This window comes from Bacillus sp. J41TS8, assembly GCF_018333035.1.
Taxonomy (GTDB): domain Bacteria; phylum Bacillota; class Bacilli; order Bacillales; family Bacillaceae; genus Bacillus; species Bacillus paralicheniformis.
Genome location: NZ_BORF01000013.1, coordinates 1 through 56907, shown reverse-complemented (window position 1 = coordinate 56907; position 56907 = coordinate 1). Strand labels below are relative to the sequence as shown.

Sequence of the window (56907 nt, the reverse complement as noted above, 5' to 3'; positions counted from 1 at the left end):
GAAACATCGCGGCAGCTGCTTTATGGGGAGCGGTGACCACGGCCGAATCAGCGTGAAGCACCTTGCCGTTGTCAAGTTTCATGCTGTAGCCCGAGCCCGCGCGCTCAATGCTGACGACCTTTGTGCCTTTATAAACCTTTGTGATATCGAGCTGCTTTTCCAGTTCTTCAACAATCGTCTGCAGGCCGGTTTTCACCGTCTGGAACTGGCCTTTCTTTTTGTTCGCAGGCTTTTTGGCGCTCTGGGCGCCGCGCGATTTTTTCATCCCGATGATCAAGCTTCTGTACTTCTGTTCTGTCTGGTAGAATTGCGGGAAAGTTGACATCAGACTGAGGCGGTCAATGTCCCCGGCATAAATGCCTGACAAAAGCGGTTCGATCAGGTTCTCCACCACTTCACCGCCGACACGCCTTCTGAAAAATTCTCCGAGCGACTGGTCTTCCTGCGGCTTGCTCGCTGGAAGCAGCAAATCCATTCCGGCTCTCAACTTCCCCGGCAAGGAAAACAAGCCGGTTGTCAGAAAAGGTCCGATTTTTGTCGGCACCCCCATCACAGCTCCTTCCGGAATCGGATAGAGCGTTTCGCTGACAAGAACATAAGACTGGCCTGTCGCGTTGTTCACGAGCAAGTGCTCCAGCCCGAGATCCTTCACGAGCTGAGGTGCGCTTTGCTTCCGTTCCAAAAATGAATCCGGCCCCCGTTCAATCACATAGCCGTCTTTGTGTACCGTCTGTATCTTTCCGCCCAGTCTCGGACTTGCTTCAACAAGCGTGACTTCGGCCGGGAGATCGTTCTTTTTGATTTCCTTCTCCAAGTAGAAGGCGGCGGCCAATCCGGTAATACCGCCGCCGATGATGACAATCTGCCTGCGTTCTCCACTCATTTACAATCGCCTTCTTTACTGTTCTTTCTCCAATTGTTTTAATACAACATCTGCTAAAGCATCGATAAACTCATGTTTTGCGTTAGGCATTTCAGGTCTGTAATAGCTTGCTCCGATATCGTCTGTGACGACTTTGCATTCATATTCGTTGTCATAAAGAACTTCCAAATGGTCAGCTACGAAGCCGACGGGAGCATAAACAAAAGCGCTGTACCCTTTTTGCTCTGACAAGTCACGGGTCAAATCCTGAACATCCGGCCCAAGCCACGGATCAGGGGTGTTTCCTTCGCTTTGCCAGCCGACGGCGTAATCTTTTACACCCGCTGCTTCGGCAATCAGCTTCGCTGATTCTTTAAGCTGTTCAGGGTATGGATCACCCATTTCGACGATCTTTTCGGGAAGGCTGTGCGCCGATACAATCAAGACGGCGTTTTCCCTTTCTTCCGAAGGCATTTCGTCATAGATTTTTCTCACTTGATCCGCCCAATATGCGATGAATTTCGGCTCATCATACCAGCTGTTGATCGATGTGATCGACAATCCGCCGAGCTTTTCAGCCTCGTCTTTCGCCCGCTTGTTGTACGACTGTACGCTGAAGGTGGAGAAATGGGGCGCAAGCACGATGCTGACGGCTTCTGTAATCCCGTCTTTATGCATCTCCTGAACGGCATCCTCGATGAAAGGTTCGATGTGTTTGAGACCGATATATGACTTGAATACCACATCATCCTGAAGCTCGTTTAAGCGTTTTTCCAGCTGCTTCGTCTGCTCTTCCGTGATCTTTGCAAGCGGAGAAATTCCGCCGATCGCCTTATAGCGGTCTTTTAAGTCCTGAAGCATGTCAGGCTCAGGCTTCCTGCCTCTTCTGATGTGTGTATAATAACGTTCAATGTCTTCCTCTTTGTACGGCGTCCCATACGCCATCACAAGAAGCCCCATTTTCTTTTTACCCAACGTGAACACCTCTTTAAAGATCATGATCTATACGTATTTTGACAGTTTATATTGAAAAGACCAACTGAAATGCTCATGTCATCAGGCTCGATTTTTTTGAGGCGGAATACTCATGAACAAATGCCGTCAATTTTTTCAGTGTGTCAGGACTCACTTCGGGAAAAATCCCGTGACCGAGGTTGAAAATAAACCGGTCCGTCTGCATGCCCTGATCGAGAATGGCTTTCGTCCTCTCTTCAATGACTTCCCACGGGGCGAGGAGGATCGAAGGATCCAAATTCCCCTGAAGCGTTTTTGTCAGCCCTTTATCCCTGGCTTCCTGCACGCTCATCCGCCAGTCCAACCCGACGACGTCAAGGTCAAGATCGTGCCATTCAGTCGCGAGGTGGCTTGCGCCGACCCCGAACATTATCAGCGGCACGCCTTCTTTTTTCAGCTCTTTGAAAAGAATGTCCATCGTCGGCTTGATATAGCGGCAGTAATCACCGACATTCAACGCGCCGACCCAGGAATCGAACACTTGAATGGCTTTGGCGCCGGCGCGGATTTGGGCTTTGACGTATACAGCCGCCATCTTCCCGAGCTTTTTCATCAAGAGGTCCCATGCAGCAGGCTGGCTGTACATAAACGCTTTTGTTTTATTGTAGTTTTTGGACGGGCCGCCTTCGATCATATAGCTGGCCAGTGTAAACGGCGCCCCAGTAAAACCGATCAGCGGAACGTTCAGCTGTTCTTCTGTCAAGAGCCTGATCGTCTCCAGCACATATGGTATATGCTCCTCCGGCTCGAGTTCGCCGAGTTTTTCAACATCTGTGAGAGATGTGATCGGCTGATCGATGACAGGACCGATGCCGTTTTTAATTTCGACGTCAACGCCAATACCTGGAAGCGGTGTCATTATGTCTTTATAAAGTATTGCCGCATCGACACCGTACTGTTCGACGGGGAGCCTTGTCACGTAAGCGCACAGTTCGGGCTGATGCGTAATTTCGAACAGTCCGTATTTTTCCTTGAGCGCTCTGTACTCAGGCTGTGATCTTCCAGCCTGCCTCATGTACCATACCGGTACATGGGCGGCTTTTTCTCCTCGGCACGCTTTTAAGAATGTGTCATTAAAAGCCTTGTCGTTTTTCATCATGATATCCACCTTTCAAGCTGCAACCATACGTTCGCAAAATTACTCCTTCCAATATACCGTTTTTTTATTGAACGGTATACTCATGAGACTTATTGTTCAAGAAATTGATGAATTTCGGGTACCTAATGACCCGAAGGAAACACTTTCGGTTCGATATAATCAGTCCCTTTCCCCTCTGTTTTCGTCTGCGGATTGTACGGAACAATTTTATAGGAAGCATTGGAAAAGATGTTTGCATAAGGGATTGAATAGCTTCCTTTCCCCTTAACCGTATCAATGAGCGTTTCTTTTCCGTTTTTCCTTTCATATATTCGGTATTCAACCCTTTTATCCTCTTGTTCATGCCATTTTAATGACACCGTAATCAGCCCCATCGGCGTAAAGGAATAGTCTGCTTTAACACTTTCCAAATCTTCGAGGCGGATCGGCCTGTCCAGATCTTTTACACCTTCAGGCGCCTTAAATCGTTCAGGCTTATGGTTGGAGCGTTTTAAAATGTCTTTAAACAGCCTTGTCGGATAAGCGCTGCCGCCTTTTAAATAATGGGATTCATCCGTTTTATCGTAGCCCATCCAGACAGCTCCCGTCACTTCGGGCGTATACCCCGCAAACCAGGCATCTTTTGTTCCGCCCTCTTTTCCGGTATACGTGGTCGAGCCCGTTTTTCCTGCAATCTCTCCGGAAAAATCACCGGCTTTTCCCGTTCCGCTTTTCACGACCTCCTCTAGCATTCGCGTCATGTTCCAAGCGGTTTGTTTGCTGAATACCTTTTCTGATTTTTCCTCGCGGCGGAATATGACATCCCCGTTTTCGTCCGTGATTTTTTTAATAAAGAACGGCTCGGTGTATTGTCCTGAATTTGCAAAGGTCCGGTATGCCCCGGCAATCTCAAGCGGCGACACTCCTTTCTCTAAGCCGCCCAGCCCCAATGCCAGGCCCTCATCCGGCACGTTCATGCCCAAGCGGCTGAGATAAGGCTTCACCGTTTCGATTCCGATCTCATTTAGCGTCCATACGGCAGGCGCGTTTTTGCTGTAGGTCAGCGCATCCACCATAGAGACCTTGCCCTCGTACTGGCCGTCATAATTTTTCGGCGAGTAGCCGCCGTACGAAAGCTGTTTATCTTCAAGCATGGAGTACGGCTTAAACCGCTTTTCTTCAAGAGCGGGGCCGTAAACGGCAAGCGGTTTAAAAGTCGAACCCGGCTGACGCGGGGCTGTTGCCCTGTTGTAGCCTTTCGGAGCGTATTCCCGACCTCCGAGAGCGGCCACTACGCCGCCTGTCCGGTTATCGATAAAAACGGCGCTCCCTTCAGCTTTATTGTCTGTTCCGGGAAAATAGCCGTCCTGCTTCATCAGCGTGTAAGCCGCTTTTTGTATCGAAACGTCGAGCGGAACACTGATTGTGTATCCGCCTTGAAGAAGCTGTTCACTCGAAATCGAATATTTGTCTTCCGCTTCTTTCATGACCAGATCAATATAGCTGTCAAGCCACGGATTTTTTGATTTTTCTTTCACGTGGAGGCCCAATGTGCTGCCTTGGGCTCTGACGGTTTCCTTTGAGCTGATATATCCCTGCTCGTTCATCATGCCGAGAATGACATTGCGTCGCTCACGACTTTTTTCCGGATTGAGAATGGGCGAATACGTGGACGGCGCTTTAGGAATGGAAGCCAACACCGCTCCCTCACTGACCGTCAAGTCTTTCACATCTTTGCTAAAAAAGTAGTTTGCAGCCGCCTGGATTCCATAGACGCCGTGCCCGAAATAAAGCTGGTTCAAATACATTTCCAAAAGCTTGTCTTTGCTGTAGTCCCGCTCCAAGTTGATCGCGATTATGACTTCTTTCGTTTTTCTTAAAAACGTTTTGTCGTGTGTCAAAAAAGTGTTTTTTGCGAGCTGCTGGGTGATCGTACTTCCACCTTCCACTTTTCCTCCCGCTAATATATCTTTATAGACCGCACGGCTCACGGATTTAAAATCGATGCCGTGGTGCTCATAAAAGCGCTTGTCTTCAACCGCGATAAAGGCATTTTTTACGCCGTCCGGCACCTCGGCAATTGAAATAGGTCTTCTGTTTTCAGTATAGAGGCTTGTGACTTCTTCTCCATTTTGGTCGACGATTTTAGAAGAAGCATGGAAAATCAGTTTCTTTTCATCAATCACATAATCCCCCAGAAACAAAATCGTAATATATCCGATTAACGATAAAAGGAATATCGCCGCTGTAATGATGATTGGAATGAAAAATCTCTTTCTCATATGGGTCACCTCATTCCTTTCTATAGCTAGTATGGGAATTTTTTCTTCAAATTATGTTGCAGCATTTATAGCGGGTAATAGATAGAATTTTAAATCGTCCTTTTGTTATACTATCAAAAAGGGGTGATAAAATTGAATTTTTACATTACATACGGAACTGTCGAGTTTTTAAAAAAGCTCGCCAAACAGCACGGTCTTGAAAACATGTTATTTATGAAAAGCCACGATTCCGCCATTCTCTTTCACGAAACCGACGGAGAAAGCGTCTTTCATTCTCCTCACCGCTACGAAATCATCGATCAGTCGGGAACTTTGGAACATTCCGGATTCGCCGTCCTCAACAACATCCCTGTCACACCGGAAGGAAGACCGCTTTTCGAAACCCGTTTTAAAAACAGAGCCGGAAAAATCGAAAATCAGCCTGGCTTTAAAGCCCTCAGGGTGCTGAGGCCGAAAGACAGCGATACGTATATCGTACTGACGCTGTGGGACACAGAACAGTCGTTTCAGGACTGGAAAAGCTCCAAATCGTTCGGCGAAGCCCATCAAAAGAAGGAATCTTCAGCTGGAATCAACCAAGGCGGAACGATTTTTTCCCGCCCATCCTATATTTCTTCGTATCATTCTGTCGAATAACTGCCTTTTAAGGCAGTTTTTTATTTCCGAGGAAATGAGCCCTTCCTTCACACTCTGACAGCCCAGGAATAAGCTGTATGAGGTTATGTTAACGGGGGGATCGGGAAATGGAAATTGAATTAACGTCCGTTCACTTTATATATTTGGGCTTTATCGCTGCAATTCTCGCATTTATGCTTCTTCGTCTTGATACCACCTTTATATCGCTTGCCGGGGTTTTTTTCATTTCATTAGCGGCGACCCATTCTGCCATTGCCTCTGTGATGGGCCTGTTCAACAGCTTAATCTACGCCGCCGGAGAACTTCTCCCGACCATTTTCATCATCTGCTTTACCGTTTCGATGAGCGAACTGCTGGCAAAGACCGGCGTTAATGAAGCAATGGTCACTCCGATCGCCAAATGGATGAAAGGTCCTGCCTTGGCCTACTGGATCACCGGAGCTTTAATGTTTATCATTTCTTCATTTTTTTGGCCCTCCCCGGCTGTCGCATTGATCGGCGCCGTCCTCCTGCCTGCCGCGCTGAAAGCCGGCCTCTCCCCGATAGCGGTAGCGTGCGCCATGAATTTGTTCGGCCACGGTTTCGCTCTATCAGGCGATTATATCATCCAGGCGGCGCCTAAATTGACCGGAGATGCAGCCGGACTGTCCGTTGCAGAAGTGATGTCTGCAAGCGTTCCGCTCGTCCTGATCATGGGCTTTTCGACAACGGCGGCAGCCTTTTTTATGCTCAGGAAAGAGAAAGACAATCAAGCAGCCGCAAACAGTGAGCGGCGGCAAAGCGAGCCTGAATGGCTTCTTCCCCCAGCCCCAAGAAAATGGCTCGCACTGATGATTCCGGTCATTTTTTTAGGGGATATCGCCGCGATGCTGATCTTGGAATTGCAAGGAGACGAAGCGACGGCGCTTGTCGGAGGAACAGCTGTCTTCGTCATGATTCTCATTCATTTTATCGTCCACAAACACCGTCGTCTTGAGAAAATCACCGGTTATTTCATTCGCGGATTTCAGTTCGGCTTTAAAGTGTTTGCCCCCGTCATTCCGATCGCCGCCTTTTTTTACTTGGGCGACGCGGGTTTCGAAAAAGTACTGACAGCCGAGATACCCGGTTTTTCTAATAGGATCGTGCAGGACCTCGGTTCAGCTTTTGCCCACAGCGTCCCGCTCTCTCCAGAACTCGCCGCAGTGGCGCTCACTGTCACGGGAGCGGTGACCGGTCTTGACGGCTCCGGTTTTTCAGGAATATCTCTAGCCGGATCAGCTGCTTCGATGTTTGCTGCGGCTGTTGACGGCAACCCGGCCGTTCTGACCGCACTCGGCCAAATCTCAGCCATTTGGGTCGGCGGCGGTACGCTTGTGCCATGGGCGCTCATTCCGGTAGCAGCGATTTGTAAAGTGGACCCGTTCGATCTTGCCAGAAAAAACTTTATTCCTGTAGCAGCCGGATTAACTGTCACAACGATTGCCGCCATTTTTCTTCTATAAAACGTGACAGCAAGGTTGAACAGCGGCTTCAGTTGTCATAAAATTATAAAAACTTGTCATTCCTAAAAGGAGGAATTTTTTTGAGCGCATCCGCATTCATCCGACAAATTAATGAGCAGCTTGATGCACACTACGATGAAATGGTCAAATTGAGGCGTCATTTTCATCAGCACCCGGAGCTTTCTTTTCAAGAAAAGAAAACAGCCGCATTTATCGCTTCTTACTATGAAGCGCTCGGTATTCCTATCCGCACCAATGTCGGCGGGGGCGGAGTTCTCGCGCACATCGAAGGCGGATCGCCCGGCCCCGTCATTGCGCTTCGAGCCGATTTTGACGCGCTGCCCATTCATGATGAAAAAGATGTGCCTTACCGGTCGACGGTGCCGGGAGTGATGCATGCCTGCGGACACGACGGGCACACGGCCACCCTGCTCGTCCTCGCGAAAATTTTGAACGAACATGCCGACCGTTTAAAAGGAAAGATCGTCCTCATCCATCAGCACGCCGAGGAATATTCCCCGGGTGGAGCCAGGCCGATGATTGAAGACGGCTGTCTTGACGGTGTTGACGTGATTTTCGGAACCCATTTGTGGGCTACAGAGCCGACGGGAACCGTTCAATATCGAACAGGACCGATCATGGCCGCTGCGGACCGTTTTACGATTACGATTAAAGGCAAAGGCGGGCATGGCGCACAGCCTCATAAAACAAAAGACGCCGTGTTGATCGGATCGCAGATCGTCGCTTCACTCCAGCAGATTGTCAGCCGCAGGCTCGATCCGACTCAGCCGGCAGTCGTTTCGATAGGTTCATTTGTTGCCGAAAACTCCTTTAATGTCATCGCTGATAAAGCCGTTTTAATCGGGACGGCGCGTTCCTTCAATGATGAAATCCGCACCTTGATTGAAAACGAAATTGAACAGATTGCAAAAGGTATATGCGGCATGCATGGCGCTGACTGTGACTATTCCTTCGAAAGGGGCTATCCGCCTGTCTGCAATCATCCGGAAGAAACGGCTTTTCTCGCAAAAATCGCTAAACAGACAGAAGGCGTCGAAAACGTTGAGGAAAGCGGCATGCAAATGGGCGGGGAAGATTTCGCTTACTACCTAGAGCGCGTCAAAGGGACATTTTTCTTTACAGGCGCCCGTCCTGAAAATCCGGACGCGGTGTTTCCCCACCACCATCCGAAATTCGATCTTGATGAAAAAGCGCTGCTGATCGCAGCCAAGGTGCTGGCAAATGCCGCTGTCTCCTATCAGGAGAAAGAGCAGTCGCTCCGCGAAACGCCTGCAATGTAACAACCGAAAAAGCAAAAAACAGCCGGATCATCAATATCCGGCTGTCTCATGTATCAACCTCATATGGAAAACGTGTCTCGCTGTTTCCCCAAGATGCCCAAGCAGCTTATAGTTAGCCGTTCCGCCTATGACCGCGCCGAAGCCCGGCACAAGCTGAAACAGCTTTACAAGATCGAGATAGTCCCGGTATTCCTGCTGAAATGCCAGCCAATCGATTTCGCGCTTTTCGGTTTCCCAATGTTCAATCATACGGAAAATTTCTTTTCGGTGAGCTTCCCCTGAGAAGGCGAGCTGAAAAATATACAGAAGAAACATCCGCTCTTCTTTTTCCTTGATATCGTATCCGTAAATCGACGCCAATTCAAACAGGCATTTCATTTTGATGCCGAGCAAAAGCGGAAAGTCCGCCAGTCCGAGAAAAATCCCGCCTGCGCCTGTTCCGATCCCTTCAACGGCAGCCGCCTTTTGATACTGGGCGATCGTCTTCTGAGCCAGCTCATCTTTTTCCCTTAGCGAAAGCGTGCCTGTTTTCTTGTCAAAAGTCGTCAAATTCGAGCCGAGCAAAGTGGCCTCGACCATCTTTTTAATGCTTTCTGTTATCGCTTTATGAACTTTGGCGGGAATGCGGGCGTTGATTTTCGACTGCACGCCTTTCGACATCCGCTCAGCCATCGACGGCTTTCTGAGAAACTTCATTTTCCAGCGGATCGCTTCCTCCAAATAAAGCTGGTTTTCATTCATGCGCCTCTCACCTCTTCTTTCATCATACTTGCTTAAAAAGAAAAGGATTCATGATCTCTTGGCATTTTTCTTCAATCTGCTGTTGAAATAAGGCTTCAAAATTACAAATATAAGCAATGCGGAGCCGGCCAGTCCGGCAAGCATCCCGGTCCACTGCATCATGGCTCCGGCAACGGCAGACAAAACAAGCGCCTGGACGCTCAGAACAATGTGAAGCAGACCGAAAAAGCTCTTCCGCTTTTCTGCAGCTTTGACGGGATAAAGCTCCTGCAAGGACAAATGTGAAAAATGATCAAACAGCGGTGTCAGCTGAATTCCTGTAATGAATACGGTAAAGACGATGAGCGCCGCAGAAACCCACTCATATGTCGAAAAATAAGCGATGATGATACCAAAAATTGCGGTCAGCCTGACGACGATACCGAAATAGTCGTTTGATCTGATAAAGGCCCTTCCGTACATATATGTAAATGTCCGGCGCTGTTCATACGGAATAAACCGGAGCATCCAATCGAGATATGCTCTTCTTTTCGCCTGCTTTCTAAGATGGGGAACGTCTGTGAATAGGTTCGCAATTCTGTAGAACCGCTGCTTTCTTCTGATTTCGTCTTCAATATGCAGCTCCCATTTAAACGATTTTTTCTTATCGATCATTTTAAAATACACATACAGAGCGGCCATGATCAGGTAGACAGCTGCTGCAAATCCGTATGAAGACGCTAAAGCGAAATAGATCGCGATCGTGTTGAGAAGCAGTCTGACAATCCAGTCGGTGACCCTCATGTTTTTTTCGCCGAAAAACGTCATCCGCCATTGCATCGCTGTGTTCCATCCTTTTAAGACGAGCAGCTGAATCAGCAAGATGAAGTACGCGGAAAATGCCTGGCCGCTCGCTTCAAAATAGAGCGGTGCCAAAGCGAGGGCCGCGGCGGCCAGCGGAAAAAGCTGCGTCAACAAACTGAATCGGAAAGCCTGCTGAAAATACGGCTCCATCTTTGCTTCGAGCGGCAGCAAAAAGACGAGATCCGCTTCTTTAATTAGCGTGCGGACGTATGAGCCTGTCAAAATGAACGAAAAGATGACGGCCATCACCCAATAGGCGGGAAAACCTTCGGGCATCTCTTTCAGCCATTTGCTGTACCAGCTCGCAGCTCCTGCAAGGAAAAAAATCATGACGATGACAAGGTGGTCATTCAGCATGTATTTCAAATATGATCTTGTTTCTTTGACATACTCCTCAATTCTTGTCTTCCAAATCCCCAGAATGCTATTCATAGCTCTCTTCCTTCGTCAGTTCAAGATACAGGTCGTCGAGGCTCGCTTCTTCCATCGAAAACTGCTCTCTGAGCTCATCAAGCGTTCCTTTCGCCCGCACTTCGCCGTTATGAAGAATAATGAAGGAGTCGCAATACCGCTCTGCCGTTGCCAAAATATGCGTCGACATCAAAACGGCCGCGCCGTTTTTCTTCGCTTCGTTCATCCGCTCGAGAAGGGCATTGATCGCCAGCGGATCAAGACCGAGAAACGGTTCGTCTATAATGTACAGGTCGGGTTCGACAAGGAAAGCGCACATGATCATAACCTTCTGCTTCATACCTTTTGAAAAATGGGCAGGGAACCATTTCAGGCGCTTCTCCATTCTGAATTCTTTCAAAAGCGGCGGAAGCCTTTTCTCGAACGTTTCCTTCGAAAGGCCATACGCCATCGCCGTCAGCTCCAAATGCTCCTTCAATGTCAGCTCTTCATATAAAATCGGCGTTTCCGGAATAAACGTAAATTGGGAACGATAGCTTTCCGGATCGTCCATGAACGTTTTGCCGTTCAATTCAACCGATCCTTTGTGCGGTTCCATTAAGCCGATGATATGCCGGATCGTCGTGCTTTTCCCCGCTCCGTTCAAACCGATCAGCCCGACGATCTGCTCCCGTTCAATCGCAAATGAAACATCGCGCAGCACCGGGTTTCTTGTATACCCTCCAGTTAACTCATTAACAGTCAGTAGTGACATACGTTCGTTCCTTTCCTGCATTTTTCTTAATAGTACCAAAAACAAGAATGTATTTGAAACGTTTTCCCTCCCGCTTTTCGGCCTTAAAATAAAACGAATAATCGAATGCGCATCAGGACATTCTAATTCTTGAAGAAGGGAAAGCTTATCAACTCTGGCGAATGAGGTGTTTGTCAAAGACAAAATCGGCAAGAGTTCCTGAGTATGAAACATGTCAAGCTTAGAAATTTCTTTCATCCACTGAATTGAGAAAGCACCTGCTTTATTTGACATCTCCGTCATATAAAAAAGGTGTGACGATCAAATGAGGTGTTTGTCGCAGGAAATGTATAGGCGTTACAAGCTTTCATTTTGACGAAAATGGGGTGCTTGCAAAAGGCAGTTAACGTTTCTTCATTAAAGCGTACCTTCTTCAGGCAGGGTGAACGTTGGAGCCGTTCATCCTGTTTTTCGTGTTTTCGCGCAAATTGTGGTAATATGTTGCTTATACATAACCTTTCCCTGATGGAAAAAGGAGGAAAAGTATGAGCGACTGTATTTTCTGCAAAATCATAAACGGAGAAATCCCTTGTGCAAAGGTATTTGAAAATGAACATGTACTGGCTTTTCTCGACATCAGCCAAGTCACAAAAGGGCATACGCTTGTGATTCCAAAAGTTCATAAAACCAATATTTACGAAATGACACCTGATGTTTCAAGGGAATTTTTTGAAGCGGTTCCGAAAATCGCCCAAGCTATCAAAGACGAATACGAGCCGATCGGCTTAAACCTTCTGAATAACAATGGCGAAAAAGCGGGGCAGTCCGTCTTCCACTATCACATGCACATCATCCCCCGCTACGGCAAAGGAGACGGATTCGGAGCCGTCTGGAAAACACATGCGGACGACTATTCACCGGAAGACTTGCAGAACATTGCAGCTTCCATCAACAAGCACCTGTAATCGAGACATTGTCCAAGGGCGCCGGCAGCTGCCGGCGTCTTTTTTTCGTTCAAAAAAACTCCACATTTATCAGATCGCCCGGCACGACTAAATAGACTTTGTTCTATATTTCACACAATTCAAATTTTTTATGTATAACCGGAACCTTTTATGTTAGGATGGTTTTATATTTTTATACATGAACAGGGAGCGATTGTGATGATACGTACAACGAACTTTAACGCAGGACCGGCAGCACTGCCTTTAGAAGTACTGCAAAAGGCGAAAGACGAATTTCTTGATTTCAACGGTGCGGGGATGTCCGTGATGGAGCTGTCCCACCGCAGCAAAGAGTATGACGCCGTTCATCAAAAAGCGAAAACTCTGTTAAAGGAACTGATGGACATACCTGATGATTATGAAGTCATGTTTCTGCAAGGCGGAGCAAGCCTTCAGTTCTCAATGATTCCGATGAACTTCCTCTCCAAAGACAAAACGGCGCACTACATAATGACAGGCGCCTGGTCTGAAAAAGCGCTCGCCGAAGCGAAGCTCTTCGGAAACACATCGATCATCGCGTCCAGTAAAGAAGATACGTACAGCTATATTCCCGAAGTACCGGAGATTCCGGCAGACGGTGCTTACCTCCACCTGACTTCCAACAACACGATCTTCGGAACGCAGTGGCAAAAGTTCCCTGACGCTCCGATTCCGGTTGTCGCTGATATGTCCAGCGATATTTTAAGCAGAAAAATCGATGTTTCCCAATTTGACATCATCTATGCTGGCGCTCAGAAAAACCTCGGACCGTCAGGGGTGACCGTTGTCATCATGAAAAAAGACTGGCTCGGCAAAGAAAACGAGCAAGTTGCCAAAATCCTGAAGTACTCAACACATGCCAAAGCGGATTCTCTCTACAATACCCCTCCGACTTTTGCGATTTATATGCTGTCTCTCGTGCTGGAGTGGCTCAAGGAAAAAGGCGGCCTCGATGCCATTGAGAAACGCAATCGAGAAAAGGCCGGTATTTTATACAACGCGATCGACGAAAGCGGCGGATTCTACCGCGGCCATGCGAGAGAAGACAGCCGCTCAAACATGAACGTCACTTTTAACCTCAAAAATGATGAGCTGACAGCATCATTCATCGCAAAGGCAAAGGAAGAAAAAATGTCAGGGCTTGGCGGACACCGTTCGGTCGGAGGCTGCCGCGCTTCGATTTACAATGCCGTATCTGTTGAAGACTGCGAAAAGCTGGCGGCCTTTATGAAGAAATTCCGCGAAGAAAACTGATGGTTTATCCTGATGATGGAAGATGGCGAAAAAGGCTTCCCCATTCCTTCGAAAGTTTGATATACTACTAGAAAGCTTTCGCAATAAATGACGAGCATATTATTGGAAAGCGTAAAAAGAGCCTAGATGAGGAGAGAATAGACATGAAAACAAAAGAATTAGTGGCTATGGCCCTGTTTGTCGCCATTGGAGCGGCGCTTCACGCTGTGATTCCGCCTTTTTTCTACGGAATGAAGCCGGATATGATGCTGATCATGATGTTTATGGGAATCCTTTTGTTCCCTAGATTGCAAAATGTTCTTGTCATCGGAATCGTGACAGGCGTCATTTCCGCGTTGACGACGGCTTTTCCGGGAGGACAGCTGCCCAACATCATCGACAAACCGCTAACAGCCTTGATGTTCTTCGGCGTATTTCTGCTTGTGAAAAAGCTGAACAGCAAAACGCTTGCCGCCGCCGGATTAACTGCTGCAGGAACGGTTCTTTCCGGAACCATTTTCCTTACGGCTGCGCTGTTCATCGTCGGCCTGCCTGGAAACCAGGGGTTCATTACCCTGTTTTCTGTTGTCGTTTTACCTGCTGCCTTGATCAACACGATCTCCATGGCGGTCATCTTCCCGATCGTGCAGTCGATCATGAAGCGCTCAAGGCTGATTGAACAAGTCAAATAAAACCAGAACCTCTTCTTGAAAAGGGTTATCCTTTTTTTGAAGAGGTTTTTTTCATTTTGATGGTCAAAAAAAGGGGAATCCGCCCGATATTTTATATAAGAAGCTGAATAAAAAAAAGGAGCAGGAGCGCCAATCCTGCGCTTCCCGTGCAAAAAAGCGCTTTTTGTTTAAGAATGCGTTTCGGCGGGTAAGATGCAGAATATCCGAGAAGCCTTAAATAATAAAAGGAGCCGGCGGTAAACACAGCGCTTAAAATTGTCAAAACAATGATAATGACAGACAACCCTCTCCCTCCTTTTTTTAAAAGTATGCTAAAATAAAGCAAGCTATGCAGAAGTTTCTAAGAAGAGAAACGGATGGCCCGGCTCGAACGCCAGTATCTAATCATGAGAAGACGGGCGCCTGCCAAGCCTGATCTTTAAAAATATAACCGGGGTGATGTACATGTCAAAAGGCCGATCTTTAGCAGCTGGACTGATTGTAGGCGGTGTTATTGGCGGTGTTGCAGCATTGCTGACCGCGCCGACTTCAGGAAAAAACTTGAGAGGACAGCTAAAAGCCAACTGCGGTAAATGGGAAGACACCGTCAAAAGGCTGAAAAACGACGGAATCGCATTAAAAGAGCAATTCGTCAAAACCGCCATAGAAGGCGCAGAAATCATCAAAGACGTCGGCAGCGAACTGCAAACGTCCATCCAAGAATGGCGCGAGGAAATCAAACCTCACCAGCAGGACTTAAAAAAGGAAATCGCTGAGATTGAAGAAAAGATAAAACAGCTGGAGAAAACCTTACAAAACTAATATACTCAGCGAAAAAAATGAACCTTAAAAAAGGGGTGTGAATGGAAAATTTTCACGCTCTTTTTTTGGGTAAAATCCTGATTTCACACCGTAAAGCTGGATTTTTTAAAAATTTCGTAAATTTACATCTTTATTAATCTTTATTTTATTGGCATAATAGAAATTATAAGATAAAGAGAAGCAGGTGAAGTGAATGAATCGAGCGGAAGAGCCCTATACGGTGAAAGAAGCCCTTTTATTCAGTCAAAGAATGGCACAGCTTAGCAAGGCGCTTTGGAAGTCAATAGAAAAGGATTGGCAGCAGTGGATTAAACCTTATGATCTGAACATTAACGAGCATCATATTTTGTGGATCGCCTACCAGCTGAACGGTGCATCCATTTCGGAAATCGCCAAGTTCGGCGTCATGCACGTATCCACAGCGTTTAATTTTTCAAAAAAACTTGAGGAAAGAGGTTACCTGGAGTTTTCCAAAAAGTTGAATGACAAACGAAACACTTACATTCAGCTGACTCCGAAAGGTGAAGACGTTTTCCTTAAAATCCTCGAGTCTTACGATCCGACCCGGAATGCCGTCTTAAAAGGCGCTCAGCCCCTTCATCAGCTGTACGGGAAGTTTCCAGAAATCGTCGAGATGATGTCGATCATCCGCCATATTTACGGCGATGACTTCATGGAAATTTTCGAAAAATCGTTTTCAAACATCGAAAGTGAATTTACGAGCGAAGAGGGCAAAATGAAGAAAAAACAAGAAGCAAAAGAAGCCGGGGAATCGATAGAGATGGACAAACCGCTTGAGCCTCTTAAAAACTAAGCCAGATCGTATTGCCTGATAATGCTGATGAATTCGCTCATCAGCGGTTTGTACAGACCTTGTCTGTGAAGGGCGAAAATCGTTTCGTGCACTTCAAGTTTTTCATTTAACTGTCCCGCAAAAAGCGTGAGGAGATGATCGAACATCACATATCCTTGCGCTTTTTGTGCTTCAAGCTCCTTGGAGAGCTCTTCGCACAGCTTTTCCGTTTCCTTTGCTTCTTCCTCTGATAAGCCCTTTTCGATCAACATTTTATAATACGGATACTCTTCCATATCCGCATTGTTCAATAACAGTTTGATGTAATATTCCAGCCGCTCAAGGCGTTGCTCCATAGAGTTCATATTTGTCCCTTCTCTCCCTTTCTCTTATTTTAGCCGATATTCCCTTCTGATGAAAGTTCAACACGGGAGATTTCTGTTCCTTTTACACCCTTCTAAATTCTTTGGAAAATGACGAAATTTTTTTCGAAAAAGGGATTGATTTTTCTCATCCAGAGGAGTAAATTATTCTGAGGATTTCATATAACAGTTTGTTGAAACGGAAGGATGTCATTTATGAGTTGCTGGAAAACCATCAATCTCGTTAAAGATTATGGAGGCATGCGCATCGTGCTTACTGCCGTCAGTTTAATGATTTTATTTTTTATTCCCGAATATTTAGCGATGCAACTGATTCATCCGCAAACTGTTCAGAGAGGCGATCACGCCCTTTTGTTTGCAGGACTATTGGTTGCGGCTATAATTGCCCATAAAATTCTTCATATCTTGCCGTTGATCAGCAAGAAAAAATTAGAAAAAAAGATTTATTGGTTGAAAATGAGAACATGGAGAGAAGTTCCAAAAAACACGATGCTTGTCTCTCTTCTCTGCCCTTTTTTCGTCATCACGCCTGCTTTATTTTACGCGGGGGCTGTGATGCCGAGCTTTGCTCATTATTTCTGCATCATTTCAAGCATTCATTTCGGCTATTGTCTGCCTGATTTTCTGTTTGCCTGGAAACTGATCAAAGCGCCTAAAAACTGCTATGTCGATCAGGAAGCCGACGATTTTGATATTTTAATACAAAAATAATCCAGCCGCTCGGCACTTGGAAAATCCTTTTTTTCAGTCTATTTTCTATCTTTTTTAATAAATATTTGGTAATGTAGTATGGAGCAGAAACAGAGAGGGGGATCTCCTATCATCCTTTTTTATTTCATCTTGTTTGCGGTTTTTACTGTCTTCAACATAAACAAGCTTACAAACTCTTTATGCCTTGTCAGAGAGATTCCTGAAGAACGGCAGGATAAGGTGTTTAGAATGATTAATGTGCTGATCTTAATTTTATTGATCTCATCATTCATTGAGATTTCCTTTACGGTGTAAAGAAAAAAAGGATAGCTGCCGATCGTATTGATCCGGCAGCTATCCTTTTGTTGATTAGCATATCCAAGAAGCACCAATAATAATTAATAAGATGAACAGTACCACAAGCAGCGCAAAGCCGCCAGCGAAACCTCCTGTATAACCGTCGCCCATATTGACACCTCCTCTGCCCCAGTCGTTACATTAGTGTATGCACGAATGTCATGAAACGATTAGGCTATCGTCCAAAAGAAAAGAACCGCCTGAAAAAATGACGGTTCTTTTCTCATTTTCTAAGGTTTTAGTACAGATAAGCTGCACCAACGATGATTAATAAAATGAACAACACGACCAATAAAGCAAAACCGCTTGAGTATCCTCCGCTCATGTTATTGACCTCCTTTTCTTGATCAATATATTTGTATGAGCGGAAAGAAAATTTGACTAGACGGATGCCCCTCTGTTGAAAATCTTTTTACAGCATGTCAGAATATGATATGATACAATTCAAAGGAAAGTTTAAACTGTTATGATTAGGAGTGTTTGCATTTATGAAGAAGATTGCAATTGCGGCGATTACAGCGACAAGTGTGCTGGCTCTCAGCGCATGCAGCGGAGGAGACTCTGAGGTTGTTGCAGAAACAAAAGCTGGAAATATTACAAAAGAAGACCTTTATCAAACATTAAAAGACAATGCCGGAGCGGACGCACTGAACATGCTCGTTCAGCAAAAAGTACTCGATGATAAATACAATGTCTCCGACAAAGAAATCGACAAAAAGCTGAACGAGTACAAAAAGTCGATGGGTGACCAGCTCAACCAGCTCATTGAGCAGAAAGGCGAAGACTTCGTCAAAGAACAGATCAAATACGAACTTCTCATGAAAAAAGCCGCAAAGGATAACATAAAAGTAACCGATGATGACGTAAAAGAATATTATGACGGCCTAAAAGGCAAAATCCACTTGAGCCACATTCTTGTGAAGGAAAAGAAAACGGCTGAAGAAGTTGAGAAAAAGCTGAAAAAAGGCGAAAAATTCGAAGACCTTGCAAAAGAGTATTCAACTGACGGAACAGCCGAAAAAGGCGGCGATCTCGGATGGGTCGGCAAGGAAGATAACATGGACAAGGATTTCGTCAAAGCTGCGTTTGCTTTGAAAACCGGCGAAATCAGCGGCCCTGTGAAATCGCAATTCGGCTATCACATCATTAAGAAAGACGAAGAGCGCGGCAAATATGAAGACATGAAAAAAGATCTCAAAAAAGAGGTCCAAGAACAAAAGCAAAACGATCAAACTGAACTGCAATCTGTTATCGACAAACTTGTCAAAGATGCTGATCTAAAAGTAAAAGACAAAGAGTTGAAAAAACAAGTCGACCAGCGCCAAGCTCAGACAAGCAGCAGCAGCTGACGCCAAAAAAGCTGTCCTCCCCTCGCGGGGCCGGACAGCTTTTTTTATGCGATGGAATGACTGTCAGCCGATTTTTCATGCTGTTCTTGATCTTCATCCAATGAACGCTTCATGCGCTGTGCTTTTTCTTTTTCCATCCGTTCGATATAAATGCGGCCTTCTTTTTCGATAAAAGCCTGATCGATCTTTTCCTCTTCCTTTGCCGTCGTCATCAGCTTATAGGCGCTGAAAATAATGCCGACGATGCAAAGGTACACCCACCACGGAAACAGCAGCACGGCTTTTCCCCCTTTTTTGAATAAACTGTATATCAGACATTATGCAAAAGGGAGACAAGTTATGACGCTTATTTGTGAAAAACAGGCTTGTAAAAGGAACGATTATCCAATGCAAAGACGCGTTCGGTATACTCTCCCGGCTTGACCCGTTCGAGCGCTCTGTCCATCATATTGATCTTCGCGTCAAGGTTGTCGATATAGTGAAGAATTTCCGCTTCCTTGACCATCGGCGGCTTTGGACTGCCCCATTCGGGTTTGCCGTGATGGCTTAAAATCAAATGCTGGAGAATCAGCACTTCTTCTGAATCAATTTGAAGCTCTTCGGCTGCTTTTGCAATTTCTGTCACCATAATCGAAATGTGCCCCAGCAGATTCCCTTCGACAGTATAGGTCGTGGACACCGGTCCGGATAGTTCTTTTACTTTTCCAAGGTCATGCAAAATAACACCTGCGTACAATAGGTCGCGATCGAGCGACGGATACAGGTCTGCGACCGATTTGGCCAGGTTCAGCATGGAGACAACATGGTATGCGAGACCTGATACGAACTCGTGGTGATTTTTCGTCGCAGCTGGAAAATCAATGAATTCCTTGCCGTATTTTTTGACGAGGTGCCTCGTGATTCGCTGAATACTCGGGTTTTTCATTTCAAAAATATATTGAGTGACCGCATCCATCATTTCGTTTTTGGGAATCGGTGCAGTCTCAAGAAAGTCATCGATTTTGACATTGTCATTGTCGCCCGCAGGTCTGATGTTTCTCAGCTTCAGCTGATTCCGCCCGCGGTAATGATGAATGTCGCCGACCACTTTCACGATCGTCTGCGGGCCGTAGGTCACTTCGTCCTGCTGTTTGGCGTCCCAAAGCTTCGCTTCTATATCTCCGGACTGATCCTGGAGCATCAGCGTTAAAAACGGTTTCCCATTGCTCGCGATTCCTTTCGTTGACGATTTAATGAGCAAATACAAATCAACCTGCTCGCCAACTTCGTGCAGCATGATACCTTTTGCCATGATAAAGCTCCCTCCGTTTTCCTACATAAAATCATTATAGCACACACTTTTATTTGTTAGTTATACCCTTTACTTCCACGTTTTTCATGACGGGAGGCAGCAGGATCACATCTTCGTCGTGAAAAGCTTCTCTTACATGTTCATGACACGTAAAATACAAGATTTGCTGTTCTTCGCCTGAAAGCTTTTTTAAGATGTTCAGCACTTGTTTAAACCTCTCCTCGTCAAAGTGGACAAAGCTGTCATCCAGCTGGAACGGCAATTTGACTTCCTTTTGATGGGAGAGGGCCAGAGCGAATCGGATCGCTAAATAGAGCTGTTCACAAGTTGCCTGGGACAGTTCGTGGGCGTAAAAAACAGCCCCGTCTTTCCGCATGACCATCATGGATTCATCTGTTTCAGAAAAATAAATTTTTTCGTATTGCCCGGCAGTCAATGGGTTCAGTAATGTTTCAGCCGTTTGTAACAGCTTCGGAAGCCGAACCTTCTTATGTTCATCGATCTTGTTTTTGACCGCCTGCCGGATCAGCTTGACGGCTGCCCACTTTTTGGCCAGTTCGGCGACCCGCTCTTTTTGCATTCCGGTCTGATAGGCGAGCTCGGATACCGCTCCCGATTCCTCAAGTCTGACCAGTTCCGCATGGACATTCGCCGCCTTTTGTCTTTCTTCTGCAAGCTTATTTTCTATACGGGCTCTTTTTTCCTGCGCCTCGGCCAGCTTTCCTTTCAGTTCTGCAAGAGAGTGTTCTGATGCAAGCATGACGGCCTTCTCGTCCTGCCTGCCGAGCTCTCTTTTGAGCTGCCCGAGCCTTGCCGTTAATTCTTTTTTGGCTTGGTCGCGCTTCGCCAGACCGATGAACATCTCACGGCCGTCCGCCCCTGCTTTTTGAAAGAGTTCGCCAATTTGGGATTGGAAGTATTCCGTCTCTTTTGTCAGCTCTTTGATTTGTTCGGCGGTATGCTTTAAAGACACGTCCGCTTCCTGTTTTTGCCGAAGTTTTTCTTTTTGGGAATCAAGCGCGCTTTTCAGCTGAAACACCTGCTCTTGGACGCTTTCGCCAGCGCGGCCGAGAGATGAGACAAGCTTTCTCAATTCCGCTTCAAAGGATGCTTTTTTAGCTTGAAGGCGGCTCAGCTCTTGCTCGATATCCCGCTTTTTCAACATTTCCTCTCGGAGTTCCTTGATCAAAGCGTACGCATCGGCTAAAAATGACGGGTCGATTGACAGGTTCAGCTCTCTCAAATAGCGTTCGGTCTTCTCCTGATACGGACGGATATCCTTTTCCCACGCTTCGAACTTCTGAATCGCTCTTTCATATTCCGCTTCTCTCTGTCTGAGCTCTGCTTGTTTTGCGATAAGGAGCTGCCGGGTTTGGTCGTCCTTCCACAGCTCTTCCCTCAAAGCGTTGTCACTCACTCCGCTTTTTGTACCGCTGCGATCAATGTCGTCCAGCTGTTTTTGAATAAAAGCCGCTGCCGCGGAAGGCTCGGGCTTTTTTAGAACAACAGCGGCAAATATGAGCAAGATCGGCACGAGTAAAGCGCCCGGGAACCACTCCTTGAAAAAGAGCGCCGCAAAAGCGGCCGCGAAAGCAGCACAAAGCGCCGCTGCAAAAGCGGTCTTTCTTCTTTTCATCCGAACCTTTTGTTCTTGCTTCAGATAGGACAGCTGAAGGAGCAGCTCTTCCCGTCTTCCGGCATGGCCGCCAGCTGACGCAAGGTGGCTGAGGGTTTCCTCCTTTTGCTTGCGGACATCTTCCGGCATCACTTCATTGCTGAGAGCGGCGTGGGCCTGTTCAGCTTCCTCCAGATCAGCTCTCGCCTGCTCAAAGCGTTCGTCAAGCGACCGTTTCAGTTCACGCAGCTCGATGTATGCCTGAGCGGTTTCCTGCAGCTTCCACTCATATTCATACGCGGTGTCCGCATTGAGGATATCGCATTCCTCGATTTTCAGGCGCCCAAGCCCCGCTTGAACCCGTCCGTTAATCTGGTGAAGCTGATCAGTCAAAGACGCGATTTTTTCGGAATACGACTGGTAAAACGGATATGCTTTTAAAAGCTCTTCCGCTTCGTGCTCGAGAAAGTCTTCAGCCGGTGCAAAAGCGGCGGCCCGCTGTTCCAAACGGCGCTTTTTCTCTTCCAGCGCCTTCAGCTGAGCCGCTTTTGGATGCAGGTGGGATTCGAGCTTTTCAAGCTCAAAAAGTCCGCCTTCGGGGAAACGGCTTTCCCCTGAGCCGCCGAAAGATGCGAGCTGCTCTTCCAGCTGGCGTTTTTCCGCGGCCGCCGGCAGAATCTCAATCGCCTGCTCGATTTGTGAGACGAGGTGCTCAAGATCTTTTAGCAGTTGTCCGCTTTCCTTTATTGACGCCTCAGCGCCTTTTTTTTCGTTTAACAGGCGGTGGTAGTCGCCTTCCCGCGCTTTCGCTTTTTTCAAATCTTCGGAAAGCTTTTTTAACCGGTCGAGCTCCTGATTCAGTTCAGGTTTCCGGCCGTTCGGTTTAAACAGCTCTTCCTGCTTTTTCACGAGGCCGGCATCCATCTTTGAAATCGCATCAGAGCCGAACAGACTCGAAAACAGCAGAAAACGGCCGATTTTGTCGCGGTTGAATTTATGAATTTCCTGAAGGCCGAACACGTCAAATGAATAGATCGCTTTATACAGCTGTCTGTCGACGCCTGACAGCAGCTCATTTAAAAAACCTTCCGGCTTCGTGCTGCCGTCTTCCAGATAAACGGTGACCCGCTCAGGCTTTCCGGCCGTTCGTTCGATCCGGATCTGCCCCAAATCAGGGTGCCCGACCTCAAGCATCCCCCCGTAAATGACGCCCGTTTTCGGCTCATACCGTTTCGTCTTCGGAAAACCGAACAGCACGCTTTCAATAAACGACATGAGCGTCGTTTTCCCGGCTTCATTGAGCCCGTAGACCAAATGCAGATTTGAAGGAGACAGGCGAAATGTCTGATTGGCAAATTTACCGTATCCGTATATATGTATCGCATGTATATTCACCCTGCACCCTCCCTTATCTTTTCAATGTCTTCAGTTCATGAAGCAGCAGTTTTTCCGCCTGCGCGCGAATGTCCCGGAAGTCTTCTTCATGAAACCGCTCTCCGTGCCTTCTAAAGACCGGATGCCGCTCCAAATCGTCAAAAATCAGGCTGAAATCCTGAAATTCCTGCATTTCTTGCAATAGCTCCTGAAAAAAAGCGTCCCGTTCAATTCCAGACAAGGCGGCATCTGTTTGATCTTCGATCGCGGTAAGCCAGATGAACGCGTCTTCCTCCCGCTCTTCTTCATGGAAGATGTCAAGGATCTCGTCCACGATGCCGGCCTGTCCTTCCGCCAAATAAGAGGGTGTTTCTCCTGTCAATACCATCTTGACGCATGCCGGCTTGCCTCTGTTTCTGAAAGATTGAAGGGCATCCTGCATCAGGCTGATCAGCTCTGTCATCTGCTTTGTCCCGGAGATATCGATGCTGGCCGTTTCCCACAGAACATCCGATAAGGCTTTAAATTCGAAGGACAGTTCTCCGCCGCAAACATTGACGAGATAGCAGCCTTTCTCTCCCGTTTCCTTCATGTGCCGCGATTGTGTGTTTCCCGGATAAATCACCGCCGGTTCGGAGGCTGAAATGACCTGTCTTTTATGTATATGACCAAGCGCCCAGTAATCCATCCGGCCGTTTTTTAAATCTTGAAGGGAAAAAGGACAGTACGGATCATGGCCGCTCTCCCCGGAAAGCGTCCCATGAATCATGCCGATATGCAAGGGCGCGTCGGTCGTTTTTTTGATTTCAGCAGCCTTATTGGAATAAACAGAGCGCTCGGGATAGCTGTAGCCGTAGATGCTTGCGGCGAGCCGGCCGTCTTTGTAAAACGATTTTTCTTCAATGTCTTCCGACGAGAAAATGTGGACGTTGTCCGGCCATTCAATCGGCGTCCAATCGCCGCCCAGATGATCGTGATTGCCAAAAATCACATAGACTTGGATGTTGTTCTCTTTCAGCTTTAAAAATTGCTTTCTCAAAAACATCTGTGCTTTTAAACTGCGGTTTGCTTCGTCGAAAAGATCGCCGGCAAGCAAAATGAAGTCGGCCTCTTCATCAATCGCAAGCTTAAACACATTTTCAGCGCTTTTAAATGTGCTGTTTTTGATCCGCCGGTAAACCTCTTCGGGTAGCCGGCTGATGCCGTGAAACGGACTGTCCAGGTGCAGATCGGCCGCATGAATGAAAGTGATGTTTGTCAATCTTCTGCTCCTTTTCATAAAATATTCTGCTCCCATTCTATCACGGGTTGAAAGCGAATGCACGTTCTACTCTTTGCACGAAAAAAGCAGCTTTTCTTTCAAGCTGCTTTTCTCTTTCATTATCGATCTTTTGACAGACGAAGCGCCTGTTTGATATTTTTCAATCCGCCGCCGCTCGTGTACATGAGCACGCCGCCTTTATACACCCTCGCCCCGATGACGGCGAGAATCACAATGGTGAGAGCGGTAATGCCGATGCCGAGTGCCGCTTCCCAAAACGGAATATCAAGCACGCCGACTCTGAGAAACATGATCATCGGCGCAAAGAACGGAATGAATGAAGTAACGGTAATGAACGTTGAATCTGGTGTGCTTAGCCCGACCATGGCAATTACGAATCCTGCGACGACCAGCAGAATCATCGGCGAAATCATCTGCTGAACATCTTCAATCCGGCTGACGACGCTTCCGAGAAATGCCGCAAGAGTTGCGTAGAGGAAGTAGCCGAGCATCAAGAAAATGGCCGCGTACACAAGCGTTGCAGTAGGTACGCCGGAAATGTCAAGAAATCCTTTAATCATATCGGCTGCATCCCCTCCCTTTTCCTGGCTGGACTGGAGCGAAAGATAGCCGACAAGAAACAGCGCGGCAATCTGTGTCAATCCTAACAGAGCGACGCCGAACAGTTTGGCGAACATTTGCTGGACAGGCGGCACGCTGGAAATTAAAATTTCCATCACGCGGGAAGACTTTTCCGTCGCAACTTCTGTCGCGATCATTGACGCGTACGTCAAAACCGAAAAATAGATGACAAACAGCACAACATATACAAGTCCTGTCGCCTTTTGAAGCTCTTCCTCGGTTTTCGCGCCTTCTTTCAAGGCGACACTGTTGACTTTTACCGGTGTAAACAGTTCACTCAGCTTTTCCTGTGGTACGTTCAATTCAGCCGTTCCAACGGCAACCTTTGCTTGTGAGAGCGCCTGTTCAATCGTGGAGACAGCTGTGGAATCAGCGATTTCGAGCGCTTTATACGTTCCCTTCAGCACGCCTTTTTTATCTCTGTCCAGGATTAAAATGCCTTCAAGCTTTTCGTCTCTGACGTCTTTTTCAAGCTCTTTTTCCGGTTTATCCGCTTTTTCGACTTCCAGCGCTTCATCAGTGTCGAGTGCTTTCACTTGCTGGGCAAACGTGTCGTACAGCTGATTTGAACGGTCAATGACGGCGATTTTATCACCCTCTCCGCCGTCATCAAACATGGAAATAATCGATCCCAGATTTGTGACGAGCACGACAAGCGCAAGCGTGATCACCGTTGAAATGATGAACGACTTTGTTTTCAGCTTGCTGAGATATGTATGAAAAAGAACAATCCAAAACTTATTCATAACGGGCACCTACCTTTTCGACGAAAATATCATGCAAAGAAGGCTCTTCAAGTTCAAATTTTCTGATAAACCCGCGTCCTTGAAGCATTGTAAACAGCTCTTGAGAGACTTCTTCATTTTCGACCTGCAGGCGGACTCCTTCGGAATGATCCCGCCATTTGACGATGCCGTCCGCCTCTTTCAAGAAGCTCAAGTCGCCGTCTGCGTGAATCGTGACATTCTTTCTGCCAAAAGAACGTTTGATTTCTTTTAATTTCCCTTGAACGACAGGCGTCCCGCGCTGCAAAATGCAGACGTGTTCGCACAGCTCTTCGACATGCTCCATTCTGTGGCTTGAAAATACAATCGAAGTGCCGTCGTCTTTCAAAGAAATGACCGCGTCTTTTAATAGCTCGACATTCACCGGATCGAGACCGCTGAACGGCTCGTCGAGAATCAAAAGCTCCGGCTTGTGCAGCACGGCCGTGATGAATTGAATTTTTTGCTGGTTCCCTTTGGAGAGCTCCTCAACCTTTTTGTCGGCGTATTCCGTAATATGGAACCGTTCGAGCCACTTCTCCATTTCCTTGAGCGCATTTTGCTTTGTCATGCCTTTCAGGCGGCCAAGGTATACGAGCTGATCTTTCACCTTCAGCTTCGGATACAGTCCGCGCTCTTCGGGCAAGTAGCCGATGCTGTTTGTGATACCGTAGTTAATCGGCTGTCCTTTCCATGTGACAGTACCCTCTGTCGCATTCAAAAGGCCTAATATCATTCGGAATGTCGTCGTTTTCCCTGCTCCGTTGGCGCCGAGCAGACCGAACATTTGCTTGTCTGGAATCTCCAGCGTCAGATCGTTTACAGCTGTAAATGAACCGAACTTTTTCGTGACGTGATCGATTTTGAGCATAATAACTCCTCCTTCCAATTTACAATCATACGTTAGTCATACCATTTTAAAAAGGATTTTTTTGATTTTTATATAATTTTAAACAAATAGATCATATTTTGAGAAAGGGGAAGAGAAATGGAAAGTTATTATGTAACCGTTTTCGATACTGGTGGAGAAACGCTTTTGAATGAGCGATTTGAAGCGGCCGATGATGAAGAAGCGAAAGAGAAAGGAAGAGGAATGCTGAAGGAAAAGCAATTTTTGGAGCATACACACCGGGTAGTACATTCGTCCGGTAAAATCATTGTTTTCCGGAGCTGACTAAAATACGGGGCAAGGCGGCTCTTTTGGGGAAGGTCTCCCGCTGCCGCCTGCCCTTTAATCCGCCAAACACTAGTGGATCATCATAACAATGAGCAGTCCCATGTTGATGAAACAGAGTAAAAACGATAAGCAAGCGACGCCTTTATTTTTTCGCAGAAAATAAAGGCCATTGACCGCCAGCACACAGATGATGACGGCATCAAACAGTCGAAACAGCAGATCCTGCAAGCTGTAGGCCGGAGCGAAAAAACAAATCACAGAGACGATCAGGATGAAAAGGCAAGAAACTGTAATATACATCGTCCATTCTTTCGCTGCGTCAGCCCGCTCATTCTCAGATGAAATCATGTTCTTAAACTCGGGCCTCCTTGTCAGTCGTGATCATTTTGTCCGCGTACAAGGAAGGAGCTTTTCCCACATCTGCCAAAAAGCCTGAAGACGTTAACACAACAGCCAGCGACACCGCGACGAACAACAGTTTAGCTTTCATACAACGCATCTCCCCTTTTGATTTTTCGTCTTGCCTGAGCGCACTTCTCATAGTAAAAAATGGCATCTTCAAGCCGCTCCATTTGATTATAGTACTGGGCTGCGTCTAAAGCCAGCTCTTCAACAGCGGCATATAAATGGTTTGACTCCAAATAATCAAATCCGATTTCCACGGCTTTCCGATCCCCGCCGTCCAAATACAGCCCGGATAGAATGTTAAGCTTGGCCGCGTGTTCTTCATCTCCGAGCGATGCCGCACTTCGGATGCCTTTTTCATAACAGTCGGCCGCTCCGACATGATTTCCCTGTTTTAGACGGACGTACATTAAGTTGTACAGCACTTTTGGAATATATGATGAACTTTCCTGTTCAAAAATGGAAAGGGCGCTCTCCATATGATCTGAGGCTTCCCGGTACGATTCTTGATGGAAATAGCAATTTCCCAAATTAAAATGAGCGGCTGCCGTCAAATGGCTGTTTTTGATTTTCGCGGCGTCTTCAAGCGCGTTGGCCAGGCTTTTCAGCGCTGGTCCGTATGTCATCGATTCAACCCAATTGCCGGCAATGATAAAATCGCAGAAAATCTTTTTTTCTTTTAGCGTCTCATACCGGTTAAAAATGTCGGAAGCGAGCGTCGCATAGTTGATCGATAAATATCTCTGGCTGATATAATAGTAGATTTCCGCCAGCTTATAATAAAATTCCGCTTTTTCAACCTCGTCTTCCAAAGCGCTGACTTTTTGTTCAGCCGTTTTATAGCAGCCGATTGCTTTGACAAACCGCTTTTGTTTGAACTCATACATCCCTTTAAAAAACCAGTAATAATAGTTTAGTAAACCTGTCATTTGGTCCTTTTTCTCTTCTAAGTCGCGGAGGTTTTTTTCAATATTTTCAGTCTTTTGTGGTTTCAAATAGCTGAGCATCAGCTTATGCCTGAATTCGAGCAGCGAATAGTAGAGCAGGACGTCCTGATTTTCTTCCATGTCTTGAAAATCATTTAAAATTTCCGCTTTCAATGATTCACTGGCGGCGATCTGATTTTTCCGAATGGCGTTGTACCAATCATTCAGCTTACTAGCAACGTATTCAGATGGAATCTTCTGTTTCAATTTCCCCGCCTCCCAAGACTTCGTACAGACCTGTGTCCTTATGAATCATTTTATAGAAACTTAAATTTTTTTACAATTGCTTCTGCACATCATTTCCCAAGGTCAATTTCCTGTCGGGCCCTCTTGTTATACTTGCTGACGGTTAAATTGCGGCTGGCGCTTTTCTAAAAATGCGCGGATTCCTTCCTGATGGTCGCTTGTCAGCCTCATTTTCATTTGGGCCGCTTTCTCGAGTTCAAGCGTTTTCTGCAGCCTACCGCCATTCAGCGCCTGATAGATCTTTTTTGTCTCAATCATCGCTGCCAGCGGAGCGTGCAGAAGCTTTTCAAGATAGATGCGCGCAAAACGGCCGGAGTCCCCGCTGAATACAGCGTCTGCGATCCGAAGTTCGTGCGCTTCGGCCCCCGTCAATTGTTTCCCGCTCCAAATCAATTCTTTGGCCGCAGCTTCACCGATTCTCCGCTCTAAAAAGAAGTGTCCGCCTCCGTCGGGAACAAGCCCGATGCCGATAAAATTCATCGCCAGCTTCGCCTCTTTTTCGACCAGCACATGGTCGCAGCTGAGCGCGAGGCTCAATCCCAGACCTGCGGCCGCCCCGTGGACAGCCGCTGTCGTCATCTTCGGCATGCTGTAAAGCTTCACCGCAATTTCAGAAATTGTGTCAATGACGCGGGCAGAGCTGTCTTGATCTCCGGAAGACAGCATCATCTTAATGTCTCCGCCTGCCGAAAATCCTTTGCCGCTGCCTCTCACAAGGAGAAGCAGCGATTCGCTTTCCTCTGCAATACGCAAAGCTTCATTCAGTTCTTCAAGCATTTTTTCATTCAAGGCATTGTACGCCTCAGAGCGATTCAGCACAATTTCAAAAATCCCGTCTTCGTCTTTCCATTTGATATACTCCATCTTGCACCTCCGTGAATACGTTTACAATTGATACTGTTTAAACTATTCCACCTTCGCCCTTTAAAACCTTTTTTTGCTGCCGATTCCGGTTTGATTCCGCAATAAAAAAGCTGCCGGCGATACCGGCAGCAGCTTCTATTCCTGTTGAGAACCGCTTTTTGCCTCCTTCTGAAAAAGCTCAGACAAGTAGCGGATTTTTTCGTTTGTATAGTGTTCAAATCTGTCATTGTACGTTTTCGGGTCTTTCGGGTTGGAGAAGTGTGTGATCTTTCCCGTTCCCGGATCGACGAATTTGCTCGCAGCTCCGCAGCCGATCCCGATAATCGTCTGTTTTTCCTCCATGATCATGATGTTATAGATGCTTTCCTGGCCGGGAAGGGAATAGCCTATATTCTCTAGGTTGCCGAGAATGTTTTTCTGCCTGTACAAATAGTAGGGATGGTAGCCGTGCTGTTTCGTCCACGAGACAGCGTCATCCATCATCGCGACAATCTCCTCGCGGTCAGCCACCTTATACTTATGTTTGTTTTTCGTCATTTCAGACGCGCGCTTAAATGACAGCGTATGGACGGTCAATGATTCGGGCATTAATTTTTCGGTTTCGGAAAGAGAGTTTCTGAATTCTTTTACCCCTTCGCCCGGAAGGCCGATGATTAAATCCATATTGATGTTCGACATGCCGGCATTTCGCGACAGATGATACTTTTCGATCGTTTCTTCGACCGTATGGTGGCGTCCGATCGCTTTCAGCGTTTCATTCTCGTAAGACTGGGGATTAATGCTGATTCGGTCGATGTTCCATTTTTTTAAGACTGCGAGCTTTTCCTCTGTGATCGTATCGGGCCGTCCAGCCTCAACTGTGACCTCGCGGATGTTTTTTACATCGGGAAATGAACGGTACATTTCTTCATACAATAGATCCATTTCTTCAGCGGTAATGCTTGTCGGCGTTCCGCCGCCGAAATACACGGTCGTTATTCTGACATCGTTCTCCTTGAGCCATTCGCCGATTTTTTGCATCTCATAGTGAAGCCCCCACAAAAATGAGCCGACCCGACCGGCTTGTCCTCTGATCGCATACGCCGGAAACGTACAGTAGGCGCACTTCGTCGGACAAAACGGGATGCCGATGTAAATGCTGACTTCTTGACTCAGCTCATACAAATCGGGTACCGCTTTCAGCTGACGGTCAATGATGTTTTGCATCAGTTCGATTTTTTCGTCGTGAATTAAATAATCCCGTTTCAGCTCGGCATGTGCCTCTTCCTTTGGCATGCCGCTCTCCAGCTTTTTATGAAGCAGCTTTGTCGGACGAACACCGGTGAGAATCCCCCATTTCTGAATGATTCCGGTATGCTCCTGAAGCATGCTCAAAAAAACGTAGGAAACGGTATTTTTCACCTGCTTAAACGCTTCCTTTTCCGTCAGTTTGGGGTCAATGTTTTTTGCATATTCCGCTCTAATGTCCGTATCTTTTATCATACCCGAAGCCTTGACGCCGTTCTCTTTCCGGTCGTAGCCGAGAACGATCGCAAGGTCTGCCGGCGCTTCTTCGCCAAAAGCGACTTCGCTTTCTTCAAAGAATAAGTTGGCTATATGCTCAAGCGGTCTCTGGAACCTTTCATCTTGGAGCCCTTCTATATAAATGCGCAATGTCATCACCTTTTTCGTTTCAAAACTTTCTTTAGTGTACAAAAATAAATGGCCAAAATCAATCCGGGAAACAAACATTCCTACGTGGCAGCGATGAATGAATAATCCCCGCATTCGAGTTGAAAGCGGGGATTCTATCAGAATCAGACTTTTTTAATATGGAATTTTTTAAGAAACCCTTTACTTTGCTGCATTCTGAAGTATTCTTTAATCATATAAGCGACGCCCTGTTCATCATTGGAGCGCGTCACCCAATCCGCTTTTTGTTTGACTTTCTGAGGAGCATTGCCCATTGCGACTCCGAGTCCGGCAAGCTCGATCATCGGGAGGTCGTCGATTTCATGGCCGATCGCAACGACATCTTCCATTTTTAGACCGAGGTCGGCGGCGAGCATCGTCAAGCCTGCTTCTTTGGAAACCCCTTTATGGACAATCAGCATTTTTTCCCCCGCTCCAATGATGTCGACGAGAGGAAATGCATTTGTGATCGTCTGCCTGATTTCTTCGGACTGTCCTGTTGAACAATAAACCTCGATCACCGGTGCGCTGACCGGTTCATCCATCAGCATGTCGCTCAGCGAATCGACAAACTGGACGGGATAAAAAATCGGGTCAGACGGGTGAATCATCGTTTTCCCCAGCAGGTTTGAATTCGTTTTTTTCCGGTTTCCAATCGAATATTTTTCATGGAGGATTCTGATATTGCAATCATAGCTTTCCAGTATTTGAACAAGGTTAAATGTCTGTTCTTCGGAAATCCTTTTTTCTAATAAAGGTTCGTCGATTTTGTCCGCTATAATCGCTCCGCTGTGTGTAATCAGCTTCGTATCCAGCTTTAAAGATTTGGCGATTTTTTGAGCGGAGCGAAAATGTCTGTTCGTCACAAGCGTAACATATACACCTTTCTTCTTTGCATATTCGATCGCTTCCTTCGTTGCGGGATGAAGCCGTCCGTTTGTCCGAAGCAGCGTTCCGTCTATATTCAGCGCAAGCATTTGTTTTGACACCAGGAGGTCCCCCTTCTTTGATGACTGAATCTGTTATAGAGGATATGTCCCGATCTCTTTTTTTAGAACAGCCCTCTTGATGCACATACTAAAAAAGCCTGTTTTCACAGACTTTTTACTTCGCATCTTGTGGATACGATCATGATTCTCCCTCATATTCAAAACAGTGAATTCAACGCCCCTTTCGTTCAATTCACCGTATATTGATAACCCCTTTATTTGACCAGCAGACGTGCTTTCAGTCTGTTAATTTCCTCTATACCCCTTATCATTTTGCCGCCAGTCCGTTTTTCATGATCGTATCCCGGCAAAAAAATGAAAGCACTTACATTTAATATTATCGCAACTATTTCATGAATTGACAAGTCTTTTTTTAAATCTTTATGAACGTTATTTGTTCACTTAGTGAAAAAATCCCCTCTTGCCTTGACAAGGGGGGATTTTTTATCAGCTCTCTGGGTTTCCGTAAAGCTCTTCCAAAGGCTTCATGATGATTTTGTTTAATTCAGCAATCAGCATGCTCATCCGCTGTTCCGCTTCCATCAGCTGCGAGATTTTATCATGCTGCTGGACGAGCGCCACGGATTTTTGCGCTTGTTCGACTTCTTCCTGTGTGATGTCTTCGCCGTTCATCTGTTTTTGCTGAAGGTTCATTTGAATATCGCGAAAGTTATCAAACATCTTTTTAGCAGATGGGTCGCCATTCACCTCATCATAAAGATTTTTCAATCGGGAATATTCATCGCTTTGTCGCAAGGCTTGCCCCAAGTCATAAGCCGAGTCATGTAAATTGACCGTCATCCTGATCCGCTCCTTTCCTGCCTGTATTCTTCTTATGGAATCGGCACCACTCCACTATAACAAACTATGGAGCGTTTTTCACAGTTATACGATAATTCCGTTTGAACAGGCCGTCTTCAGCCTCAGATCAAAATTACAAAGATGGCTTGCACGGCTCCGATAATTCCGCCAAGCAGACCGCCTAAATACGTGATCATTTTGAACTCCCGCCTGGAAATGGACAGCACCATTTCTTCAAGACGTTCAACAGGGAAGTTGTCCACCTGTTCCTTGACGATTTGCTCGAGCTCCAGCTGCTTGAGCACTTGATCCAGGCGGCGGCCCGCCTCTTCGAGAAGCCGGTCGGCGATCTGCGGCAGGCGCAAAGCGATATCCCGCTCAACACTGGCAATAGAGGAGCCGATCGTTTTTTCGAAAAACGGCTGAAGCGAGAATCGTTTCAAAAGCTTTTCCTTCAAATCGAAAATGAGAGATTTGAGATTCCATTTGTCATCCGCTTCCTTGAACGTATATTCTTTCAGCTTGTCCCATTCGTTTTCAAGCAGATCCGTTAAAAGACGCGCGGTCTCGCCGTTCTTTAAAAACTTCACAATCTCCGGCTGAACGCGGTCAACCAGACTGCTGTTGCCTAAAAACATCTGCACCATGCTGCCGAGCATGCCCCGTTCTTTCAAAAAATCGTCAATCATATGTCCGAGGCGTTCCTTTCCTTCGCCGCTTTCAAAGTAGGTGACAGCCCGGTTTAAAATATAGCCGGACACCATCGGAATTTTCTCTTTCAGCTTTTTCTGGGCCTCAAGAGGGATAAGCTCTTTGAGCGGTTCATTTTCATGTGCCTCTAACAATGCGGACAGCTTCTCATCCGTCCATCTGGATACCGCCCGATCCGCTTTTTGGGCGGGATTTGAAATTCCGATGCTTTCCAATGCTTCTTCAACGGTGGCCGTTGATTGCGAGAGGTGCGCCAAGATCCGCTCCCCAACCTGCACCGCCTGGCTTTTAACCGCATCGGATGCAAGCCTTTTTTTGATCCCTTCTGTTGTCAGCAGATGGCCTGTGACCATCTGTCCCATCTGTCTCGCCAATTCATCGCGCCTTTTCGGAATTAATCCGGGTGTAAAAGGAACCCTCTTTCCAAATATGTAGACCGCTTTATATGGGCGAAAAAGCATTTTAATCGCAAAATGGTTCGTTACAGCGCCGATAAGTGCACCGACTGCAATCATAACGGCAAAAACCCCAAATACATACATGTTCTTTTCAACTGCCTTCCTTTTTACCTGACATCTTAGCTGCACAGCGTGGGCCTTATGGTCGATCCTCACCGTCTTGCCTAACGTTATTATAGTAGCTGAATAAAAGACGGGCAAATAACGGAATGGAGCAAGCCGCTTCAAAATACAATGGGTCAGATGGCAATTGTATGAAGGGCGCTCTAAAATTTTTAATCATTTCCAATTTACAAAAGCCTATTTCTGCAATCTCAAGCGTATCATGAAACAGAAGTCTATATATTAAAGTTTGCCCGAAGTTTGACAGTCTCAGCCTGTTAAGTCTTGTTTTTCATGAAGGAGGTATAATCATGATGACGCTTGGATTTATGTCGCTGTCGCACGAACATGAAAAAGCCTATGCCGAAGAACTGGCCAAAATGGCTTCGGACTATGGAATCCGGTTTATCCGTTTCACGCCCCTGGATATTTCCCCCGGTTCCCTGCTTGTGAAAGGGCTCTCCTTTCACCCGAAGTCAGGACAGTGGAATGAAATTGAAAGAGAAATCCCGGAATTGATCTATGACCGCTGCTTTTACGGCAGAGATCAGCAATCGAAAAAAGCAAAACCGATTGTCGAATGGCTCAAAAAGTATCCTAAAACAACATTTTTAGGACTCGGACTTCCTGACAAATGGACGGTTTTCAAAGCATTGAATGCCGATCCCGTCATCAAGTCCTACCTTCCTGCCACATCGATTGCAGAAAACGCCCAGGATATCCTGCGCAAGCTTGCAAAAGAAAAAGCGTGCATCTTGAAGCCTGCATCCGGATCAGGAGGCCGCGGCATCATTCACCTCGAGCTTACGGGAAAAACGGTCAAGGCCGCCTACCAAACCGGAAAACACAAACAGCTGAAGTCATTTTCGAAACAGGCTTCATTTGAAACGTGGTGTCAGAAAGTTCTTCAGCACCGCTATTTGCTGCAATCGTTCCTCGATATTCAAGACAAAGACGGTTTTCCGTGCGATATCAGGCTGCTGCTTCAGAAAAACGGCAGTGGAGAATGGGAAACAGCCGGCAAAACGGTAAGGCGGAGCTATCAGCACGGACTGCTTGCAAACCTGGCCGGGGGCTCAGAGGCGGTGAGCTTTGACAGCTGGCTTTTATCCGTGCCGAAAAAGCGCCAGGCCGTCCTTCTCGATGATTTAGAGACAATGGCGCAGGCCGTACCCCTGGTGCTTGAATCAAATCACGGACCATTATTCGAGCTCGGCCTTGATATCTGCCTGACGAAAGACGGAAAAGTCTGGCTTCTGGATGTCAATTCAAAGCCCGGAAAGCACGCTTTTATTAAGCACTCTCCTGAAAAAAGGGAGCTTTTGTATAAAGGTCCTTTGGAGTACTGCTCATTCTTAACGGCTTCAGCCGGCGCGAAAGGGGCTGAGAAAAGATGACCGGTCAACCGCTGACCGTCGGCATCCACCAGACGAGCGAAAACACGATGCTCCTGCCCGCTTCTTTTAAACAGGACGGTTTGCTATTCGCGGCTTTCGGTACAAGTGTTGAACGTTGCCACGTCTCATTTGACAGCCATTTGAAGCGCACCGTTTTATTATCTGAAAATCTGTACAAAAACCTGCGGATTCCGTACCGCGGCAAAGCCTCCCTGATTTTCCGCGACAATACCGTCTATATCGGACCTTTAATCGGGATTTTCACGGCCGGTTTCACAAAATCGCAGCTGGACCCTGTCAGAGGGAGGTCTTTATTTTTTTCGAAGCTTTTGACAATGGATCTCCCGGCAGGAGGCTACAGCTATCTGTTCGGAGCGCACCAGATAGATTGGGAAGAAGGTACAGTGCAGGCTCTCATTTTCAGGGAAAACGGCTGGGAGGAGGCCACAGTCCCCCTTCCCAACGTCGTTTACGACAGACTGCCGAACCGCAAAGCGGAAGAATCCGCCGCTCTGCGGGAAACAAAAACCCATCTTATGGATGAATACCGGATTCCGTGGTTCAACCCGGGCTTCTTTAACAAATGGGAGATCTATAAATGTCTGCAGCAAGACGAGAGGACAGCGGAATTGCTTCCATTTTCGGCATTGGAGCCCGATGCCGGTAAAATCGAAGACATGATCGGTCAATACGGCTTCATTTATGTAAAGCCCGCCGGCGGCAGTTTGGGCAAAGGCATACTCCAGCTTTCAAAACGGGAAGAAAACGGAATTCTCGCCAGACATGCCGAAGGCGTCACATCTTATTCGTCCGCTGCTGAATGTTTAGATGAATGGCAGAGACTGCACAAACATACTTCTTATCTCGCCCAGCAGGGCATCGAACGGATCGAAGTGGATCATCATCCGGCAGACTTCAGGGTTCATACAAACAAAAACGGAAAAGGCCAATGGACCGTCACAGCCATCGCGGCCAAAATCGCTGGAAAGGACGGAATTACAACCCACATGTCGAGCGGCGGCGCCGTCAAAACGCTTGCAGAGATTTATGATGATCCTCAGGAAAGGCTTCACATTCTGCAAAAGCTGACAAAAGCGGCGCTCCTCCTCAGTCGGGTCCTTGACGAAAAGCTTGACGGTTTCATCGGGGAAATCGGCTTTGACCTTGGATTGGACCGTTCGGGAAAGGTGTGGCTGTTTGAAGCCAACTCCCGGCCCGGCAGGGGGATCTTCTCTCATCCCCGTCTGGCATCTGTCAGCCGCTTAACGAAGAAAAGAAGCTTCGAATTTGCTTCTTATTTAACTGAACAGTCCATCCTTAATCCGGAGGACATGTGGCATGACCTCAAGCCGTGAAGAACCCGCTTCTTCACGGTATTTTTTTGAAAAGTTCCATTTGAAAAGAATCTATGATCTTTTCTGTGAATGAGATACAATGATAACAAATCAACGTGTAGTCAGCTCGCTGGATTTTGCCCACCTGAAATCAATGAAGGAGCGTGGCGTTTATGATTTCTCATTTTCAATGGAAGCCGCTGTTTAAAAAAGAAAGGCTTCCCGGCTGGAAAATATCGTTTTATCATAAAGGGATTCACTATGAAGGAATCTATCATAAATCAGGGGAAATCGAGTGGGGCAGCACCTATCCCCCGCATGATGACGAGCCTTCCCTGAAAAGCGAAATTCATGAATTAATGCTCTTTCATATTTACGAATAAAGAAAAGGACGTTGTCGTATGCTGGAGAAACTAAAGACGCTTTACGGTGAACGAATGGTTGTATCTGAGGCTGTTTCAAAACACGATGCAATATGGTTTCAAACCGACGAAGGCGAAACCTTCGGCGTTTTGAAAAGCGCGGTCACCGACCGGGAAAAAGAGCTGCTCCATTGCCTGTTCCGGCCTTTTTCAGAACCGCATCCCGCACAGCAGCTGACAAAGCGGGAAACAGAATGGCATGAATATTTCTTTCGCGATGTCCCTCTTCAAAACCCGGGGAACATTCAGCTGGTGCAAGGCCATTTTTTTAAAATGGAGCATGTCCCTGAAGAAAGACAGGCGATCAAAGAAGCGGTCAGCGGTTTTTTTAAAGACCCGCTTGTTGTGTGGTACGACCGGCATGAAGCCGTTATCGTCCACGAAAATCCTTCACCGTTTCTCGCAAAAAAAGAGCTGTCCGAGCTTGCGCATGCACTGACAAGCGATTTCATGGCAAACCCCGTGTTTTTCAGCGGCCAGCTTCATCCAGTCAACGGATCGCTTCAAGGCAAAATCCGCTTTGAAAAACAAATATTTCATTATATGCTGGAAGCGGGTGACATCGGAAACGTCGCCACGTTTTGCCAGTGCCTCCCGTCTTTTTTGACGGCAAAACCGGAGCGGGTTCATGCTTCTTCGTTTTCGGACGCCGTAAGAGAGGCGCTGTCAGATCCCGAGACATCCCTGACCATCAAAATGTATATGAGATGCAACCTGAATGCCTCTCTTACAGCGAAACGTTTGTTTATCCATCGAAACAGCCTGCAGTACAGAATTGATAAATTCATCGAACGGACGGCGATCGACATCAGACAGTTTGAAGAAGCAGCCGCTGTTTATTTGATGATGCATCTCTTTTAGCGGTCTTAGCAACTTGCACGAAAAGAAATTGTGCACCATGTCCATTTACACCGCCCTGCCGTTTTTTATAAACTAAAATCAGGTAAAGCGCTTACATAAAAGAGGGGGAGAAAAAATGGCGGAACTCGTGCTCGATCAGATATACAAAGTGTATGACAACAAAGTCACGGCTGTGGATAATTTTAATCTTCATATCGATGATAAGGAATTTATCGTCTTTGTCGGACCGTCAGGCTGCGGCAAGTCGACAACGCTCAGAATGATCGCAGGCCTTGAGGAAATTACGGATGGCGAATTCACAATCGACGGCAAACGGATGAATGATGTCGCTCCAAAGGACCGCGACATTGCGATGGTATTCCAAAACTATGCCCTTTATCCGCACATGAATGTCTATGACAATATGGCTTTCGGCTTAAAGCTGAGGAAGTTTCCGAAGGATGAAATTAAACGGCGCGTCCATGAAGCGGCCAAAATTCTGGGCCTTGAACAATATTTGGACAGAAAGCCAAAAGCGCTTTCCGGCGGACAGCGCCAGCGCGTCGCCTTAGGCCGGGCAATCGTTCGGGACGCAAAGGTGTTTCTGATGGATGAGCCGTTATCAAACCTTGACGCCAAATTGCGCGTACAAATGCGCGCCGAAATCACAAAGCTTCATCAGCGCCTGCAGACGACGACCATCTATGTCACCCACGACCAGACTGAAGCGATGACGATGGCTACGCGGCTCGTCGTCATGAAAGACGGAATCATCCAGCAGGTCGGCGCGCCGAAGGAAGTCTATGAAAATCCGGAAAACGTTTTTGTCGGCGGCTTTATCGGGTCTCCTGCAATGAACTTTTTTACCGGCACTCTGAAAGAAGACATGTTTACATTTGACGGCATTTCGATTCGCGTGCCGGAAGGAAAAATGAAAGTTCTGCGCAGCCAGGGCTATGCCGGCAAGGAAATCATCATGGGAATCAGGCCTGAGGATATCCATGACGAGCCTGTTTTCATTGATGCGTCAAAAGACTCAAAAATCGATGCGAAAATTGAGGTAGCCGAGCTGATGGGCGCGGAAACGATGCTTTATTCGCAAGCTGGCACTCAGCCGTTTATCGCCAGAGTCGATTCAAGGACCGACGTCCAGGCCGGCGATACACTTCCTCTTGCGCTTGACATGAATAAAGCCCACTTCTTTGATAAAGAAACGGAGCTTCGCATCCGCTCTGAAGAATAACCCGGATTCAAACACTCTCCATGACCGAAGCATGCTACGACTATGCTTCGGTCGTTTCAATTTCGACGGTTTCTTCATAAGTACAATCCTGGCAAGTATATAAATGAACGCATACAGTTTGCGTTTGTTTAAATGAATCGAACTCCATATACGGACTGTACGGACCGAAAAAATCGGTGGCTCTCCCCGCGTCCGCCATTTCCCCGCCGCACTTCGGACAATGCCTTGTCTGGACGAGAATGCCATTGCATACTGGGCACATCATCTTCTTCATCCTCCTGGCTTTTTCCCTTAGCTTGCCCCAATCCTAACCTTTTTGTCTTTCAACATTTACCAGATTGAAACGCGCATTTATTTTATCGAATCCACCATAATACGTAGTACAAACCAACATTGGGCTTTAGCCGAGAAGGCAGCGGTTTTCTTTTGGTGAAAGCCGGCAGCTGGTGCAACTCCAGTCAGCCCAACCATACCATTTTTATAAAGGAGTTTGATACAAATGGCTAATCAAAATTCTTCAAATCAACTGCTTGTCCCAGGAGCAGCTCAAGCGATCGATCAAATGAAATTCGAAATCGCTTCTGAGTTCGGCGTAAACCTTGGCGCTGACACGACTTCCCGTGCAAACGGTTCTGTCGGCGGAGAAATTACAAAACGTTTAGTTTCCCAAGCTCAAGCATCTATGGGCGGTCAACAATTTTAAACAACTTCATATTCATGGATAACAGAAGGTGCATATCCTGCACCTTCTTTAGCGTGTCATTCATTCTCGCGAATAAAATGATGAGCGGCGGCCCGCGCATGAAAGCCCGCACCCGCTTCTCCTTTTTTCATATGCTGATATAAAGGAGGAGTCGGCATGCAGCTGATGTTGAGCATCAATTGGGAATTGATTCAATTTGTCGGGATTTCTCTATTGAATGAGTATGTCTCAAATGTACGCCCTTATCATGGACCCTTTTGTTTTCGCGGGGCTTTTTCTTCCGGACGATCTGACGTATGATAGATCCGATGGGAGTGATCATGTTGAAAATTGCACTTTTTGGAGGTACAGGCCGTGTCGGACAGGCCTTTCTCAATTTTGTTGAAGAGGATGGGCGTCATTCCGTTTACGCACTTGTCCGGAGAACGGAAGGCGCCCGCATTCCGGATAAATGCTGCCAAGCACTTACAGGGAACGCCAGGAACCAGCATGACGTCGAGTCTTTAATAAAAAATTGCGATATCGTTGTCAGCTGTTTAAACACAGATGGAGACGATACATTGACCGTCTCCATCGAACATATGATAAATGCCATGAACGCACACCGGATTAAACGGCTGATTACCATCGGAACCGCCGGCATTTTAAACGCCAGGCAGAACCCGTCCCTTTACCGCTTTGAAACAAATGAGTCAAAACGGCGCTCGGCGCGCGCAGCGCAAGAACATGCCCGTGTGTACGAACGGCTCCGCGAGTCTGAATTAGATTGGACGATCGTCTGCCCGACATATCTCCCCGACGGGCCGGCATTGAAGACATACCGTTTTGAACAGGATGTTCTGCCGGCCGGCGGAAAAGAAATATCGACCGGCGACACCGCCCATTTTCTTTTCAAACAGCTTGAGTCTGACCAGTTTGTTAAGGCAAGGGTGGGGCTCGCTTATTAAAGCCGGGTGAAGATCCGGCTTACCCTGTCAGGGTTCCTTTTCCCTTTTGCAGTTCATACATTTGATAGTATTGGCCTTTTTGCTTCATCAGCTCTTTATGATTTCCCCTCTCGATAATCCGGCCTTTTTCAAGAACGAGAATCTGGTCGGCGTTTTTGATCGTTGACAGCCTGTGGGCGATGATAAAGGTCGTGCGCCCTTGTTTAACGACATCAAGCGCTTTTTGAATGACCGCTTCTGTTTCAGTATCGATATGGGCCGTCGCCTCGTCTAAAATAAGAATAGCAGGATCATATGCCAGCGCACGCGCAAACGAGATCAGCTGTCTTTCCCCTGAAGAAAGGGTGCTTCCTTTTTCGATGACCGGCTCGTCAAGACCTTTCGGCAGGCGGGTGAGCATTTCAAGAGCCCCGACCTGTTTCAAGGCGGCTTCTATTTGCTCTCTGGTCAAATCAGCATTGTCAAGGCTGACATTTGAAGCAATCGTGCCGGAAAATAAGTAAGGATCCTGGAGAACGATGCCCATCTGCTTTCTGATTTCCTGCCTTGACATATCGTATATGCTTCTGCCGTCGATTTTGACATCGCCCTTTTCAATATCGTAAAAGCGGAAAAGCACATTCAAAATGGAGCTTTTCCCTGAGCCTGTATGGCCGACCAATGCAACGGTCTCCCCTTGCTTCGCTTCAAATGAGATGTTTTTCAGCACATCTTCGCCGTCATGATAGCGAAAAGATACATCTTCAAATACGACTCGCCCCCGCGCTCTTTCGCCGCCCGGCTCTTTGACGTCGACGCCCGGCTCATCCAGCAGGCGGAAAACCCGCTCCGATGATACGCGCGCCAATTCAAGCTTGGCAAACTGGTTGACAATGCCCGTAATCGGTTGAAATAAACGATTCAAGTAATCAACGAATGCATAAAGGACGCCGATTGAAATCATTCCTTCCGCGTTCAGGGCAGCTCCCCCGAAATACCAGATTAAAGCGGTGAACATCACATTTCTGAGAATGTTGACCAAGTTGTGGGACATGAGCGAATTCAATTTCAGCATTTTATTTTGGTAATGAAAGTGGCTCTCGTTCAGCTGTTCAAATTCTTCTTTTGTGTCCTGTCCGCGCCGGAATGCCTGAATAATCGGCATGCCTTGAATCGATTCATTCATTTTGGCGTTGATCTCGCTGTTGATTGACCTGAGTTTATGATTGTAGCCAGAAGCGAATTTTCGATAAACGGCCGCCCAAATGACAATCAGAGGCAAAATCAAGAGACAGACGCCGGCCAGCCTGACATCAAGGAAAAACAGCGCGGCGAATATTCCGGCCATATAAATGATATTTGTGACAAACGTCGAAAGAACGGTCACATACAGGTCGCGGATCGCTTCGGTATCATTCGTCACCCTTGCAACGATTTTTCCTGCCGGCAAATTATCAAAATAGCGGATAGGAAGCCTTTGAATGTTGGCGAATACATCCTGTCTCATCTTTTGAATGATGCGGTTTGCGCTCATCTGCAAGAGGTAGAATTGGCCGTAATGGAAAAAGATCGAGAAGACGAGTAGGCCGAAATAAATAGAAACGAGTGAAATCAGCCCTCCTATTTCAGGCTCGTAAAAAGCATACACTTCTGACAAAGACAGGCGATCGGCCTTGTAGGTTGCCGTCCGCTCTCCGTTCGTCATTCTCAGCTCTTCTCCGGAAACCGTCCGCTCTCCGTCAAAGGAAACCGGTTCCCCCACAAAGTAGTAGTTCATACCGACTTGAAAGATGTGAACTTCCTGCAGCTTTTCAGCTGAAGGATCTGTCCTGTCTTCCCTGATATATTCCTTTCCTTTATAGGAAACGGTATATTTCGTGTTCTCTGTCGTTTCATACCACGTTTTTTCAATTCCGAGAATATGATCGTCGATCATCTTTTTGGCGATCATCGGTCCCGTCAGCTCGGCTGTGACGGCAATCGTCAGCATGACGAGCGCCCAGATGAGAATTTTTTTGTAAAGAAGCGCATATTGGAAAAGCCTTTTTCCTGTTGTCATGCTACAGTCCCTCCTTCTTCTCCCGAAGGAAGCTGCTGTGCTTCGTATTGTTCAAAATACCAGCCTTTCCGGCCGATCAGTTCCTGATGCGTCCCTCTTTCAACGATCCTTCCATTTTCCATGACGAGAATGAAATCGGCGTGTTCGACGGCCGACATCCGATGTGATGTAATAAAGGTCGTTTTGCCTTTCCGCCTGCTGCGGATGTTTTCAATAATCGCCGCTTCCGTTTTCGCATCGACAGCGGACAGCGAATCATCCAAGATCAAAATATGGGGTTCCGCAATCATCGCTCTCGCAATTGAAATCCGCTGTTTCTGCCCCCCTGATAAAGCAACGCCCTTCTCTCCGACCATTGTCTCCAAGCCGTCTGAAAGCATCTCAATATCCTTTTTCAGATGTGCCGCAGAGATGACATCGTACAAATCGCGTTCCTCGGCGAGGCGTCCGCCAAACAAAATATTGTCTTTCACCGATTTTGAAAACAACACGTGATCCTGAGGCACATATCCGATCCAGCTGCGAAGCTGATCAAGCGGCAGGCGCTCAATCGGCACGCCCGAAATGGTGATCGTTCCTTTTCCTTTCGGATACTGCCTCAGCAGCTGCTTGACTAACGTCGTTTTGCCGCTTCCCGTCTTTCCGACGATTCCGACCGTTTGTCCTTCTAATACGGTAAATGAAATATCGGCCAGGTTTTCTGACGCGGAGCTCGGGTACGTAAAAGTGACCCCGTCAAATACAATATCGCCCGGCTCCGCTGTTTCCTGTTCAGCGGGTTCTCTCACATCAGGCTCATATGCCAATGTTTCATTTACCCTGTCAAGCGAAGCATTTCCCCTCTGCATGACATTGATCAGCTCTCCGATCGCAAACATCGGCCAAATCAGCATGCCGAGGTATACGTTGAAAGAGACGAGCTCTCCCAATGTCAGCTGGCTGCGGAAAACAAGATAGGCGCCGTAGCCAAGACCGATTAAATAGCTGATCCCGACCAAAAGCTTCACCGTCGGTTCGAACAGCGAATCGATCAAAGCGACTTTCATGTTTTTCTTGTACACATCAGCCGTCATGCTGTTGAACCGGCTGACATCGTTTTTCTCCTGCACATAGGCCCGGATCACCCTTACCCCTGACACGGACTCGAGCACTCGATCATTTAAATCGCCAAACGCATCCTGCGCTTCCGTGAAACGCTCATGAATTTTTTTCCCGTAGATGCTGATGGCAGCCGCCATCAGCGGAAGCGGAATGATCGAAGCAAGCGTCAGCTTCCAGCTGATCAAAAAACCCATTGTCAACAGAATCGTCAGCATATACAGCGTCGAATCGACCAGGGTCAAAATGCCGAAGCCCGCCGTCATGGAAATCGCTTTTAAATCATTTGTCGCCCTCGCCATCAAATCCCCTGTGCGGTTTTTCTCGTAAAATGACGGGGTCATTTTCAGCAAATGGCCCATCAGCTTGGATCTGAGAATTTTTTCGACCAGGTTCGCTCCCCCAAACAGCTGATACATCCAATAATAAGACAAGATATAAACAACTGCGCCAAGCGCGAGAAATAAAGCGATATAGCCGAGCATGCCGGCCTTTGAAAAAGTGCCCGCCTGCATGTCGTCAATCGCGTTGCCAAGCAGCTTCGGCGGAAACATTTCAAATACGTTTACAATAATCAACAGGACGATCGCTATCGTATAGCGCCGCCAAGAGGCTTTAAAAAACCAGCCCAGCTTCCATAAAACAGAAAACATTGATATCCTCTCCTTTTTTAGCCGCCTTCAAGTTTTTCCTTACAATCTTTGATTTCGTTTTTTCTGATACTCGGCATAAAAAATTCCTCCTTATGTGCGGTTGATTTATTAGAAAAACATGCTGCTCCGCATCGGGAACAGGATGTTTTTTCTCAGAAAAAAAAGGCACACTGTGTACCAGCATGCCTTTTTTATATAAAAAGGCGCATGTACGCTTGTTCACGCGACATGCGCCTTCCTTCTGAAAATGGTTAGAGTGAAACGGATCCCTGAGCGTAAGGAAGGTATAAAAATGTCACGTTAAGGTGCTTTTGTTGTTGAACTGATGCTTTGATATTTCTAAACATGACGATACCCTCCAATCTTATTAATATTTTCCATCTTATAGTACGGCCCTTTAATTGTCAATTTGTTTTTTTGGCGAATGGCGGGCTTTTGATTCATATTCTCATATTTCGTTAGATTTGTTGGGAAATCGGGTAATATAAAAGTAAATCCATTCTGAAAGGAATGATCAATTTGTTTAAAGCTGACCGGATCATTGTCGCGTTTGACGGAAAAGAGGAAAGCAAAAAAGCGCTGAAAAAAGCGATCGACCTTTCGAAAAGGCTCGGCTCACAATTGACCGTCGCCCATGTCCATGAACCGAGGCAAGTGCGAACAGAGGCTGCGGACGAAAGACCCGCTGCCGGCGCGCCGTACCTTTACAGCGGCTTCCCGGCCGCACCCCGGGTCCCCCACGATTCAGACTTGGCCGGTGAACCCATGATCTATGAGGACAGCGCGGAAGAAGCGATTGCGGCAGCGAAAATCATGTTAAGCGAAAACCAGTACGACGCGGAAATAGAGGTGTTGGAAGGAGACCCGGCCAACGCAGTTCTGCAACATGCTGAAAACATCGGCGCTGATCTCGTCATCACGGGTACGCGCGACCAGAACCGCCTGAAAAAACTCCTGTTTGGCAGCGTCAGCGACAAGATATCGACAAAATCGGAGATCCCGGTGCTGATTGTAAAATAACGATTTTAAAAGAGGCCGGTCAAATGTCCGGCCTCTCATCATGTTATGATCTTCTTGATTTTCTTAACCTGTTAATAATGGAGATCATTCCCCACACAATGAATAGAAAGACGCCTAATACTATGAAAGCATTTATTATTGAAAAATTGATCAATGCAATCTCTCCTTCTCTATGAAAACTTGTTGAAAGAAACCTGTTTTTGTAGTAATACATAAGCGTTAGCATCAGTATAAAACTGCAAGGGCACTGTTCCCGCGAATGATACTCCGCTGCTATATAAATACAACGCCAATTGATTTTTTCCTCTAATCCGTAAGCCCAATGGTTACCTTTACCCTCTATGTTTTCTTCACTTTAGATGCACCCATAAATTGTCATTCACTTTAGACTTTCACTCCACATGACTTACAATTGTTTTTTTCTCCACCTTGCCTCGGTATTGTCCTCCTCTCTTCAGCCCCCCACCGGTCTCAAAAAACTGCCGCAAGTATGGCTGCAAAGTAAAAGCCCCTCTTCAGTTGAAATCCAATAACAGGAAAAATAGGCGTTCAATTTAGTAACAACCACCTAACAGACCTCATAATTTGATCTTGTGAGTACCCGGGGTATTTGACTTAATCTGACTTTGCTTATGTTTCATTCTTCTTTTATTGTTTTGGTCAAAAAATTTTATCGATGAGGGGGATATTAAAATGCAACCATTCCATGATGAACTGCAGTCGTTGGAGATGGATCAATTCCAGGCAGAAGATATGACGCATTGGGATGCGGACCGTCATCACGCCAATGTTAAACACTGCGCAAGCTGCTGGAGCTGCGGAAGCTGTGCCAGCTGTTGGAGCTGCATGGGTCACAGCTGTTGGAGCTGCGCGGGTCACAGCTGTTGGAGCTGCGCGGGTCACAGCTGCTGGAGCTGTGCGGGCCACAGCTGCTGGAGCTGTATGGGCCACAGCTGTTGGAGCTGCATGGGCCACAGTTGTTGGAGCTGCGCGGGCCATTGCTGTTGGAGCTGTTGGCGCGGAGGCATGTAGTTTTTTTATAAAAAAGAAGACTTCCCCTGCCTCTTTTGCCGCAGGGGTCTTCTATTGCATAAAGGACAAACAAAATTACATATAATGGTATGTCTTGTTTTTAAAACATTGAAGGAGGAAGAGCATGACACACCTGACTGCTTCCGCTCGCCTGAAAGTAAACCAGGATACATGGTTTCTTCCTGATCCGAACGGCGGCGCATACTTTAGAAATAATTCCGGGTCGTTTCGCATAAAAGGATCTTCGATTGCTCAATGGATCGAAAAACTTCTGCCGATGTTCAACGGGGAACATTCGCTTGAAGACTTGACAAAAGGGCTACAGGCTCCGTACCGAAAGAGAGTATATGAAATCGGAGAAATGCTTTATAAAAACGGGTTCGTTCGCGACGTAAGCCGGGATCACCCGCACAAACTGGAAAGCTCAGTGCTTCAAACGTTTGAAGCCCAAATCGAATTTATTGAGAGCTTTGCCGATTCCGGCGCTTACCGCTTTCAGCTGTCGCGTCAAACCAAAATATTGGCTATAGGGGCCGGCTCCTTTCTCACAAAATTGGTCCGGTCGCTGATCGATTCCGGTTTTTCAAGAATCCGTGCGATCGTGACGGATGCATCCGGGCACGCTTTAGACGAACTGGCAGAAATATCAGGGCAAACCGAAAGCGGACTGGAGATTGGCTGCGCCGAAACGCAACACTGGCGGGAAGCGGTGCGATCTGCCGATTGGGTTCTGTATGTCTCTGACCGCGGCTTCACAGATGAGCTCCGCGATCTTCAAACGTTTTGCCTCGAAGAGAACAAAGGCTTCATACCCGGGATCTGCCTGAAACAAGTCGGACTGGCAGGCCCTGTCTTTCATCAACAAGGAGACGGCTGCCTGAAGGATGCCTGGAGGCGCCTCCATCGGTCTGCGCTCCATGAAGAACGGGCTCTTCGAACTTTTCCTTCGGCAGGGAAAGACATGCTGGCAAACGTTATTGTGTTCGAATTGATGAAAGCAACTGCTGAGATTGCACCATTATCTAAGAAGAATCAAGTGTATCTGATTGATTTGGCAACGCTCGAAGGCGGCTGGCATATGTTTCTTCCGCATCCGGACTTCGCTTGCGGCAAGGATTCGCCTGAACTCATCTGCGACCTTGAAGCGAAACTTTCGGAGCGCCCCGGAAGAGAAGCAGAAAGCAGGTTATTTCAATGTTTCAGTGAACTGACCTCACCTGTAACGGGCATTTTTCATCTGTGGGAAGAGAAACATTTGCGGCAGCTTCCTTTAGCACAATGCTTTGTTCAGACAGCAGACCCGCTCTCTTCCGGACCTGCGGAGCTTTTGCCCAAGACGGTGTCGGTCGGTTTGACCCATCAAGAGGCGCGGCGGGAAGCCGGGCTGACGGGTATTGAAATGTATGCATCAAGGTTGAACCGTTCTTATCCGAGTAACGGGGAGTTGTTCGCGATCGCCGCCGGGGAAACGCTGGCTGAAGGCGTATTAAGGGGATTGGAGAAATGCTTGGAACACCGGTTGCGAGAACGGATCAAAAGCGGAAAAGAAACGATTTCCCTCGTTCAGCTAGGCGGAATGGAAGACCGGCATACCGCATTTTATTTAAAAGCGCTGACAGTCTTGTACGGCAAACCGGAAATCGGTTTAGGAAAAAACATACAAGGCTTCCCTGTCGCATGGGCGGGAATTCGCGGCCGCTGGTACGGAAGTTCTGGACTCAACATCACATTCGCTCTCAGAAAAGCGCTCGAACGGGCGCTGACAGACAAAGACCCTGTGAAAGGCGCGGATGTTTTGCTGGAGTCTAGTGACCTGAAGCTTGCTACCCCCGTTTCCGCTGATTTGCAGCAAACACTGCTTTCCGCCTTGAAAAACAACTGCGGCTTGCAGCTTTATGTCTATGAGCTGCCTGCTGAACCATTTTTCAAAGAAAAACTGGCAGGCATTTACTGCGTGCAGTTGCGAAAGGAGGAATCTTGATGAACCGCTGCATTTTGGTCATTGGCGAAGGATTGATGGCAGAAGACGCATCACAACAATTATCTGCTGAATATAACATTATCCGAAGGTCTGATTTTGAGAACAGCATACCGGAGGAGACTGCGTTCGCTCTTGTGCTGCACGATGCTTGGCGGCCTTTATTATACCGCGAGGCGGAAAAGGTGCTAAGGGCGGCAGGAATTCCGTGGCTTCGCGGGTTTGCATCTTTTGGCGAAGGGGTCATCGGACCGCTCGTTAATCCGTCAGCGTCAGGATGTTCCCAATGCGCCGATATGAGGCGGTATATCTCCGGCCCCGACAGCAGAGAGACCCTTGAACTGGAACAAAAAAGCAATGGCATAAGCCGCGATCCGTGGGTTTCAAAGACCGGCTGCCGCCAAATGGTCAGCCTGATCTGCACAGAAGTCGACAACATCATGAACGGCGGGTGCGGCCGGTTGAAAAAAAACCTTTACATCGTCAATTTGAAAACGTTAGAAAGTTCGCTCCACGCTTTCATCCCGGAACCGACATGCCCTATATGCGGGAGTCTGCCTGAAGACGGAGCGGAATCCGCACGGATATCGCTTCGGCCCAGTCTGAAAACGAACCCGGACAGCTTTCGCGTGCGAAACACGGACGATTTAAAACAAACGCTCGCCAAAGACTATCTGGATCATAGAACGGGGATATTCAACACCAAAATTTATGACGCGATTCTGCCGTTCGCCGATATGATCGTCAATATGCCTTTATGGACGGGAAATGAAGGTGTCGGAGGGCGGAGCCATTCGTATGAAGACAGCGAATTGACCGCCATTTTAGAGGGTTTGGAACGTTATTCCGGAATTGAACCGCGCGGCAAACGGACGATCGTACATGACACCTACGAAAATGTAAAGGATCGTGCGCTCAACCCGGCAAAAGTCGGGCTCCATCAAGCGGAACAATACATGCATCCCGATTTTCCTTTTCAGCCATTTCACCCGGCCCGTCCTCTTCACTGGGTATGGGGCTATTCATTTTTGCAGAAACGGCCGATTCTCATTCCTGAATCGCTCGCCTATTACAGCCTGGGGCGCGAAGACAGCTTCGTCTATGAAACATCGAACGGCTGTGCACTTGGAGGGAGTTTGGAGGAAGCGATTTTCCATGCCATACTAGAAGCCGCTGAGCGCGATTCATTTTTGCTTGCCTGGTACGCCAGGCTCCCACTTCGGCAGCTGGATCTCGGCTCTTCAGAAGATCCGGAATTACGCCTCATGACAGAGAGGGTGCGAAGTGTGGCGGGATATGATCTGCATGTCTTTAATTCAACGATGGAATACGGCATTCCAAGCGTTTGGGCGATCGCCAAAAACAGAAAACGGGAAGGATTGAATCTGATTTGTTCCGCAGGGGCCCACCCCGATCCCGTAAAAGCGGTGAAAAGCGCCCTTCATGAGCTGGCAGGCATGATGTTGAAGCACGACCGCAAATTTGAATCTGAAAGGAGCAAATATCACCAGATGCTCCGCAATCCTGCTTTAGTGCAGGAAATGGAGGATCACAGCTTCATGTACGGACTGCCTGAAGCTGAAGAGCGACTCCGGTTTTTGCTGAATCAAAGCCGGCCTCTGCAAACATTCGACGATGCCTTTAAAAAAAGAAAGAAACACCTTGATTTAACCGAAGATCTCTGCGACCTGCTTGAAGCTTTCCGGAGTCTCAATCTTGAAGTGATTGTCGTTGACCAGACTTCCCCTGTTATCAAACGGAACGGACTTTACTGTGTGAAAGTGCTTATCCCGGGCCTGATTCCGATGACATTCGGACAGCGCTTCATCCGCCTGGAAGGACTTGAGAGAATTTTCACGGTGCCGAAGGAGCTCGGCTTTGCAGAAGAGCCGTTAACACCAGAACAGCTGAACCTGCACCCGCACCCGTTCCCTTAAAATTTAAGAGAATGACTTTTTTTCCCGATTGTTCTGCTTTATGATCATAAAGCAGAACTTTTTAGGCGGTGGATAATATGAAACAGGAATACAAGCGGCCGCTTCTTTTCATTGCTTCCCTTTTCACGGCCTTTTGCACCGTTTATTTCGGCGGCAGACTGATCGGTTTCTATATGACGGAATACCCGAAATGGAACGGACAAAGCGCCGATGGAAATTGGGAGGCCGTGATCAAAAAGATAGAAGGCCGCACGCTATTTGGCGGAGACCTCTATTGGACAGGCGACCGCGCGGAGCTGGACGATATATATTTGGAAAAGTTGGTCGTAAAGTTTGGTGATGAAATCGTTTTGAACTCCCAAGTCGAGACGCCGATGAAAGATTACGCGGGAGGCGAATTCCCCGGCGGAGGGTCAAAAGAACAATCCGTTTCTTTTTTGGAAGAGCTTGAAGAAGCCGAATTCGCCGGCCGCAAGATCACGGTTCAACTGGATTGGAGAGAGGGCAAACAAGCGTCCCATACAGCATTTACCCTTGATAAAAGCTCATGGTAAAAGGCGGAATATCGATTATATTCCGCCCACCTCAATTTTGCTTCGCATCGTAAGCTCTTCCTGCGGTCCCAAATCCCGAAATCCGGTCACATCCTTCGGAAGGTTGAGGTTCGGTGCATTCGTCATCCAAGTATATGGCTCTATACAAAGCAGGTCATCCTGATCAGATGTACCGTTAAACACAACCCAGTGCTTAAAATGACCGTCGCATTGGTAGCGGACGCGAATGCCGGCGAGGCTGTCCGCAATGACGGCCGCGCTGTTTCCTTCCTGGTCTTGTTCAGCTGCCAATATATCGTCAAGCCTTTCTCCCGCTGCCATTTTTCCCGCTTTGAACTCCTCTGTCACCCGATACTCGCCTGTCGGCAGCATGCGGTCTGTCAGCGTCCATCGCTTTGAGGCAGGAAGAGTAAACAGACACCTTTCTTTATCTCCTGCTTCGTTTAAAGGATAGCGGAAAGATGTGTGGTACCCCAATCCGATCGGCATCGGGTCTTGACCACGATTGACAGCCGATGCATCGATTTTCAGATGCTGTCCTTCTAACGTGTAAGTGATGGTGATGGAAAACGAGTGCGGAAAGATCGCTTTAATATCGGGATGATCATCAGAGTCCAGCTTCGTCTGCACGATGATCATCTCTTCTGTTGCCTCCACTTTTTCGACCGTCCATTTTTTATCGTAAAGAAATCCGTGCAGGTGGTTTTCGAGCGGCTTTTCATTGATCGGCAGCTCGTACGTTCTTCCCGCATATGTAAATCTTCCGTGATCGATCCGGTTGGGAGGAAAAAGAACAGGAATTCCGAATAAAAACGGATTCGCGTTATATTCTTCCTTTGTTTCAGGCGTTTTCAACAATTTCAAACCGCTCGGCTTCCACTTCAGTGAAATTAAATTGCTTCCCCACCCGGGCACAAGTACAGCCTCTAAATCATCATTTTCCAACCAGATCGCTTCCTCATCTAAAAACCGGCTTTTCTGAACAGTGTAAGACATTCGCATTTCCCCCTATTTTGGCTAAAGGATCAGTGAAACGTGTATCAGTACATGCCTATCTCCAATCTATTATATCTTAAAAAAGTCAGCGCTTTCAAAAGAGAATGGGCGAACCTTTGAAAAATGTTTGAAATATTTTAATTTAAGTATATAATCTATTTTTCTGTTATAATACGTTTATGCACAAAAGCATCAAAGTATTAAAGAGAGATATTTCTTCTAATGAGGTGTGTGACTTGTCAAACGAAAAACGTCTATCGTTTTCCATATCGGCTCTATTGTTTTTAGCCATATTGTTCATTATTTTCACCTGCTTATTCATATTTAAAGCAGAAGCGCACATACCGCTGTTGATTTGCGTTGGTTTTTTAGCTGCGGTCGGCGCGGTGAAAGGCCATTCCTGGAAAGACCTTGAAAGCGGCATTGTCTCAGGCATCCGGAATGGCGTTCAGCCGATTATCGTCCTTTGTTTAATCGGCATCTTAATCGGAGTCTGGGAGTACAGCGGCGCGATTCCGACGGTAACGGTTTACGCGTTGAATCTGATTGAACCGCAGCACCTGCTGCTCACCGCACTTTTCAGCTGTCTTGTGATCAGTTCATTGGTCGGCTCCAGCTTTACGACGGTCAGCACGATCGGCGTCGCCCTCATCGGCGTGGCCGCAGCGGCCGGCGTTCCACTGACATGGGCGGCGGGAGCTGTGATTTGCGGCGCCTGTTTCGGTGACAAAATGTCTCCGATGTCTGACACGACCAATTTTGCCGCAGGAGTCGGAGAGCTTCCCATTTTCAAGCATATTAGACATATGGCGGGAACGACGATCCCCGCTCTTTTGATCACGATTTTGCTTTTCTTTTTCATGGGCCGTTCTTTAACGGCGGCACCGGCTTCTACCGAAAACATTCAAGCGATCATAAACGGAATAGAAGGCACAGTCAACATCAGCGTCTGGGCGCTTCTGTCGCCTCTTCTTGTGATTGTACTTGCTGTCAGACGAACGCCCGTCATTCCGTCGCTTGCAGCGGGAATCGTTTCCGCCGGAATACTTGCCGCGTTGATACAGCCTGACGCCAGCATTTCATCGTTTTTGTCAGCGATGCAGAATGGTCCGGTTTTCTCAGCCGACACTGAAGCCGTTGAGAAGATTTTAAACCGCGGCGGCCTTCAATCGATAATGGGCTCTGTTTCCCTGATTATCATCGCATTCGCGCTCGGCGGTCTCATGGAAAAAATCGGCCTGATTACAAGCCTGCTTGAAGGTGTAATCAAGGGCATTCATACGAAAGGCCGGCTTGTGTTCTCAACCGTTTCATCAAGCATCGGCATGAACCTGGCGACAGGCGAACAGTATTTATCGATATTGATTCCCGGACAGTCCTTTAAAAAGCTGTATGACAAGCTCGGAATCGAACGGAAGCATTTGTCGAGGTCGCTTGAAGACGGAGGGACATTAATCAATCCGATGATCCCTTGGGGAGTCAGCGGCGCGTTCATGTCCAGCGCGCTCGGCGTTCCCGTCATTGAATATTTGCCGTTTGTGTTTTTCCTATATTTATCGCCGCTCTTTTCAATTTTGTTCGGTTTCCGCAAGTAAAAAAACGCCGTTTCCTCATGGAAGCGGCGTTTTAGATTGTTGACAAAATCTTAAAACGGTTTTCAGTTTTAGGATTTTGTCATCCTTTCAGCGTGATTGAAAACCCTTGCAGTCTAGGAAGGCCGAGCATCGGAGCGCAGCGAATGTTGGAATTCGTGAGCACCGACGCGCAGGCCTGACAACGAATGCGAGGGTTTGTCGACACGCTGAAACGCCGTTTCCTCATGGAAGCGGCGTTTTTCTTTTATTAAACCGGTTTGGCTGTCTCTGACAAAATGCTGTTTTGCAATGCGGTCTGCACATTTTTGGTGAGCGGTCCCGGCGCTCCGGAGCCGATCGTTTGCCCGTCAATCGATGTGACTGGAATGACTTCGGCTGTCGTTGACGTGATGAACACCTCATCTGCATTCAGCAATTCATCCTTTGTCACCGCTTTTTCTTCATAGTTCAAGCCGTGTTGCTCACACAGCTGAAGCACTTTCATCCGCGTGATGCCGTTTAAGATGAGCGTTGTCACGGGATGGGTGTAGATAACGTTTTGCTTGACGACGTAAACATTTGAGGACGTCCCTTCCGTCACCAACCCGTCGCGAATTAAGATCGCTTCGAATGAAGAAGCTTCATGCGCTTTTTGCTTGATCATTACATTGTACAACAGATTTAAGCTTTTAATGTCGCATCTCAGCCAGCGCATGTCGTCCGCAGTAATAGCCGAAACGCCGTTTTGCTGTTCTTTTTCAGGCTTTTGAATAGGAAATGTATAAGCCGTCACCTGAGGCGTAAGCCCTGCTCCGTATTGGTGCTTTCTCGGGGCTTTTCCCCTTGTCACTTGAAGATACAGCCCGCCGTCCCGCATTTGATTGATGTCGACGAGCTCTTTCAGCTGGCTTTTCAGCTCGGCTTCTGAAAACGACAAGTCGATTCCGATTTCGGCTGCGCTTTTGTATAAGCGGGCAATGTGTTCATCAAGCGTGAACAGGATTCCATTGTAAATGCGGATGACTTCATAGACGCCGTCTCCAAATTGGTAGCCTCTGTCCTCAATATCAACCGCACACTCGCTCCGTTCCATCAGCCGGCCGTTAAAAAGAACTTTCATTTCTCCATCCCCTTGTTTTTTGTTAACTTCTGAATTTTCTCCATTCCATTCTAACACGACCCTGCCCTTCAAAATAGTGCAACATTTCCAAAAACTTTTCTCCGCCTTCATGATCAAAAAAACAGCATTCCCCATCGTTCAGCATTTTCTCTTAAAATTTGATATATTTTTCCCTTCATCCTGTATTCATCTTCTTTCCAATCCTGTATACTTAAACATTGTGATCCATTATTTTATGAGACTAGCATTCTATAATGGCATTGGAACGAGAAAAATGATACGGAGAGAGTGACATGCGCCAAGTATCAAAAAAAACTGCCCCATCTGTAACTTATCTGTTGACGAAAGCAGCGTGCTTTTTTGTTTTGTGTCTGATTCTCCTGTACGTGTGGGACCTTTCACAGTCCTCTGCCGCCGCTGAGAAAAAAGAGCTTACGGTGTCGGAAAACAGCCAAATGAGGCATGAAGGAGACAGCGTTCCGCTCAAAAAAGCAACGCAAGGCGAACTTCTCGATCACTTGAGCACAAAACAGCAGATCGAAAAGCGCAAGCAGGAAAAAGAGAAGCAAAAAGCTGCTGCGGAAAAAAAGCAAGAAAAATTGAAGAAAAAAACGGTTTATTTGACGTTTGACGATGGGCCTTCAGCCGTAAGCCAAAGGCTGCTGCAAATTTTATCCGAACATGATGCTAAAGCGACGTTCTTCATGCTCGAACCGAACATGAAGCTTCACAAAGAAGCCGTTCTCAATATGAAGCAGCAGGGCCATGCACTTGGACTTCACGGAGTGACCCATGACCAAAAGCAATTTTATAAAGGCGCCAATTCTCCTCAGCTGGAAATGAAGCAGGCTCAAAAAACGCTGAAGTCTATCACCGGGGTTGAAACCCATTTAATCAGAACGCCTTACGGGAGCAAACCTTCGCTGACCGAAGCGCAGAAAAAAGTGCTGAAAAAGAACGGATTTGTTTATTGGGACTGGAATATTGACAGCATGGACTGGAAATACAGGAGCCAAAAATTCGTTCCGGAAGTCATGAACCAGCTGAATACGCTGGAAAAGCGGCAGACAAAACAGCCGATCGTGATCCTGATGCACGATATTCCTTCAACGGTTCAATCGTTGCCGTTATTGCTGACAAATTTAAAAAACATGGGGTATTCATTTGCAACGCTTGATGAATCGATGACACCCGTTCATGAATAACATCCCATGCCTGATCCCCTGCTGAAGGGGATTTTTTTATTTCCTCCCGCAAGTGTGATCATCTGACACACTTGTTGCCAAACAAACAGTTTTATGATTATGATGCAGTTATCTTTATATCATGGGGTGGATAAATGAAAATTGAAGAGCTGCATTCGACTGCCGAATATACCAATCAATTGGCCGAGCTTCTCATCCGGGTCGTCGATGACGGGGCATCGATCGGCTTTCTGCCTCCGCTTGAAAAGCAGCGGGCGGAGGCTTATTGGAAAACAGCCGTCACACCGGATTCGGTGTTATGGATTGCCAAACAAAACGGCCGGATCGCAGGAAGTGTTCAATTGCACTTATGCACAAAACAAAACGGCCGCCACAGAGCGGAAATCTGCAAGTTAATGACAGATCCCGTCTTCAGGCGGCAGGGCGTCGCCAGATCGTTAATGGAAAAAGCGATCGACAGGGCGAAACACGAAGGCAGATCTCTTCTCGTGCTGGATACAAGGGAAAAAGCCCCGTCCAACCTTCTTTACGCTTCGCTCGGCTTTGCCGAAGCCGGCCGCATTCCCGCATACGCGGAATCTGCAGACGGCAGCTTCGATACATCCGTTTTTTATTATAAAAAATTGTGATGAAGCTCAGAAAAAGGCGCTCCGGTCTGGAGCGCCTCAGACCGTTGACAAAATAGGTCGAATTTTTATAATCCGGCCTATTTTTGTCCAATTTATTCTGTTTTTTCGATGAGAGTTCTGGCGATGAGGACCTTTCCAAGTCCAATTCGCCAGCTTTTTGAGAT

At 47.1% G+C, this 56907-nt stretch carries 59 protein-coding genes (1 of these 59 only partly in view); 28 read left to right on the top strand and 31 right to left on the bottom strand.

The annotated features are described in order from the left end of the window. The 4 genes from hemY to KI350_RS16945 form a co-directional block, all read right to left on the bottom strand. Positions 1-883: the 5' portion of a protoporphyrinogen oxidase gene (hemY, locus tag KI350_RS16960; RefSeq protein WP_023856566.1), read on the bottom strand. 530 nt of this gene lie to the left of the window's left edge; only the first 883 of its 1413 coding nucleotides appear in the window; its start codon is at positions 881-883; the stop codon falls past the left edge of the window. A gap of 15 nt (positions 884-898) precedes the next feature. Then, complete coding sequence (hemH, locus tag KI350_RS16955; protein ID WP_212930541.1) at positions 899-1837, bottom strand: ferrochelatase; 939 nt, start codon at positions 1835-1837, stop codon at positions 899-901. Between the two features lie 73 nt (positions 1838-1910). After that, positions 1911-2972 (bottom strand): uroporphyrinogen decarboxylase, encoded by a 1062-nt coding sequence (hemE, locus tag KI350_RS16950; protein WP_023856564.1) that lies wholly within the window; start codon positions 2970-2972, stop codon positions 1911-1913. A gap of 125 nt (positions 2973-3097) precedes the next feature. After that, positions 3098-5236, bottom strand: coding sequence for a transglycosylase domain-containing protein (locus KI350_RS16945; RefSeq protein ID WP_023856563.1), 2139 nt, complete (start codon positions 5234-5236; stop codon positions 3098-3100). 132 nt (positions 5237-5368) lie between these two features. Between KI350_RS16945 and KI350_RS16940 the strand changes: the two genes are divergently transcribed. From KI350_RS16940 to KI350_RS16930, 3 genes are all read left to right on the top strand, one after another. After that, positions 5369-5872: an antibiotic biosynthesis monooxygenase family protein gene (locus KI350_RS16940; protein WP_023856562.1), complete on the top strand. Its 504-nt coding sequence runs from the start codon at positions 5369-5371 to the stop codon at positions 5870-5872. A 107-nt stretch (positions 5873-5979) separates the two neighbouring features. Then, the gene (locus KI350_RS16935; RefSeq protein WP_023856561.1) at positions 5980-7356 is read left to right on the top strand and encodes a membrane protein; all 1377 of its coding nucleotides are present in this window, start codon (positions 5980-5982) and stop codon (positions 7354-7356) included. Positions 7357-7496: 140 nt separating this feature from the next. Further along, positions 7497-8657: a M20 family metallopeptidase gene (locus KI350_RS16930; RefSeq protein ID WP_165395396.1), complete on the top strand. Its 1161-nt coding sequence runs from the start codon at positions 7497-7499 to the stop codon at positions 8655-8657. 30 nt (positions 8658-8687) lie between these two features. Here the strand turns inward: KI350_RS16930 and KI350_RS16925 are convergent, their stop codons facing one another. The 3 genes from KI350_RS16925 to KI350_RS16915 are packed head-to-tail and all read right to left on the bottom strand — an operon-like array spanning position 8688 to position 11406. Further along, a complete protein-coding gene (locus KI350_RS16925; RefSeq protein ID WP_023856559.1) occupies positions 8688-9398 on the bottom strand; it encodes an EcsC family protein in 711 nt (236 codons plus the stop codon). A 48-nt stretch (positions 9399-9446) separates the two neighbouring features. Continuing rightward, positions 9447-10673 carry an ABC transporter permease gene (locus tag KI350_RS16920; protein ID WP_020450803.1) on the bottom strand — a complete coding sequence of 409 codons (1227 nt, stop codon included), beginning with the start codon at positions 10671-10673 and terminating at the stop codon, positions 9447-9449. Beyond that, positions 10666-11406 carry an ABC transporter ATP-binding protein gene (locus KI350_RS16915; RefSeq protein WP_020450802.1) on the bottom strand — a complete coding sequence of 247 codons (741 nt, stop codon included), beginning with the start codon at positions 11404-11406 and terminating at the stop codon, positions 10666-10668. Before KI350_RS16915 ends, KI350_RS16920 begins: the two co-directional genes overlap by 8 nt. A 524-nt stretch (positions 11407-11930) precedes the next feature. Here KI350_RS16915 and KI350_RS16910 point away from each other — a divergent pair. From KI350_RS16910 to KI350_RS16900, 3 genes are all read left to right on the top strand, one after another. Beyond that, positions 11931-12350, top strand: a complete 420-nt coding sequence (locus tag KI350_RS16910) for an HIT family protein (protein WP_020450801.1) — start codon at positions 11931-11933, stop codon at positions 12348-12350. 198 nt (positions 12351-12548) lie between these two features. Further along, entirely contained in the window at positions 12549-13622 is a 1074-nt protein-coding gene (gene serC / locus KI350_RS16905) for a 3-phosphoserine/phosphohydroxythreonine transaminase (protein ID WP_212930540.1), read from the top strand. 143 nt (positions 13623-13765) lie between these two features. Beyond that, complete coding sequence (locus KI350_RS16900) at positions 13766-14293, top strand: tryptophan transporter (protein WP_023856557.1); 528 nt, start codon at positions 13766-13768, stop codon at positions 14291-14293. Positions 14294-14384: 91 nt separating this feature from the next. Here the strand turns inward: KI350_RS16900 and yhzF are convergent, their stop codons facing one another. After that, positions 14385-14576 carry a membrane protein YhzF gene (yhzF, locus tag KI350_RS16895; protein ID WP_020450798.1) on the bottom strand — a complete coding sequence of 64 codons (192 nt, stop codon included), beginning with the start codon at positions 14574-14576 and terminating at the stop codon, positions 14385-14387. Between the two features lie 161 nt (positions 14577-14737). Between yhzF and KI350_RS16890 the strand changes: the two genes are divergently transcribed. Both KI350_RS16890 and KI350_RS16885 read left to right on the top strand, forming a co-directional pair. Continuing rightward, on the top strand, positions 14738-15094 hold the full coding sequence (locus tag KI350_RS16890) for a YtxH domain-containing protein (RefSeq protein WP_003180256.1): 357 nt from the start codon (positions 14738-14740) through the stop codon (positions 15092-15094). 193 nt (positions 15095-15287) lie between these two features. After that, positions 15288-15908 carry an HTH-type transcriptional regulator Hpr gene (locus tag KI350_RS16885; protein WP_020450797.1) on the top strand — a complete coding sequence of 207 codons (621 nt, stop codon included), beginning with the start codon at positions 15288-15290 and terminating at the stop codon, positions 15906-15908. Here KI350_RS16885 and KI350_RS16880 read toward each other — a convergent pair. Then, a complete protein-coding gene (locus KI350_RS16880) occupies positions 15905-16252 on the bottom strand; it encodes a YhaI family protein (protein WP_023856555.1) in 348 nt (115 codons plus the stop codon). The two genes, KI350_RS16885 and KI350_RS16880, sit on opposite strands and share 4 nt — an antisense overlap. A 213-nt stretch (positions 16253-16465) precedes the next feature. On the opposite strand from KI350_RS16880, the gene KI350_RS16875 reads away from it, so the two are divergent. Both KI350_RS16875 and KI350_RS16870 read left to right on the top strand, forming a co-directional pair. Further along, complete coding sequence (locus KI350_RS16875; RefSeq protein ID WP_023856554.1) at positions 16466-16981, top strand: DUF3267 domain-containing protein; 516 nt, start codon at positions 16466-16468, stop codon at positions 16979-16981. Positions 16982-17059: 78 nt separating this feature from the next. Continuing rightward, entirely contained in the window at positions 17060-17275 is a 216-nt protein-coding gene (locus KI350_RS16870) for a hypothetical protein (protein WP_003180249.1), read from the top strand. A 54-nt stretch (positions 17276-17329) separates the two neighbouring features. On the opposite strand, the gene KI350_RS16865 is transcribed toward KI350_RS16870, so the two are convergent. Then, positions 17330-17428, bottom strand: a complete 99-nt coding sequence (locus tag KI350_RS16865) for a YjcZ family sporulation protein (RefSeq protein ID WP_020450794.1) — start codon at positions 17426-17428, stop codon at positions 17330-17332. Between the two features lie 127 nt (positions 17429-17555). After that, complete coding sequence (locus tag KI350_RS16860) at positions 17556-17642, bottom strand: YjcZ family sporulation protein (RefSeq protein ID WP_003180245.1); 87 nt, start codon at positions 17640-17642, stop codon at positions 17556-17558. Between the two features lie 163 nt (positions 17643-17805). Between KI350_RS16860 and KI350_RS16855 the strand changes: the two genes are divergently transcribed. Further along, on the top strand, positions 17806-18666 hold the full coding sequence (locus KI350_RS16855; RefSeq protein WP_020450793.1) for a peptidylprolyl isomerase: 861 nt from the start codon (positions 17806-17808) through the stop codon (positions 18664-18666). Between the two features lie 44 nt (positions 18667-18710). Here the strand turns inward: KI350_RS16855 and KI350_RS16850 are convergent, their stop codons facing one another. The 6 genes from KI350_RS16850 to KI350_RS16825 all read right to left on the bottom strand — a co-directional run bounded on the left by KI350_RS16850 (position 18711) and on the right by KI350_RS16825 (position 26484). Beyond that, positions 18711-18944 carry a sporulation YhaL family protein gene (locus KI350_RS16850; protein ID WP_020450792.1) on the bottom strand — a complete coding sequence of 78 codons (234 nt, stop codon included), beginning with the start codon at positions 18942-18944 and terminating at the stop codon, positions 18711-18713. A gap of 68 nt (positions 18945-19012) precedes the next feature. Further along, on the bottom strand, positions 19013-19957 hold the full coding sequence (gene yhaM, locus KI350_RS16845; protein ID WP_035339075.1) for a 3'-5' exoribonuclease YhaM: 945 nt from the start codon (positions 19955-19957) through the stop codon (positions 19013-19015). 49 nt (positions 19958-20006) lie between these two features. Continuing rightward, positions 20007-22967 (bottom strand): AAA family ATPase, encoded by a 2961-nt coding sequence (locus tag KI350_RS16840; RefSeq protein WP_065643328.1) that lies wholly within the window; start codon positions 22965-22967, stop codon positions 20007-20009. A gap of 13 nt (positions 22968-22980) precedes the next feature. Next, entirely contained in the window at positions 22981-24225 is a 1245-nt protein-coding gene (locus KI350_RS16835) for a metallophosphoesterase family protein (RefSeq protein ID WP_065643369.1), read from the bottom strand. Positions 24226-24326: 101 nt separating this feature from the next. Beyond that, complete coding sequence (locus tag KI350_RS16830; protein ID WP_020450788.1) at positions 24327-25595, bottom strand: ABC transporter permease; 1269 nt, start codon at positions 25593-25595, stop codon at positions 24327-24329. Then, the gene (locus tag KI350_RS16825) at positions 25588-26484 is read right to left on the bottom strand and encodes an ABC transporter ATP-binding protein (protein WP_020450787.1); all 897 of its coding nucleotides are present in this window, start codon (positions 26482-26484) and stop codon (positions 25588-25590) included. Before KI350_RS16825 ends, KI350_RS16830 begins: the two co-directional genes overlap by 8 nt. A 117-nt stretch (positions 26485-26601) precedes the next feature. On the opposite strand from KI350_RS16825, the gene KI350_RS16820 reads away from it, so the two are divergent. Next, the gene (locus KI350_RS16820) at positions 26602-26787 is read left to right on the top strand and encodes a YhzD family protein (RefSeq protein WP_020450786.1); all 186 of its coding nucleotides are present in this window, start codon (positions 26602-26604) and stop codon (positions 26785-26787) included. A gap of 72 nt (positions 26788-26859) precedes the next feature. On the opposite strand, the gene KI350_RS16815 is transcribed toward KI350_RS16820, so the two are convergent. The 8 genes from KI350_RS16815 to KI350_RS16780 all read right to left on the bottom strand — a co-directional run bounded on the left by KI350_RS16815 (position 26860) and on the right by KI350_RS16780 (position 34005). Beyond that, the gene (locus KI350_RS16815; protein ID WP_020450785.1) at positions 26860-27138 is read right to left on the bottom strand and encodes a hypothetical protein; all 279 of its coding nucleotides are present in this window, start codon (positions 27136-27138) and stop codon (positions 26860-26862) included. 4 nt (positions 27139-27142) lie between these two features. Beyond that, on the bottom strand, positions 27143-27280 hold the full coding sequence (locus KI350_RS16810) for a hypothetical protein (RefSeq protein WP_023856549.1): 138 nt from the start codon (positions 27278-27280) through the stop codon (positions 27143-27145). Then, positions 27270-28388, bottom strand: coding sequence for a Rap family tetratricopeptide repeat protein (locus KI350_RS16805; RefSeq protein WP_026579963.1), 1119 nt, complete (start codon positions 28386-28388; stop codon positions 27270-27272). The genes KI350_RS16810 and KI350_RS16805 overlap by 11 nt, the downstream gene beginning before the upstream one ends. 126 nt (positions 28389-28514) lie before the next feature. Continuing rightward, entirely contained in the window at positions 28515-29291 is a 777-nt protein-coding gene (locus tag KI350_RS16800; RefSeq protein ID WP_020450783.1) for an enoyl-CoA hydratase, read from the bottom strand. A gap of 135 nt (positions 29292-29426) precedes the next feature. Further along, a complete protein-coding gene (locus KI350_RS16795; protein ID WP_026579964.1) occupies positions 29427-30944 on the bottom strand; it encodes a coproporphyrinogen III oxidase in 1518 nt (505 codons plus the stop codon). A gap of 143 nt (positions 30945-31087) precedes the next feature. Continuing rightward, on the bottom strand, positions 31088-31951 hold the full coding sequence (locus KI350_RS16790) for a Cof-type HAD-IIB family hydrolase (RefSeq protein ID WP_026579965.1): 864 nt from the start codon (positions 31949-31951) through the stop codon (positions 31088-31090). A gap of 447 nt (positions 31952-32398) precedes the next feature. Beyond that, the gene (locus KI350_RS16785) at positions 32399-32752 is read right to left on the bottom strand and encodes a YlbF/YmcA family competence regulator (protein WP_016886435.1); all 354 of its coding nucleotides are present in this window, start codon (positions 32750-32752) and stop codon (positions 32399-32401) included. A 122-nt stretch (positions 32753-32874) separates the two neighbouring features. Further along, positions 32875-34005, bottom strand: coding sequence for a DUF445 domain-containing protein (locus KI350_RS16780; RefSeq protein WP_039072581.1), 1131 nt, complete (start codon positions 34003-34005; stop codon positions 32875-32877). Between the two features lie 329 nt (positions 34006-34334). Here KI350_RS16780 and KI350_RS16775 point away from each other — a divergent pair, with 329 nt between their 5' ends. The 5 genes from KI350_RS16775 (at position 34335) to KI350_RS16755 (ending at position 39259) form a co-directional block, all read left to right on the top strand. Beyond that, positions 34335-35420, top strand: coding sequence for a YheC/YheD family endospore coat-associated protein (locus KI350_RS16775; RefSeq protein WP_020450775.1), 1086 nt, complete (start codon positions 34335-34337; stop codon positions 35418-35420). Then, entirely contained in the window at positions 35417-36775 is a 1359-nt protein-coding gene (locus KI350_RS16770; RefSeq protein WP_059231193.1) for a YheC/YheD family endospore coat-associated protein, read from the top strand. Before KI350_RS16775 ends, KI350_RS16770 begins: the two co-directional genes overlap by 4 nt. Before the next feature lie 143 nt (positions 36776-36918). Further along, positions 36919-37137, top strand: coding sequence for a YheE family protein (locus KI350_RS16765; RefSeq protein WP_171866274.1), 219 nt, complete (start codon positions 36919-36921; stop codon positions 37135-37137). Between the two features lie 18 nt (positions 37138-37155). Beyond that, positions 37156-38037, top strand: a complete 882-nt coding sequence (locus tag KI350_RS16760; RefSeq protein ID WP_059231195.1) for a helix-turn-helix domain-containing protein — start codon at positions 37156-37158, stop codon at positions 38035-38037. Positions 38038-38152: 115 nt separating this feature from the next. Continuing rightward, positions 38153-39259: an ABC transporter ATP-binding protein gene (locus KI350_RS16755; protein ID WP_059231197.1), complete on the top strand. Its 1107-nt coding sequence runs from the start codon at positions 38153-38155 to the stop codon at positions 39257-39259. A 40-nt stretch (positions 39260-39299) separates the two neighbouring features. Here KI350_RS16755 and KI350_RS16750 read toward each other — a convergent pair whose 3' ends face one another. Continuing rightward, the gene (locus KI350_RS16750; protein ID WP_020450771.1) at positions 39300-39524 is read right to left on the bottom strand and encodes a hypothetical protein; all 225 of its coding nucleotides are present in this window, start codon (positions 39522-39524) and stop codon (positions 39300-39302) included. Between the two features lie 234 nt (positions 39525-39758). Between KI350_RS16750 and KI350_RS16745 the strand changes: the two genes are divergently transcribed. The 3 genes from KI350_RS16745 to KI350_RS16735 all read left to right on the top strand — a co-directional run bounded on the left by KI350_RS16745 (position 39759) and on the right by KI350_RS16735 (position 40909). Next, positions 39759-39962, top strand: a complete 204-nt coding sequence (locus tag KI350_RS16745; RefSeq protein WP_059231199.1) for an alpha/beta-type small acid-soluble spore protein — start codon at positions 39759-39761, stop codon at positions 39960-39962. 156 nt (positions 39963-40118) lie between these two features. Then, positions 40119-40262, top strand: coding sequence for a hypothetical protein (locus tag KI350_RS16740; protein ID WP_165426536.1), 144 nt, complete (start codon positions 40119-40121; stop codon positions 40260-40262). A gap of 20 nt (positions 40263-40282) precedes the next feature. Further along, positions 40283-40909: an NAD(P)-dependent oxidoreductase gene (locus KI350_RS16735; RefSeq protein ID WP_236808543.1), complete on the top strand. Its 627-nt coding sequence runs from the start codon at positions 40283-40285 to the stop codon at positions 40907-40909. A 19-nt stretch (positions 40910-40928) separates the two neighbouring features. Here the strand turns inward: KI350_RS16735 and bmrD are convergent, their stop codons facing one another. From bmrD to KI350_RS16720, 3 genes are read right to left on the bottom strand one after another with little or no spacing between them, the layout of a single operon-like run. Then, positions 40929-42947: a multidrug resistance ABC transporter ATP-binding protein/permease BmrD gene (bmrD, locus tag KI350_RS16730; protein WP_059231202.1), complete on the bottom strand. Its 2019-nt coding sequence runs from the start codon at positions 42945-42947 to the stop codon at positions 40929-40931. Continuing rightward, positions 42944-44698: a multidrug ABC transporter ATP-binding protein BmrC gene (bmrC, locus tag KI350_RS16725; RefSeq protein ID WP_059231203.1), complete on the bottom strand. Its 1755-nt coding sequence runs from the start codon at positions 44696-44698 to the stop codon at positions 42944-42946. Before bmrC ends, bmrD begins: the two co-directional genes overlap by 4 nt. Beyond that, the gene (locus KI350_RS16720) at positions 44661-44921 is read right to left on the bottom strand and encodes a hypothetical protein (RefSeq protein WP_059231205.1); all 261 of its coding nucleotides are present in this window, start codon (positions 44919-44921) and stop codon (positions 44661-44663) included. The genes bmrC and KI350_RS16720 overlap by 38 nt, the downstream gene beginning before the upstream one ends. 296 nt (positions 44922-45217) lie before the next feature. Here KI350_RS16720 and KI350_RS16715 point away from each other — a divergent pair, with 296 nt between their 5' ends. The 5 genes from KI350_RS16715 (at position 45218) to KI350_RS16695 (ending at position 51219) form a co-directional block, all read left to right on the top strand. Next, positions 45218-45718: a universal stress protein gene (locus KI350_RS16715; protein WP_059231207.1), complete on the top strand. Its 501-nt coding sequence runs from the start codon at positions 45218-45220 to the stop codon at positions 45716-45718. Positions 45719-46411: 693 nt separating this feature from the next. Continuing rightward, on the top strand, positions 46412-46750 hold the full coding sequence (locus KI350_RS23440) for a heterocycloanthracin/sonorensin family bacteriocin (protein ID WP_081303454.1): 339 nt from the start codon (positions 46412-46414) through the stop codon (positions 46748-46750). Positions 46751-46874: 124 nt separating this feature from the next. After that, positions 46875-48731: a putative thiazole-containing bacteriocin maturation protein gene (locus tag KI350_RS16705; protein WP_059231211.1), complete on the top strand. Its 1857-nt coding sequence runs from the start codon at positions 46875-46877 to the stop codon at positions 48729-48731. Further along, complete coding sequence (locus tag KI350_RS16700) at positions 48731-50665, top strand: TOMM precursor leader peptide-binding protein (protein ID WP_059231213.1); 1935 nt, start codon at positions 48731-48733, stop codon at positions 50663-50665. The genes KI350_RS16705 and KI350_RS16700 overlap by 1 nt, the downstream gene beginning before the upstream one ends. A 77-nt stretch (positions 50666-50742) precedes the next feature. Then, on the top strand, positions 50743-51219 hold the full coding sequence (locus KI350_RS16695; protein WP_059231215.1) for a DUF4944 domain-containing protein: 477 nt from the start codon (positions 50743-50745) through the stop codon (positions 51217-51219). A gap of 15 nt (positions 51220-51234) precedes the next feature. On the opposite strand, the gene KI350_RS16690 is transcribed toward KI350_RS16695, so the two are convergent. Next, positions 51235-52215, bottom strand: a complete 981-nt coding sequence (locus KI350_RS16690) for an aldose 1-epimerase (RefSeq protein WP_026579975.1) — start codon at positions 52213-52215, stop codon at positions 51235-51237. A 236-nt stretch (positions 52216-52451) separates the two neighbouring features. Between KI350_RS16690 and nhaC the strand changes: the two genes are divergently transcribed. Continuing rightward, the gene (gene nhaC / locus KI350_RS16685; RefSeq protein ID WP_059231217.1) at positions 52452-53810 is read left to right on the top strand and encodes a Na+/H+ antiporter NhaC; all 1359 of its coding nucleotides are present in this window, start codon (positions 52452-52454) and stop codon (positions 53808-53810) included. Between the two features lie 247 nt (positions 53811-54057). Here nhaC and dat read toward each other — a convergent pair whose 3' ends face one another. Next, positions 54058-54909 (bottom strand): D-amino-acid transaminase, encoded by an 852-nt coding sequence (gene dat / locus KI350_RS16680; protein WP_039072571.1) that lies wholly within the window; start codon positions 54907-54909, stop codon positions 54058-54060. 293 nt (positions 54910-55202) lie between these two features. Here dat and KI350_RS16675 point away from each other — a divergent pair, with 293 nt between their 5' ends. Beyond that, positions 55203-56114, top strand: a complete 912-nt coding sequence (locus KI350_RS16675) for a polysaccharide deacetylase family protein (protein WP_059232105.1) — start codon at positions 55203-55205, stop codon at positions 56112-56114. Between the two features lie 134 nt (positions 56115-56248). Then, positions 56249-56743 (top strand): GNAT family N-acetyltransferase, encoded by a 495-nt coding sequence (locus tag KI350_RS16670; protein ID WP_059232106.1) that lies wholly within the window; start codon positions 56249-56251, stop codon positions 56741-56743. Positions 56744-56907 lie beyond the last annotated feature (164 nt).

Excerpts from the sequence above, each read along its gene's own strand:
- hemE (WP_023856564.1), bottom strand. The coding sequence starts at position 2,972 with ATGAAAAACGACAAGGCTTTTAATGACACATTCTTAAAAGCGTGCCGA.
- KI350_RS16945 (WP_023856563.1), bottom strand. The coding sequence starts at position 5,236 with ATGAGAAAGAGATTTTTCATTCCAATCATCATTACAGCGGCGATATTC.
- KI350_RS16935 (WP_023856561.1), top strand. The coding sequence starts at position 5,980 with ATGGAAATTGAATTAACGTCCGTTCACTTTATATATTTGGGCTTTATC.
- KI350_RS16930 (WP_165395396.1), top strand. The coding sequence starts at position 7,497 with ATGGTCAAATTGAGGCGTCATTTTCATCAGCACCCGGAGCTTTCTTTT.
- KI350_RS16925 (WP_023856559.1), bottom strand. The coding sequence starts at position 9,398 with ATGAATGAAAACCAGCTTTATTTGGAGGAAGCGATCCGCTGGAAAATG.
- KI350_RS16920 (WP_020450803.1), bottom strand. The coding sequence starts at position 10,673 with ATGAATAGCATTCTGGGGATTTGGAAGACAAGAATTGAGGAGTATGTC.
- KI350_RS16915 (WP_020450802.1), bottom strand. The coding sequence starts at position 11,406 with ATGTCACTACTGACTGTTAATGAGTTAACTGGAGGGTATACAAGAAAC.
- KI350_RS16910 (WP_020450801.1), top strand. The coding sequence starts at position 11,931 with ATGAGCGACTGTATTTTCTGCAAAATCATAAACGGAGAAATCCCTTGT.
- serC (WP_212930540.1), top strand. The coding sequence starts at position 12,549 with ATGATACGTACAACGAACTTTAACGCAGGACCGGCAGCACTGCCTTTA.
- KI350_RS16900 (WP_023856557.1), top strand. The coding sequence starts at position 13,766 with ATGAAAACAAAAGAATTAGTGGCTATGGCCCTGTTTGTCGCCATTGGA.
- KI350_RS16890 (WP_003180256.1), top strand. The coding sequence starts at position 14,738 with ATGTCAAAAGGCCGATCTTTAGCAGCTGGACTGATTGTAGGCGGTGTT.
- KI350_RS16885 (WP_020450797.1), top strand. The coding sequence starts at position 15,288 with ATGAATCGAGCGGAAGAGCCCTATACGGTGAAAGAAGCCCTTTTATTC.
- KI350_RS16880 (WP_023856555.1), bottom strand. The coding sequence starts at position 16,252 with ATGAACTCTATGGAGCAACGCCTTGAGCGGCTGGAATATTACATCAAA.
- KI350_RS16875 (WP_023856554.1), top strand. The coding sequence starts at position 16,466 with ATGAGTTGCTGGAAAACCATCAATCTCGTTAAAGATTATGGAGGCATG.
- KI350_RS16870 (WP_003180249.1), top strand. The coding sequence starts at position 17,060 with ATGGAGCAGAAACAGAGAGGGGGATCTCCTATCATCCTTTTTTATTTC.
- KI350_RS16865 (WP_020450794.1), bottom strand. The coding sequence starts at position 17,428 with ATGGGCGACGGTTATACAGGAGGTTTCGCTGGCGGCTTTGCGCTGCTT.
- KI350_RS16860 (WP_003180245.1), bottom strand. The coding sequence starts at position 17,642 with ATGAGCGGAGGATACTCAAGCGGTTTTGCTTTATTGGTCGTGTTGTTC.
- KI350_RS16855 (WP_020450793.1), top strand. The coding sequence starts at position 17,806 with ATGAAGAAGATTGCAATTGCGGCGATTACAGCGACAAGTGTGCTGGCT.
- yhaM (WP_035339075.1), bottom strand. The coding sequence starts at position 19,957 with ATGGCAAAAGGTATCATGCTGCACGAAGTTGGCGAGCAGGTTGATTTG.
- KI350_RS16835 (WP_065643369.1), bottom strand. The coding sequence starts at position 24,225 with ATGAAAAGGAGCAGAAGATTGACAAACATCACTTTCATTCATGCGGCC.
- KI350_RS16830 (WP_020450788.1), bottom strand. The coding sequence starts at position 25,595 with ATGAATAAGTTTTGGATTGTTCTTTTTCATACATATCTCAGCAAGCTG.
- KI350_RS16825 (WP_020450787.1), bottom strand. The coding sequence starts at position 26,484 with ATGCTCAAAATCGATCACGTCACGAAAAAGTTCGGTTCATTTACAGCT.
- KI350_RS16820 (WP_020450786.1), top strand. The coding sequence starts at position 26,602 with ATGGAAAGTTATTATGTAACCGTTTTCGATACTGGTGGAGAAACGCTT.
- KI350_RS16815 (WP_020450785.1), bottom strand. The coding sequence starts at position 27,138 with ATGATTTCATCTGAGAATGAGCGGGCTGACGCAGCGAAAGAATGGACG.
- KI350_RS16810 (WP_023856549.1), bottom strand. The coding sequence starts at position 27,280 with ATGAAAGCTAAACTGTTGTTCGTCGCGGTGTCGCTGGCTGTTGTGTTA.
- KI350_RS16800 (WP_020450783.1), bottom strand. The coding sequence starts at position 29,291 with ATGGAGTATATCAAATGGAAAGACGAAGACGGGATTTTTGAAATTGTG.
- KI350_RS16785 (WP_016886435.1), bottom strand. The coding sequence starts at position 32,752 with ATGACGGTCAATTTACATGACTCGGCTTATGACTTGGGGCAAGCCTTG.
- KI350_RS16780 (WP_039072581.1), bottom strand. The coding sequence starts at position 34,005 with ATGTATGTATTTGGGGTTTTTGCCGTTATGATTGCAGTCGGTGCACTT.
- KI350_RS16775 (WP_020450775.1), top strand. The coding sequence starts at position 34,335 with ATGATGACGCTTGGATTTATGTCGCTGTCGCACGAACATGAAAAAGCC.
- KI350_RS16770 (WP_059231193.1), top strand. The coding sequence starts at position 35,417 with ATGACCGGTCAACCGCTGACCGTCGGCATCCACCAGACGAGCGAAAAC.
- KI350_RS16760 (WP_059231195.1), top strand. The coding sequence starts at position 37,156 with ATGCTGGAGAAACTAAAGACGCTTTACGGTGAACGAATGGTTGTATCT.
- KI350_RS16755 (WP_059231197.1), top strand. The coding sequence starts at position 38,153 with ATGGCGGAACTCGTGCTCGATCAGATATACAAAGTGTATGACAACAAA.
- KI350_RS16750 (WP_020450771.1), bottom strand. The coding sequence starts at position 39,524 with ATGATGTGCCCAGTATGCAATGGCATTCTCGTCCAGACAAGGCATTGT.
- KI350_RS16745 (WP_059231199.1), top strand. The coding sequence starts at position 39,759 with ATGGCTAATCAAAATTCTTCAAATCAACTGCTTGTCCCAGGAGCAGCT.
- KI350_RS16740 (WP_165426536.1), top strand. The coding sequence starts at position 40,119 with ATGCAGCTGATGTTGAGCATCAATTGGGAATTGATTCAATTTGTCGGG.
- KI350_RS16735 (WP_236808543.1), top strand. The coding sequence starts at position 40,283 with ATGTTGAAAATTGCACTTTTTGGAGGTACAGGCCGTGTCGGACAGGCC.
- bmrD (WP_059231202.1), bottom strand. The coding sequence starts at position 42,947 with ATGACAACAGGAAAAAGGCTTTTCCAATATGCGCTTCTTTACAAAAAA.
- bmrC (WP_059231203.1), bottom strand. The coding sequence starts at position 44,698 with ATGTTTTCTGTTTTATGGAAGCTGGGCTGGTTTTTTAAAGCCTCTTGG.
- KI350_RS23440 (WP_081303454.1), top strand. The coding sequence starts at position 46,412 with ATGCAACCATTCCATGATGAACTGCAGTCGTTGGAGATGGATCAATTC.
- KI350_RS16705 (WP_059231211.1), top strand. The coding sequence starts at position 46,875 with ATGACACACCTGACTGCTTCCGCTCGCCTGAAAGTAAACCAGGATACA.
- KI350_RS16700 (WP_059231213.1), top strand. The coding sequence starts at position 48,731 with ATGAACCGCTGCATTTTGGTCATTGGCGAAGGATTGATGGCAGAAGAC.
- KI350_RS16695 (WP_059231215.1), top strand. The coding sequence starts at position 50,743 with ATGAAACAGGAATACAAGCGGCCGCTTCTTTTCATTGCTTCCCTTTTC.
- KI350_RS16690 (WP_026579975.1), bottom strand. The coding sequence starts at position 52,215 with ATGTCTTACACTGTTCAGAAAAGCCGGTTTTTAGATGAGGAAGCGATC.
- dat (WP_039072571.1), bottom strand. The coding sequence starts at position 54,909 with ATGAAAGTTCTTTTTAACGGCCGGCTGATGGAACGGAGCGAGTGTGCG.
- KI350_RS16675 (WP_059232105.1), top strand. The coding sequence starts at position 55,203 with ATGCGCCAAGTATCAAAAAAAACTGCCCCATCTGTAACTTATCTGTTG.
- KI350_RS16670 (WP_059232106.1), top strand. The coding sequence starts at position 56,249 with ATGAAAATTGAAGAGCTGCATTCGACTGCCGAATATACCAATCAATTG.